Source organism: Aliarcobacter vitoriensis, from assembly GCF_048320235.1.
Classification (GTDB): domain Bacteria; phylum Campylobacterota; class Campylobacteria; order Campylobacterales; family Arcobacteraceae; genus Aliarcobacter; species Aliarcobacter vitoriensis.
Genome location: NZ_CP182882.1, coordinates 1,266,755 through 1,324,425 on the forward strand (window position 1 = coordinate 1,266,755; position 57,671 = coordinate 1,324,425).

A 57,671-nucleotide genomic window follows, 5' to 3' on the forward strand; every position below is an offset into this window, starting at 1 on the left:
CAATTAATGTATGGGATTATCAAACAATTAACCTTAATTGTAGATTAATTACAAAATATGTATAATTTTCTACAATTTAAGGAGATAAAATGTTTGAAGATTTATTTGACCCAAACTTAGTATCAAAACTACTAGTAACTATTGGTGATGTTGCTGAAGTTACTGGTATTCCACAAAGAAAACTTCGATATTGGGAAGAAAAAGGGATTATTCAGTCATCATGTCAAAAAGATGGAACTACTAGAAAATTTGACTATTTAAACATAAAAAAGATACTTTTGATAAAGGAGTTACTTGATGAGGGTTTTACTTTAGAAACTTCTGTTAAAAAAGTAGAAGAGAGAATCGAAAATCTACAAAATGCTTTTAGTAAATTACAAGAAAGGCAAGAAAACTAAGGCAAAATGCCTTAGTTTAAGATTTTGAAACTATTTTTTTTCAGCTTCAACATCTACTTTTATTTTTACTTCCTCACCAACTGCTACACCACCAAGTTCAACAGCTTTGTTCCATTTTAAATCGAAATCTGTTCTGTTGATTTTACCTTCAAGTGCAAAACCTACTTTTTTACCTAAAACTGAAATATCTTCAACTTCTAAAGTAACTGGCTTTGTAATACCTCTAATAGTTAGATTTCCTGTCATTTTTCCATCATCACCATCTGCTTTGTATGAAGTCATTTCAAAAGTCATTTTTGGGAATTTATCACTAGCAAAAAAGTCATCACTTCTTAAGTGGTCATCTCTTTTTTCAATCCCTGTATCAACAGATTTTGTTTCTACTGTTGCACTAAATTTTTTGAAAGTTTTTGTTGCTTCATCAAAATCAATATCTGCATCATAAGCTTTGAAACTACCATGAACATTTGTAATCATCATATGTTTTACAGTAAAACCAACATTTGAGTGAGCTTTATCAACTCCGTATGGAGCTGCACTTAGTAATCCAGCTGTTAATACCATCGCACTTGTAATTTTTGTCATTAAATTCATAATATCTCCTTTGTTAAATAGATTCATATATTTTATTTGGATAAAGTTAATACTTAATTAATCTTAATTATTTCAAATAAATCTATATCTCTAACTATGGTTAGAAATTTATCTCAAGCCTTACATATCACCATAGAAACTTTGATAAAACCTATATAAATTTTATACCATTAAGTATGAGTTTCAAAGTAAAAAGGAAAGTATATTTTTTGTATCGAAATTTTAATCTCAAAATTAAATAAATACTTTGAAACCCATGCTTAAAGATATTATGGAGCTGGGACTAAAGTCCCAGTTCCGAAAAATTAAAATCTCATATTCATAGAAAATAAAAATGTTCTTGGAGTTCCTACCACATTTCCACCAGTTGCCCAACCTAATGAGTGATAATATTCTTCATCAAATAAATTATAAACATTTAATAAAAAATCAAGATTCTTACTATATTGATATTTTGTATTCACTCCAACTGTATAATATCCACTTTGTTTTATCTTATCAAAACTATTTGATTTGATATCATTTTGAGCATAGATATTTGCTCCAATTATCCACTTATTGAAATCAGATGGTAATCTATATGTAGTTGATAGTTTAAATTGATGTTTTGGTAAATTAAAATCAAAATTTTTGCCTATATTACTTTTATTTACATCTTTTGTATATTCTGTTTTTACATAAGTATATCCCGCAACTAATTGCCAGTTATCAGTAATTGCTCCACTAATTTCTGTTTCAAAACCTTTACTTTCAACTTCTCCAGATGCTCTTTTACAAAATCCACCCGTAGTTCCAGGGCAAGGATTTGGTCCATCTAAATCATCTGTTGCTCTATTTTGTTGTTTGATTAAAAATGTTGATAAATTTGCATTTAATGCCCCATCAAAATATTCACCTTTTATACCAGCTTCATAGTTTGTTCCAGTAATTGGGTCTAATAAATTTCCACTTTTATCTATATTATTTTGTGGTTGAAATATTTCTGTCCAACTAGTATAAATAGAGTGATTATCATCTAAATCATAAACTATTCCAGCATAAGGAACAACTTCTGCTGTTGCTTTATATGATGATTTGTTTTTTTTATCTTCATTTTCATACCAACTTAGCCTTGTTCCCAAAATAAGATTTAAAGAATCTGCTAAATTCAATCTAGTTGCTAAATATGTACCTTTTTGAGTAACTTCTGAATGTAATAGCCATTTAGTCATATCAATATTTGGTTTTGATACAAGTGAAGAATTCCAATTATATGGATTTACTAAAGGTCCATTTGTTGTCCAAGCATAATCAGACCAACCTCCCCAATTTTTATTTTCAAATTTTTTATAGTCTGCACCAAGCATTAATTCATGATTTCTTCCAAATAAAGAGTATGGTCCATTTAATGATACATCATAAGAATCTTGTTTATTATCAAGTTTATATCTTTGAGTATTTTGATATAACTCTCCCGAAATTCTACTAAATCCTGAAAACATTATATCTTGCTCTGGTCTTTTCCAATTTCCTGCTAGTTTTACTTTCCAGTCATTATTAAAGTTATATTCTAATTCTGAAAAAACTGTTTTATCTGTTTGTTTCCAATAATCAAAGTCATTTGACAAATTTGTTTTTCTACTTACATCTAAGAAACTTCCATCTGCATTTGTTGGTAATCTGTTATCTCCTCCTGTATTATCAACTTTTCTATAATGAAACCCTAAAGTTGCTTGAAGATTATCAGTTATATCAGCTTCTACAACACTATAAAATTGATAGTTTTTATGTTCTGCTGTATCATAAAACATATCTGTATCTTGAGCCGTTATAACTGTCCTAGCTCTTATAGTTTTATCTTCATTTAATGCCCCACCAATATCAAAAGTTCCTCTAAAGTTATCATAACTACCATAACTTAGACTGGCATTTCCTTTAGTCTCTTTTGTTGGTTTTTTTCTTACTAGATTTACAGTAGCTGATGGTGTTCCTGTACCAGTTGTTAGCCCTGTTGCTCCACGAACTACTTCAACTCTATCATAAATATCTAAAGAGTCATTATCAGAATTTAATGTTCCATTTGCACCAGTACTTGTAGGTACTCCATCTAATAAAATATTTGATATTTCAAATCCTCTAGCACTAAAACTTCCAGAATCTCCAACTAAATAACCTTTATCCATAACAATACCAGTTATGTTTTGCATAGCATCATCAAGTGTTGTATATCCAAAATCTTCTATTTGCTGTCTAGTCATAACACTAACTGATTGTGGAGTATCTCTTTGTGATAGGTTTAGTTTTGTTGCTGTGTTCATTCTTTCTGTTGTATATGAACCAGTTCCTTCTGTTGTATTTAGTGAAACTTCATTTACAGAGATTTCATCTAAAACAGTAGTATTACCAAAGTTTTGATATTTTGGTTTTTCTATTATGTAAATTATGCTATCTTCTTCGATAGCTTTGAGATTATGTTCTTCTAGTACGCTATTTAGATTACTTAATACCGTACCCCCCCCCGAAACTCACTTTTTCTGAATCTACTATCTTATTTTTTAAATCTTTTGATTTTGAAATATATGTTACATTATATTTCTTTACTATATTCTCTACTGCTTCTTGCAAACTTATCTCTTTTGCATTTAACATTGTTCCACTTAACATCAATGATGTTACAACTGACATGAAAACTTTGTTTTTCATCCTAAATCCTTTGTATTAATTTTGAGAATTTGTTTCTCTATATAGTAAGACGATTTAAATGAAAAAAATGGACAATTTTTACAAAAGAATTTTCAAATTTGTTAGCTAGAGTTACTTTTTATAACAAACATAGTATTTTCTTGATTGTAAATTTGTAAATTGGGATAGGTTGTTTTATAACATTCCTATCCCTTTTTTATATATTTTTTCTATAAATAATATAAAATATTGTAGGTATAACAACAAGTGTTAAAATAGTTGAACTTATCATCCCACCTATCATAGGAGCTGCAATTTTTTGCATAACTTCACTTCCTATACTATTTATGTACATAATAGGTATTAATCCACCAAATATAGCAAAAAGTGTCATAAGTTTTGGTCGAAGTCTCAAAACAGCTCCGTGATAAATGGCATCTTTCAACTCTTTATCACTATATTTTTCAACTTTCTTTTTTAAATCTTTTATTGCCACATCAAGATATACAAGCATAACTATTGAAGTTTCAGCTGCAACTCCTAAAAGTGCTAGAAAACCTACAACAACAGCAATAGAAATATTATACCCTAAAAACTCAAGATAAAATATCCCACCACTTATTGCAAATGGAAGAGTAAAAAATATTATCAAAGTGTATGTCAAATTTTTCAAAGCTAGATATATCAAAACAAAGATAAACATCAAAACTATCGGTATAATCATCTGTAATTTTTGCATAGCAAGTTCTAAAAATTCACTCTGTCCTGACCACTCAAAATAGTATCCAGTTGGTAGATTTAATTCTGACAAAAGTTCATTTGCTTTATCTTTATACTCTTTGATAGAGTAGTCTGTTTTAGGACTTATATAAACATAAGCAACTTTTAGAGCTTTTTCAGACTGAATAATAGAAGCTGACTCTTCATAATTTAAAGTAGCAAATAGTTTTAAAGGTTTATATCCTAGTTTTGTTTTAATTTGAAGATTTTGTAAAGCTTCAATATTTTCTCTTTGTTGTGCTTCAAATCTTAAACTTATAGGATATCTTTCTAATTTATCTAAAAATAGTGATAATTGCTCTGCTCCTACTCCTAAAGATAGAGTTTGTAACACATCATCTTTTGTTATTTCATATCTTGATATTGCTTCTTCATCTAAAACTATATTTAGATAATATCCTTGATTTATCTTATCTGCACTTACACTCATAGTTCCTTCATGCTGTTTTAGAATAGTTTCTATTTTTGAGCTCTCTTCTTGTAAGACTTGTAAATCATTTCCATATAGTTTTATCCCTAAAGGTGTTCGAATACCTGTTAAAAGCATATCAATTCTACCTTTTATAGGATATGTCCAAGAGTTTATAAGACCTTTAATTTGAAGTTTTTTATCCATCTCATCTATTAACTTTTTGTATGTCATTCCTTCTCTCCACTCATTTTGTGGTTTAAAAGTTATGATTGTTTCAAGCATAGCAAGTGGTGCAGGGTCTGTTGCTGTTGCAGCTCGTCCAGCTTTTGCAAAAGAGTTTTCTACTTCTGGAAAAGATTTTATAACCATATTTGTTTTTTGTGCTAACTCTTTAGCTAAATCAACTCCTATTCCATAAGGAGTTACTGGCATATACATAAAAGTTGCTTCATTTAATGTAGGCATAAATTCCCATTTTTGTTTTGAGTAAGTATAAATTGATGTTACAAAAATAGCTAAAAAAAGTGCTAAAATAAAATATCTAAACTTTAAAGAAAATCTTAATATTGGCGAGTAAAGTCTTATAAAAAATCTATTTAATATATTTTTATCTTCACTTATGATTTTACCTTTTATAAAATATATCATCAAAATAGGAACAACTGTAATAGATAGTATTGCTCCACTAAACATAGCAAAAGTTTTTGTAAAAGCTAATGGAGAAAATAATTTACCTTCTTGACCACTTAAAGCAAAAATTGGTAAAAACGAAACTACAACCAAAAGTAGGGCAAAGAAAATAGGGCGACCAACTTGTTTTGCTGATTTTATAATTATCTCTATTCTTTCATTTTTAGAAATATTTTCTTTTTCTTGTAGATGTTTATGTGCATTTTCTACCATAACAATAGTTGCATCAACCATCGCTCCTATTGCTATTGCAATACCACCCAAACTCATAATATTTGAACCAATACCAAATAGTTTCATAAGTAAAAAACTCAAAATAACAGTCAATGGTAGAGTTATGATAATAATCAACGCACTTCTAAAATGGAATAAAAATAGAGCAACTATAAGCATAACTATCAAAGATTCTTCAATCAAAGTCCGTTTTAAAGTGTCAATGGCACTAGAGATTAAAGAAGTTCTATCATAAACTTCTACTATTTCTACATCATCAATTTTTAAAGTTTCAAGCTTTGCTTTAACTCTTTGTATCACATCGTAAACATCTGCACCATATCTTGTTACAACTATTCCTCCAACTGTTTCACCTTCACCATTTAATTCAGCAACTCCTCTTCTATCAAGAGAAGTAATATTAACTTGGGCAATATCTTTTACTTTTAGTGGAACATTATTTAAAGTTTTTATAGTGATATTTTCAATATCTTTTTTTGATTTTAAATATGCTCTAGCACTTATTATTCTCTCATAACCATTTTCTAGTAAAATTCTTGCTCCACTATCATTATTGTTTTTTTCAAGAGCTTCTTTTATTTCATTTATACTTAAATCATATTGCACAACTTTGTCTTGATTTAAAGTGATCTCATAATTTCTTACAAATCCACCAACTGAAGCAACTTCACTAACACCATCAACACCTAAAAGACCATATTTAAAAAAGTAATCTTGCAAAGTTCTAAGTTCATCTAAACTTCTATTATTTGATTTTAAAGCATATTCATAAGCCCAACCAACTCCAGAAGCATCTGGTCCTAGTTTCACTTTTGCTAATGATGGAAATGTTCCTTGTAAAGTTGAAAGTTGTTCTAAAATCCTACTTCTTGCATCATATAAATCATATCCATCTTTAAAAATCACATATATCATTGATGTTGAAAAAGAACTCATAGCTCTTATAGTTTCAATATTTGGTAAACTCATAAGATTTGAAATAAGCGGATATGAAATCTGTTCTTCTATGGTTTTAGCACTTTGATTTGCCCATTCGACTTCTATTATCACTTGATTTGCTGATAAATCTGGAATTGCATCTAAACTTGTATTTTTTATAGCCCAAATAGAAGTAAAAGCCAATAAGAAAGTGATAAATAAGACAATAAAACGATTTTTTACACTTAAATCTATAATTTTTTCAACCATTTTCTACCACTCATCGCTAGATTTTGTTTCATACAATCTATTTGTCATAGCATCTGCATCAAATAAGAATAGGGCATTGTTTATTACCTCATCATTTTCATTAAGACCTGAAACAATCTCATACTTATCGCTAGATACTCTTTTTGCTTCTATATTTTTTGGTTCAAACTCGCCTTTTTCTTTTGGAATAAAAACATAAAAACTATCTTCTTTTTTTATAACTGCTGTTGAAGGAAGTATTAAAACTTCTGTTTTATCTTTATAAACTTCAACTTTTCCAAACATAGATGGTAAAATATTCAACTCTTGGTTTGATAAAACAAATCTTACATCAACTGTTTTGTTGTCATTAAATACTGGATAAATAAATTCTATTTTTGATGATATAGAGTTTTGTACTCCATCAAATCTTATATTTGCATTCATTCCTGTTTTTAAAAATGCTAAATCTTCTTGATAAACAGAAGCTATAAACCAAAGCTCATCCAAAGAAGCTATTTTGAAAAGAACTTCACCTTTTTGTATGTAACTATTGTTGTTGATATTTTTCTCTATTATTACGCCATTTATTGGGGAACTTACAGATATTCCACTATTTGTTATTTTGTCATTTTTAATTTTGTCTTGTTCACTTTTTGAGATATCAAAATTATCTAGTTTTGAAATAGCACTTTTATAAATATTGTTATTCAACTCTTTTGCTATTTGTATCTCTTTTTGAATAGAGTTTATTTCAGATGAATAAATACTATATAAAGGTTCGCCTTTTTTTATACTAATATAATTCTTATTCGCATTTAAATATGTAATATATCCATCAAATCTACTTACAATATCAAATGTTTTGCTTTCATCTATTTTTGTAATTCCATAAAAAGATTTTGACTCTTTTACAAACTCTTTTTTAACTTTTGTTTTTTCTATATTAAATAACTGCTTTGCATCTATTGGATTTGCATTTAAACCAATAGCTATAAAAGAGATAAAAAATATCAGATTTTTCATATTGTGCCTTTGTTTGAATAGTATATAAGTTCGCTATAATTTTCAAAATATTTTGCTAACTCTTCATTTGCTTTTATTTCATAATCAATTAATTCATTTAGATTATTTATACTCTCTTCTAAATTAGCTTTTTCAAATATCGTACTATTTTCTAAAACCTTTTGAAGTTTGAGTTTTAAGGGGATTATTCGTTCTTGTATGATTTTATAATTTTGTTTGCTTTTTTCTAAATTATTTAAATATATCTTTGTTTGTAGTTTTAAATTATGTATTTGACTTTTTTGTCTATCATTTGTTTCATTTGCATTTAAATTTGCTTTTAATTTATTTATATTTTCTGTTTTATATATCGGTAATGGCATACCAATACTAACATTTGCATAATCTTGGTCTTTATTTTGCATATACTCTAAACTCAAAGTAATTGATGAGAATTTCTTTGATTCTTCAAGCTTTGCATAATCTTTATATCTTTGATTTGTAAGTTCCAAAATCTTTATTTGTGGATGAGTATAAAAACTCTCTTCTTCAATTGTTTTATCGATATCTTTTAACTCTAAATCACCATTTAAATTGTCAATTCTTACGTAAGTTATTATCTCTAAATTTAAGTATAAATTTTCTATTGTTGTTTTAAGTTCATTTATTTGTATATCTATATCATATTTAGATATTTGTGTATTTAAAACATCATTAAAATTTGCTTTTTCATACTTATATAGTTTTGAATATAGATTTTCTAATTTATCTTGATTCTTTTTGTACTCTTCTAAGAGTTTTAATCTATTCTCTAAAATCAAAATATTGTATGAATACGAATATATTTTTGACTCTAGTTCTAATCTTTTATCTTCTAAAAGTATCTCTTGTATATCTTTATCTTTTTTAGCAATACTCTCTTCAATATCAAGTCTATTTCCAATAGGAATAGCTTGACTTATCTCGACTCCATACTCTTTTTGGTCATTTAAATAGTTTTTGTTTAGCATTATCATATTTGTTTTAAACTCTAACATAGGATTTTCCCAATTCTTTGCTAGTTTTATTTGATAATTTGCAACTTCAATAGATTTTTCAAGCCCTTTTAAATCATAATTTTTTGAAAAACTACTATTTACTAGCTCTTCTATTGAAGTTGCACTCAAAGAACTTATGATGATGCTTAAAACAAAAACTACCCTTTTCATTAGAAACTTACACTACTTTTAATAGAGTGCACTTTGTCATCAGAAGTTTTAAATCTAAGATGATATTGCCAAGTTCCATCCATACAAAAATTGATTATGAATTTATATTGATTTGCTTCAAAAGCACCTTCTCCATCATGATCCATATATGGCATACCTGGCATTTCAGGCATAAAAAATTTCACTCTTAGTTCAGCACCTTCTACTATTTTCCCATCTTTTGTGATTTTAGTAAAAAATTCGTTACTTCCAACACTCAAATCTCTTTTACTAACTAACTCTACACTATAACCATCTACTTCAAACTTCTCATTTAAAGAATTTGCATTTAAAAAAGTAGCTGTTAAAAATAGTGCTATAAACACTTTAAATATATTTCTCATATTTATCCTTTATTTTTAATATATGAAAATCTATCTAAAGTTTTGTGTAGTTTGTGTGGAGAATTCTTTTATTTAATAAACTAACTATTATAATATAATAATAAATTTTGTTCCTAGAATTTTAATATAATGTCTTAATTAAAGGATATTCAATGAATACAGTTATCCAAATAAAAGAGTTCTCTTATCTAATCAGAGTAAATAAAAGTAAAATTGTTGATACTTGGCTAGAAAATCAATTGGTTAAGGATATATTTTTGGCACATCAATTGGTTTTAAATGAAGAACACAAAAAAGTTTTCTATGATATTTTTGAATCTATTATAGGTTCAATGAAATGGGAATTAAGTATTTCTGATTCTTCAATTAATGGTAGGTTTTTAAAAATTTTAAGTACCTCATCTTTCAGTACAAATGATTTTTTTACTCTTTTTATGTCTTTGAAGAACTCTCTTATATTATTCTTTAATTTGGAAGGGTTACTATCATTCAAGCTTTTAAAAGATATTGAAAATAACTTTTTGGAAATTACAAAAGAACTTTTTATAATATATGAACAAATGAATGATTTAGAATCTATTCCAAAAGATGATAATACAAATCTACTAAATGAATATAAAAAAGCTGTTGATTTAAGTACCATAGTATCTAAAACAAATCCAAAAGGGATTATAACTTATGTAAATGACAAATTTTGTGAAATTTCAGGTTATAGTAGAGAAGAATTGATTGGAAAACCTCACAATATCGTAAGACATCCATCTATGCCCAGTCATACTTTTCAAGACTTATGGACTACAATTAAAAGTAAAAAAACTTGGAATGGATTAATAACTAATTTAAGAAAAGATGGTAGAAGCTATACAGTAAATTCTACAATGGTTCCTATTTTAGATATAGATGGCGATATTGTAGAATTCATAGCTATAAGAAGTGATGTAACAGATTTTGAACAAGCAAAAGAACAATTAAGTAATTTGAATAAAGCTATGAAACATAAAGTAGATGAACTTTATTCTATGGCTCAAACTTTAGAGCAACAAGCATCTATTGATGTTTTAACAGGTGTATTTAATCGATCTAAATTTGAAGAGTTTTTTGAATTTGAGATGCAAAAATCAAGAATGCAAAGAACTAAATTAAGCATTATTTTATTAGATATTGATGATTTTAAAAATATTAATGATAATTTTGGACATGATATTGGTGATGAAATATTAAAATCTATTACAAAACTTATTTCTTTAAATATAAGAGCAACAGATACTCTTTCTCGATGGGGAGGAGAAGAGTTTGTTATTTTACTTCCAGGAACTCATCTTGAACAAGCAAAGATAGTTGCAAATAATATTAGAAAAAGAATAAATGAATATGAGTTTGGTTTAACGCCTAATAAAACTACTTGTAGTTTTGGAGTTGCAACATCTAATGATGCAGACACTAAAGAAAGCCTATTTAAAAGAGTAGATACTGTTTTATACAAGGCTAAAAATAGTGGTAAAAATATTGTTATTGGGGAAGATGAAATTTAAATAGATTTTTAAAATACAAAAATCTATTTTATTTTATAATAAATCATCACTCCAATTAAAATAGTTAATAACCCAAAAATAGAAATAATTGGTCGGCTAATAAATGAAAAAATTATAATTCCTATATTTGCTAGAATAAAAATAAGTGGCAAATATGGATACCACAAAGTTTTATATGGTCGTTGGAAATTTGGTTTTTGAACTCTTAATTTTATCAAACCTATGACTGTAAGCATAGAAGCTAAAGATAATGTAAAACCAATATATATTAATAAACTCTCAAATGTTGCTGTTAAAATCATAATTATTGCAATAATTGCTTGTAAAATTATAGCTTGAACTGGTGTGTTTCTTTTTTCGCAAACTCTTTTAAATCTTTGAAAAAATAGTCCATCTTCTGCCATTGCATAATAAACTCTTGGTCCAGCCATAATCATAGCACTTACAACAGATAAAAGCCCAAAAGAGATAGCTAAAGATATGATTGAACCAATTTTATTTCCAAAGAGTGCATTTGATGCTTGTGTTGCAACTTGCAAAACTCCAGTCATTTCATCTATACTTAAAGCATAAATATATACAAAATTTAAAAGCATATATAAAATTATTACAAAAATAGTTCCTATTAAAAGAGCTAAAGGAAGATTTTTTTGTGGATTTTTTATCTCTGCTCCTAAATATGAAGCTGCATTCCAACCACTATAAGCAAAAGAGATAAAAATAAGTGAAATAGCAAAATGTGTCCATGATATAGAAAAATCATCTCCAAGTAAAGTTGTAGTCACTCTTGAAAAATCACCATTTCCAAAAGTAAATCCACCAATTATAAGTATTAAAATAAATACAATTTTAAATATTGTTAAAAAATTTTGTACATTTGAACCAAGTTTTACACTATGATAATGAATATATGAAAAAAGTATTACACAGGCTATTGCTATAAAAGAGATTAAATTAAGAGTTAAAATTTCATATTCAAAAATAGTAAAACTAAACCAAGTCTTTTCCTGATTTCCTAATAAATATGTAGCAAAAGCAATAGAAGCTGCTGCAATTGGAGCAGAAAATCCTACTACTAAAGATATCCAACCAGAAACAAAAGCAGGAAGTTTTCCAAAACTCTCTTTTAAATAGGCATATTCTCCACCTGCTTTTGGAAACATTGCCCCAAGTTCTGCATAACTAAATGCTCCAATTAGAGCAAAAAGTCCACCTAAAAACCAACAAAGCATTAGTAAAGAGTAACTATTTAATTCTGTGATTATAAATCCTGAAGTTGTAAAAACTCCAGTTCCTACCATATTGGCAATAACCAATATAGTAGCTGACATTAATCCAATATCTCTTTTTAAATTTCCATTTTCAGAAGTTCTCATTTAAGAAAATCACCTACATAAACCAAATGATTAAAAGGTAGTTTTTCAGTAACTTTCTCTTTTATAGTACCAAGTGTTGCAATAATAACTTTTTCTTTATCCTTAGAACCAGCATTTATTACAATAGCAATCCCAGTATCTTTTGAATATAAAGTATTTAAGTGGTCAATAAATTTATCAAACTCTCTATCCATAAAAAAAACAAGTGTTGATTTTGAATCTGCTAATGTTGAAATTAATTTATTTTTATCACTTCCAATAGTTAAAGTAACACCACTTGCATCTTTTATTCCACCAATAATTGCTGTTTGAAGTGCTGCATTTGCAGCATTAAAGCTTGACATTCCTGGAATAATTTTTGGATTTAACTCTTTAAATTCTTTCAAAAAACTTATTTGTGGTCCATAAATAGTTGGGTCACCATTTTCTATTAAAACAATTTTTTTGTTCGCTTTATATCCATTTAAAACTATTTTTTTAGTTTCAATTTTTAGTTGTTCTAGCTCCTCTTTTTTCATTTTTGTATTATCCATATTTGCAAAAATACCATGTCCAGCTTTATAAACTGGCTTATTTCCAATTAAAGAACTATATTCACCAGCTTTTCCATCCATTGTAAAGAAAATATCTGCTTCTTTTATAGCGTTATATGCTTTTATCGTCATATTATCTAAATCACCAACTCCAGCACTTACTATTGATAATTGTCCATTTGCAAAAAGAGAACTTGAAGCTATTATACTTCCAACTATAATTTTTTTAATATTTTTTAACATTTTATTTATCCTCATTAAAATTTATATTTTAGAGATACTCGAACATCTCTTCCAGCTTCACCAACTGCTTCACCATTTGCAACCATAGATGTATGTGAAGCATAATCTTTATCAAATAAATTATTAACGGCTAAAGAAAAAGTTAAATTCTTAAACTCTTGAGGTGTAAATGAAGCATTTAAATTGTGAATTACATATCCTGCTTTATTATTTACATTATCATTTGAAGGATTATCATTTTTTAATTGTCCAAGAATTTGATAACCAAACCCTAAATTTTTACTAACATCGTAATCAAAATTTGCAATAATTCTATCTCCATAACTTCCAGCTGTTCTTCTTACTGCACCATCAATTTCCGTTCCATCTTGTTTTACTTTTGCATGAGCATAGCTTATAGAAGAATTAAAATTATTTATTTGATATCCAACTTTAGCTTCGATACCTTTTGATTCAATATCTGGAAAATTGTTTATAACAAGTGGTGACATTCCTCCACCAACTCTTGAAATAGGATTTTTAATATTTGTTTCAAAAAATGATAATTTAAAATGTAGATTATCTTCATTTGCAAGAATATCATTAAAATCAAGTTTTGTTCCTACTTCATATTTTTCAGATTCTTGAGCTTTTAAATCTCCATTTACTGAACCATTAAATGTTGGTACTTTATTATCAGTTAGCCAACCAATAGGAACTGTATTTGAAGAACTAACAGTTTCTCCCCAACCAGCAAAAACTGATATATTATCTGTTATAAAATATTCAGCATTAATATTTGGAGATACTTTATCTCCACTAAATTTTTTATTTGCAATAGTTTGTTCATAATCATCATATCTAGCACCAAAAGATAAATTAAAACTATTAAATATCATTCTATTTTGTACAAATAAACCTCTATTCTCATCTTTTACTTTTCTATTAAACCCTTGTGATTCACCCTTATTTTCTTCATAATCAACACCAACTGTTAATTCATTTTTTAAAGTATCGTTTCCAAAAGAAAAAGTATTCCTTAAGTCTGCACCTTTTGTTTCATTTGAATATTTTGTAGAAGTATCCAATCTTTGTAAATCTTGATCATTTTTATATAATTTCAATCCTAAATCTACTAAATCATTTGGATTAAATCCATAATTTAAAACTGATGTTTTTCTTTTTACCTTTTGTGGTACAGCTTCATTTTCATCTATTAAATATCCCATATCACTACCAGTTGAGCCAAACTTATAAAGTCCTTCTTGAGTATTTTGTTCATGGCTTACTCTTAAACTATGATTTGCTAAATCAATCATACTTAATTTTACTAGGTAATTTTTAACTTCTTCTGCTGAACCTAAAACCTCTTTGCCACTACCAGTTTTAAAATTTTCACTATCTGATTTATTCCCATAAATCAAAAGCCCAATATTATTATCCAATTTCCCATATAAAGCTAGAGAATTTTTGTAAGAGTCATCAATACTTCCTAAAGTAGTTTTTATAAATGCTCCATAATTTTTTCCATCTTCTAATAAATCTTGAGCATCAACTGTTTCAAATCTAATACTACCACCCAAGTTCCCAGAACCTTGATCTGCAAAAGAAACTCCAGCATTTACACTAACAGATTTTAAAATATCTGTGTCTATACTTGATAATCCACCTCTATGTTGATGTAAATCTTTACTCTGTTTTGCACCATCAATAGTAATGTTTGTTAATGCTTCACTTATACCTCTTATATACAATCTTTTTGCATTTGGACTTCCTCCTGCAATATCTATACTAGCATCTTGCTTTAACAATTCAGAAATATTTTTTGGTTGAGTTTTCATAGATTCTTTAAAATCAAAATTTGTTTCTGATTTCTCAACTATACTAACTGTATCTAGTTTTGTAGTTTCATTGGCACTTAATTGTATCCCGCTAGTAGTAAGAATTGTTACAACAGACATTGCTAATCTTATTTTCATACTTAATCCTTTAAATTAAAATTTCGAAATAGGTTTTTAGGAAACCTTATTTATCAAAGTTTAATAATTATTATTAAAACAATGATTATGGAATTCTATTAACTTAATATTAATACAATATTAACAATACTTATTTTTAATATATTATTTTTATTTATAATTAGTACAACCCATCATATTATCAGAGATTATATTGTCTTAGCTTTTTTTTTAATTTCCTTTATCTGCAATATTGTTCTATACAAAATATTTTCTAAATTATATAATCCACCTTTTAAATTAAAAAACAAAAGGTGATTTATGTCTAAATATATACCATTTATTTTATTCTGGACTCTTGGGATAATTTGGGGTGCAAATTTTATATATATGAAATGGTCAAGTGATTATTTAAGTGCAACTCAAATTGTTTTAATAAGGGTATTATTTGGTTTTATTCCAGTTTCTTTATATGCTTATTATTTAAAAGTTTTAAAAATAAAACACTTAAAATATAGTTTTCATTTTTTTATAATGTCACTACTAGGAACTTCAATATACTATTTTTTCTATGTAAAAGGTTCTGCATTACTTTTATCAGGTGTTGCAGGAGCAGTAAGTGGAACTATTCCTCTATTTACTTTTATTCTTGCTACTATTTTTATAAAAGAGCAAAAAGTAACTCTTTCTTTGATTTTAGGTATTTTAATAGGATTTTCTGGAGTTATTCTTATCTCAAAACCTTATAATAGTAACTTATTTGAAACAAATCTTGAAGGTATAATATATATTCTTTTAGGCTCATTTATTTTAGCTTGTTCTTTTGTTTATGCCAAAAAATTTGTATCACCCTTAAATATTCATTTTGCAGCACTTACAACATACCAATTAGGTTTTGCATTTATGCTCTTAGCTTTTATTACTGATTTTAGTGGAATTACAAATATTTTATCAGATAGTCATACATTTTATGGACTAATAATAGGGCTTGGGCTTTTAGGAACAGGAATAACAACTATTCTTTACTACTATTTAATTCAAATTATTGGTCCAGTAAGAGCATCTTCAGCAACATATATTCCACCTGCTGTTGCACTTTTTATTGCATACTTTTTAATAAATGAAAATATAACTTTTGTAGATTTAATAGGAACTATTTTAATATTTTCTGGAGTATTTTTGATAAATAAAAAAAGAGCTTAAACTCTTTTTTATCTATCAATTGAAGAGATATATTCAAAAGGTGTTATTCCATAAACTCTTTTAAAATGTCTATTAAAATGAGAAAGGTCTGAAAAACCAAACTCTACAATAGCCCCATATAAGTCCTTTTTAGAATCAAGATATTTTCTTGCATGATTTAATTTTGTATTTAAAAAATATTGATAAGGTGTAAAGCCTGTATTTGCCTTGAATTTTCTAATAAATTGAAACTTTGAAATATTAAATTCATTTGATATTTGCTCAATATTGAGTATATTTTCTATTTCATAGTAAATCATCTCTTTTGATTTTTCTATAAAATCTTTCTCTTTTTTGCTATTAAAAATAAAATCTTTTTTACTAAAATTATCTACCACATTTAAAAATAGTTCACTACAAAAAAGTTCATCTTTTTGCGTTAATATCGCATTTGAAAGATTTAGAATATCTTGTTTTAATTTATCATTATAAATTATTGGAGAATCAAACTTGATAATATTTTTTTGTTCTAAACCTTCTAAAACTAACTGTGGTTTTATAAGTAATAATACATAATCACAACTACCACTTTTGCTTTCATGTATTTGTTCTGGATTAAAAAGTGTGATTCCATTTTTGTAAGAAGTAAGAGAAAAACCTTCTAGTTGATAATTTTGCTCTCCTTTTAAAGTAACTGCTAAAGAGTATTCTTCATGAGAATGTTTTTTAAGAGTAAGCTTGTTTACACTTGCTTTTAATGCTGTAATTCCTAACTTGTTTTTATATACAAATCTATCTTCCAATATAAATCACTTTCATATTTTCTAAATTATACATTTTAAAAAACTTTTCGGATAGGATATTATTGCAATAATTAAAGATTTAATTTAAAAATTGTTCCTTGATTTTCATCAGATTCAACTTCTATTTTTATATTATAATTCTTACATATCATATTTACAATATTCAACCCTAAACCAAAGCCACCACTTTGGTTTGTAGCTCGATAATATCGTTTAAAAATATCTTTTATTTTTGTTTTATCTATTCCTATTCCACTATCTTTTACTATTAACATTCTATCTTTTAAAATAACTTCAATTTGCCCATCTATCTTATTGTATTTTATTGCATTTGAAAAAAGATTATTGAAAAGTCTTATAAAATCATCTTTATTTATTTCATAATAAAACTCATCTAAATTCAAATCTATAATTAACTTTTTTCTTATAATCATTGGTTCAAAATTTGCTATCTCTTCTTTTATAATTTGAGAGATTTCGAGCTTTTCTATACTCTTGTTTTGTATTTTTTCTAAAAATATATATGTTAAATCTTTGTATATCTCACTTATTCTTTTTGCACTAAATTTTATTCTTTCAAGCTGTTTTTGAGTCAAATTTTCACTGTTACTCGACATTATCAAAGCACTTATTGGAGTATTTAATTCATGTGTAGTATCTTTGATAAAATTATTCAATCTCTGTCTTTCATCTTTGATTGGTTTTAAAAATAATTTTGCCAAATACCATCCAACAAGAGCTATAATTGAGTAAAATATTAAAAAAATGCCTATAATATTTAGAGTTAATTTTGATATTTTTTCTTTTAAACTATTATCTTTTAGAACTATATACCAAATTCCTAAATGCCCAACAGCTGAACTATCGACAATAATTAACTTATCTTTATCTTGATAAAAATTTAAAGAAAAATCAAAACTATCCTTTAAACTTCCAAATAATAACTTTTGATTCATATCATAAAATGACATTTCATAGTCATTCAAATATCTACTTTTATCAAAATCTAAATTTGTCATATGTGAAATAATTATCTCATTTGAAGCTTTTGATACGACATTTTGCATATTGGATTTTGCTAAATCTATATATAATATTTTCTCATTTTGATAATAAAAAAATGTTGCAAGTAGCATCAATATAAAAGAAGAGCCTAAATAAAGTCCTAAAAAGCTAAAAAAACTTTTCTTTTCACTAGAAGTTAAGTCTATAACCAACTCCTCTTATATTCAAAATTTTATCTTCACCTAAAATTTTTCGTAAATTCTTTATATAAGTTCGTATTGTTGAACTATCAACATTATCTTCATAACTATATATATTTGTAATAAGCTCATCAATACTTACTATTTTTGATGAATTTGTAAATAAATATTGTAGAACTTCACACTCTTTTTTAGATAAATTGTATATTTTATCATTTTTTATAATCTGGTAATTTTGTAAATCCAAATATATATTTTCACTTATCTTTGTTTTTAAATCTATATTAAAAAGCCTTTTTATATTATTTATTCGCAAATTAAGTTCTTTTAATTCAAAAGGTTTTCTAATATAATCTTCACATCCACTTTCAAACCCTTTTTGCATATCTTCTACCATACTAAGTGATGTTATAAATATTGCTGGTGTTTTTATATTGTGATTTCTAAGTTCTTTTAATAATTCAAATCCATTTAAATCTGGCACATTCACATCAAGTATTAGTAAATCAAAATTTTGAGAATACAAATAATCTTGAGCTTCATTTGAACTAAAGGTTGTGACAACTGTGTGATTTTGTGTGATTAGATGTTCTTGTAAGATTTCATTTAAAATTAAATCATCTTCAAGGAGTAAAATTTTCATTTTAGAAAGTTTAGTGATGTAAAAACATCACTAAATCATTTTTAGAATCTTCTTCTTGGTTTTTCTTCTCTTGGTTGAGCTTCATTAACTCTTAAAGTTCTACCTTCAGTTTCTTTACCATTTAAAGCTTCGATTGCTTCTTGTCCAGCAGATTGCTCAGCCATTTCAACAAATGCAAAACCTTTTGATCTTCCTGTTTCTCTATCCATTATAACTTTTGCACTTTTAACTGCACCAAACTTAGCAAACATTGCTTCAACTTCATTATCATTCATTCTGTATGATAAATTACCTACGTAAATATTCATAATTCTTATCCTTTGAAAAAGTTAGATATTATGCCTTAATATTTTTCAATAATCAAGTGTTTTGAAAATTTTTTTCCAAAGCTTTTGAAATTCGTGAAAATACTTCATCAAATCCTAAGATAAAAATTATGTCATAAACTGATGGTGCTTGCGTTCCACCCGTGATTGCTATTCGTATTGGTTGAAAAAGTTGTGGAAATTTTAAACCTTGTTCTTCTATAAAAGGTTTTGTAAAATTTTCTATTTTTTCTACACTATTTAAAGAATTTTTATTCTCTTTTAGTAAATTTATATATTTTTCTAATATTTCTTTTGTATCTTCTTTAACAAATTTTTTAACTCCAGCTTCATCATAAGAGCTTGGAATATTTAAAATATCTTCAATTGATTTTTTTAATTCTACTAAAGTATTTGCTCTTTGTTTTGCTAAATTCAATAAATCATCTTTTTTCTCTACATTTGACAAATCTAAATCAAAAAACTTTAACTCTTTTTCCAATCTTTCATTTGAAGTTTTTTTAATATATTCACCATTTAACCATAAAAGCTTTTCTGCATTGTACGCTGATGCTGATTTATTGATATTTGAAGGATCAAATAGTTTTAACATCTCTTCCATTGAAAATATCTCTTGATCTCCATTTGACCAACCAAGTCTTACTAAAAAGTTTAATAATGCTTCTGGTAAATATCCCAATCTTTTATAATCCATAACATCCATAGCACCATCTCTTTTTGATAGTTTTTTACCTTCTGGATTATTGATCATAGGAACATGATAAAATTTTGGAATTTTAAAACCTAAAGCTTCATAAATTACTATTTGTTTTGGAGTATTTGATAAATGATCATCTCCTCTTATAACATCTGTCATCTCCATCAAAGCATCATCTATTGTTACAACAAAATTGTATGTTGGCATTCCATTGCTTCTTGCTATTACAAAATCATCAACAAACGAAGATTCAAATTTCATAGCACCTTTTACTCCATCAAGAAACTCAATAGTTCCATCTTTTGGAGCTTTTATTCTAATAACTGGTTCAACTCCAGCTGGAATTTCTGGCAAAGTTTTCCCATCTTCAGGTCGCCAAGTTCCATCATATCTTGGTGTTTGTTTTGCTGCTTCTTGTGCTGCTCGTAAAGTATCAAGTTCTTCTTTACTCATATAGCATTTATAAGCTTTTCCACTATCTAACAATTTATTTATATACTCTTTATATATCTCTGTTCTTTTTGATTGATATTCAACTTCTCCATCATAACTTAATCCAACCCAATCAAAAGCTTCAATTATAGCTTTTAATGCATCTTGACTGTTTCTTTCTAAATCTGTATCTTCAATTCTTAGTCTAAAAACTCCATCATTTTTTCTAGCCCATAGATAACTATATAATGAAGTTCTTAATCCTCCAATATGTAAATATCCCGTTGGACTTGGGGCAAATCTTGTAACTGTCATAATCTATTCCTCATCTTTTTTATTATACATATAAAATCCTACACCTGCAATAATCACAAAAACAAATAAAAATATTAGTAATCCTACCTCAATTAGTCCCATTTGCATCCTTTTCTTTTAATTGTCCACAAGCAGCACTAATATCCAAACCTTTTGATTCTCTAATTGTACAAATAACTCCTTTAGAGTTTAAAAAATCTTTGAATTTTAACATATCATTTTCTTGAGGTCTTTGATATGAAGTTCCTGGATATGGATTGAAATATATTAAGTTTACTTTCGCTTGTATTCCATTTAGTAAACTAACTAGTTTTTTTGCAGCATCGATACTATCATTTTTATCTTTTATAACCAAATATTCAAACATAACTTTTTTTCTAGTATCAACTGGAAATGCTTTAACAGCTTCTATAATTGAAGCAATATTATAAGCTTTGTTCATTGGGATTAATTCACTTCTTAGCTCATCATCAACTGCATGAAGAGAAATAGCTAGTTGTATTTGTAAATCTTTTTCACCCAATTTTTTTATTTTACTTGCAATTCCTGAAGTTGAAACAGTTTGCCTTCTTCTACTTATTGCCAAACCATCAAGTTCTGAAAAAATCTCAACAGCTTTTACAAAATTATCAAAATTATCAAGTGGTTCACCCATTCCCATATAAACGATGTTTAGAGCCTTATTTTCAGCTATATTATTATCTCTTTTTATATTTACAATTTGTGCTATATACTCTCCAACAGTTAGGTTTCTTACAAATCCACCTTTAGCTGTTAAACAGAAACTACAGCCAACTTTACAGCCAACTTGAGATGAGATACAAACTGTATATTTTTCACTTCTTACTATTTGTCCATCTTCATCAATTTTTTTATCTTTCATCAAAAGTAAAACAGCTTCAACTGTATGATTATCTCTTAATTTAAAAAGATACTTTATACTTCCATCACGACTTTGTTCTTTTTTAACAACTTGCATAATGTCTATTGGATAATTTGTTTTTAAATCTTCAATTAACTCTTTTGGTAAATTTTTCATCTCATCATAAGAACTTGCATATTTTTTATAAAGCCAATTATAAACTTGTTTTGCTCTAAATGATGGTTTTAATCTACTTTTTAATTCATCTAATGTGAAATCATAAATAGATACTAATTGCTCTTTTGCCATTATTTTTCCATTTTTATTTTAATTATATCTTTTTGTACTAGATAATTTGTTAGTTTGTCCATAGCAATTTTGTGATTTTCTAAAAAATCTTTATGTGCGTCTTTATTTGTGTAATTTGTTACAACAAATATTCCTGCAACTGGTATTTTAAACTCTTTTGCTACACTTAAAACAGAAAAAAATTCCATATTTTCAATACCAACTCCATAGTCCAAAAACTCTTTTGTAAGCTTATCATCTGTTGAAATATAATTTGAACTATTTACTATTGTGTCATTTTTTACAAAATTATTATCGCTTTCTATTACATTATCAAGTGGAGTATAAGCACTTTGTGTTAAAAATCCTAACTCAATATTTGAAGATTTTTTTGATTCAACTATATCAAAAACTTTAAAATCTCCATAACTTCCAGCACTTCCAATAAAAAGTAGATATTCTGGCTTATTAAATAAACACATTCGTGTAAGATTTATAGAAGTTTCTATTAATCCTACACCAATTGATGTAGAAAAAGGAAAAGTTTCATTTCTCCCTGCACTTATTATCACTTACAATCCAATACATAACTTGTTTCAAGAGAAATATTTTGTTCAGTATTTAAAGGTGAGATATCACTACTACTTTCATAATTCACACTATCTGAACTCATCATCATACTTTTTCGTGCATATACTCCACTTATTCCTCTTTGTTCAAAACTATTTACACTTTTAATTTCACATTTTTTTGAGATTTTAGATGATAATTCTTTTGAATATTCATCAATCCAAAGTAAAGATTCCAATCTTAATTCTTCAACATTTTTATCTAATAATATTTTGCTAACACTCCATGATAAATGTGAAATATTTAGTTTTAAATCATTTGATTTTATACTATCTTTTAACTGCATAAGTTCCGATAAAAAGGTATTTATCTCTTTTGCATCTTTAGATTCAATTGAGAAACTACTATTCCCTGAATAACCTTTAAAAACTGATTTATCTTTTTCATATTCATACTTTGGATACAAACTATAATTTGTATTTTTTATTGTAATATTCTTTGTATTCTTTATAAAATTGTTAAATTTCTCAATTTCATTATTCACAGATTTTTCATCTTTTTTATCAACACTTATCGAAATATTTGAAGTTAGTAAATCTCCATTAACTTTTTTTTCAAATACCTTAGTAAAACTCAACTCATAAGAAAACCCTAAAATTGGTAAAAATAGGGCTGTTGCTAATATTTTTTTATTCATTTTATATCCTTACATTTATTCCATTTTGTTGTAAATACTTTTTTAAATCCATAATATCTATCTCTTTGAAGTGGAAAATTGAAGCAGCTAATGCTGCACTTGCACCAACTTCATATGCATCTTTAAAATGTTGCATCGTTCCTGCTCCACCACTTGCAATTACAGGGATATCTACAATTTTTGAGATTTTTTCAGTAATCTCTAAATCAAATCCTTGTTTTACACCATCAGTATCCATAGAAGTTAAAAGAATCTCTCCTGCACCTCTATCATAAACTTCTTTTGCCCATGTAAGAGCATCAAGTCCTGTATCTTCTCGTCCACCTTTTACAAAAACATGATAAGAACCATCAGAAACTTTTTTAACATCAATAGCTACAACTATACATTGGCTACCAAATCTTTTTGCACCATCATTTATTAAATTTGGTGTTGAAACAGCACTAGAATTTATAGATATTTTGTCACAGCCAACATTTAAAAGAGTATAAATATCGTCTAATTTTCTTATTCCTCCACCAACAGTTAAAGGGATAAAAACCTCTTTTGCTACATTTTTTACAATATCAACAATAGTTCCTCTGTTCTCATAACTAGCTGTAATGTCTAAAAATGTTAGTTCATCTGCACCTTCATCATTGTATCTTTTTGCAACCTCAACTGGATCTCCAGCATCTTTTAATCCAACGAAATTAACACCTTTTACAACTCTACCATTATTCACATCTAAACAAGGAATAATCCTTTTTGCTAAACTATTCACTATTAAATTCCTTAAAAATAAGTAAAAAATATTATCTAATTGTAAGTTAAAAACAGATATACTCCTCGCTATTATGGAAAAAGTAAAAGCAAAAAAACAATACGGACAAAACTTTTTAAAAGATAGTTCAATTTTAAATAAAATCATCGAATCGATGCCCCATAACAATAATCATATTGTAGAAATTGGGCCTGGATTAGGTGATTTGACTAAAAATTTAGTCAAGTACAAAGATGTAACAGCTTATGAGGTTGATACCGATTTAATTGGTATTTTAAAGTCAAAGTTTGCAATTAACTTAGATAAGGGAAATCTAAAAATCATTCACGCTGATGTTTTAGATGCTTGGGATGAGCAAAAAACCTTATATAATGGTAATTATGATTTGATAGCAAATCTACCATACTATATTGCAACAAATATTATATTAAAAGCTTTTGAAGATAGCTTTTGTGAACATATTATTGTTATGGTTCAAAAAGAGGTTGCTTTAAAATTTACTGCAAATGTAAATGATAAAGAATACTCATCTTTAGGTATTATCACTGAGTTATTATCAAATGACTCAAAGATACTTTTTGATGTTCCACCTGAAGCTTTTGATCCAATTCCAAAAGTTGTATCTTCAATTCTTTATATAAAAAAGGATTTGTCAAAAAATATAGATAAAGATTTTAATAGATTTTTGAAGGCCTGTTTTATTCAGCCAAGAAAAAAACTATCAAAAAATTTATCTACTATATTAGATAAAAATCAAATTCTTGAACTATTTAAAGAGCTTGAAATTGACGAAAATTTACGACCTCATGAAGTTTGTTCATCTTTGTATAGCCAAATGTATACAAAGGTAAAAAATGGAAGAAACAAAAGAATTTAAAGAACAGACAACACAAACTAACGAGATACAAAACAGCACTCAAGCTGAACAATCAACAGAAGCTCCTCAAAAAAGGCTTCCTTATAACAAAAAAAGAAAACCAAAACCAAAATATGCTGTAAAAGATGCTCAAAATAGTAGTAGTGGAGAAGGTTGGACTAATGATTTAAAAAAAGCATATATTATTAATGAGAAAATTCATAAAGATAGATTGAATCCTCACTATAAATTAAATCTAAATACAAATGCCAAAATAAGAATAACTCCACTTGGTGGATTAAACGAAATTGGTGGAAATATGATGGTTGTTGAAACTGAAAATGAAGCAATCATAGTAGATGTTGGTATGAGTTTTCCTGATGGAGAAATGCATGGAGTTGATATTTTAATACCTGATTTCTCATACTTAAGAGATATAAAAGATAAAATTGTAGCTGTTATTATCACTCATGGTCATGAAGATCATATAGGAGCTATGCCTTATTTATTTAAAGAGATGCAATTTCCTATTTATGGAACATCTTTACCACTTGAAATGATTGGTTCAAAATTTGATGAACATAAAATGAGAGAACATAGAAATTTATTTAGAGCAATTTCTAAAAGAACTCCTATAAAAATTGGAAATGATTTTGAAATAGAGTGGATGCATATAACTCACTCTATCATAGATTCATCTGCAATTGCTATTAAAACTGCTGCTGGTACTATGATACATACAGGAGATTTTAAAATCGATCATACTCCAATAGATGGTTTTCCAACAGATATTCATAGACTTGCACATTATGGAGAAGAGGGTGTTTTAGTTTTAACTTCTGATTCAACAAACTCTCACTCTCCAGGTTTTACAAAAACTGAAAAAGCTGTTGCTCCTACATTTGAAAGAATATTCTCAACTTCTCAAGGAAGAGTTATAATGAGTACATTCTCATCAAATATTCATAGAGTTGCTCAAGCAATAGAAAAAGCTTTAAAATACGGTAGAAAAATATGTGTTATTGGTCGTTCAATGGAAAAAAACCTTGAAATCGCTATGAATCTAGGTTATATAAAATTCCCAAGAGATCAATTTATTGAAGCTCATGAAGTAGGGAAATATAACGATAAAGAAGTTTTAATAGTAACAACAGGAAGTCAAGGTGAATCAATGAGTGCTTTATATAGAATGGCAATTCATGAACATAGACATATTAAAATTAAACCTGAAGATCAAATAATTTTATCTTCAAAAGCAATTCCAGGAAATGAAGGAAGTGTTTCTGAAATTATAAATCACTTATTAAAAGCTGGAGCTAAAGTTGCTTATCAAGATTATGCAGATATTCACGTATCTGGACATGCGGCTCAAGAAGAGCAAAAACTTATGCTAAGACTTGTAAAACCTAAATTCTTCCTACCAGTACATGGAGAATATAATCATGCTTTAAAACATGGAGAAACTGGAGTTGATTGTGGAGTATTAGAGAGAAATGTTTATGTTATGGCTGATGGAGAACAAATTGAAGTTAATCCAAAATATCTTAAAAAAGTAAAATCAGTTAAAAGTGGAAAAGTTTATATTGACAATCAACTAAACAATAAAATTTCTGATGATGTAGTTATCGATAGACAAACTATGGCAAAAGAGGGTGTCGTTATGATAGTTGCTCAAATAAATGAGAGTGATAGAACACTTGCTGGAAAACCAAAAGTTGCTAGTTTTGGATTGATATCTGATAAACAAGATAAATTCTTTACAAAAGAGATAGAAGATATCTTAGGTGTATTCTTAGAAAATGCAAAACCAGGTATTTTCAAAAATAGTAGAATCTTAGAAGATGAGTTAAGAAAAGTTGTAAGAAAACACTGTATTAGAAAATATAAAAAATACCCTATGATTGTTCCTACAATATTTGTACAATAGGACAAAATATGAACTACAAAGAGATAGTAAAAGATGTTTTGCTAACTGAATCAAAAGAGTTAGAAAAGAGTGCAAACTCTGTCTCTTTTGATATTGAAAATATTATTGATTTAATTATACAATCGAAAGGAAAACTTATTGTTACAGGAGTTGGAAAATCTGGACTTGTAGGAGCAAAAATTGCTGCAACATTAGCAAGTACAGGAACAAGTTCCTTCTTTCTTCATCCAACAGAAGCAATGCACGGTGATTTAGGAATGATAGGTAAAGATGATATTGTTCTAGGGATATCTTATAGTGGGGAAAGTGAAGAGCTAATCCAAATTTTACCACACTTAAAAAGATTGAATATCCCTTTAATATCTATGGCTAAAAGTGAAAACTCAACTTTAGCAAAGTATTCAGACTATTTTATAAATATTGCTGTTGAAAAAGAAGCTTGTCCACTTGATACTGCTCCAACTTCTTCTACAACTTTAACTATGGCAATGGGTGATGCTCTTGCTGTTTGTTTGATGAAAAAAAGAGATTTCAGAAAAGAAGATTTTGCTTCTTTTCATCCTGGTGGAACTTTAGGTAAAAAACTATTTATAAAAATAGCTGATTTACTAAAAAAAGAAAACTTACCTATTGTTTCACGTGAAACAAAACTAAAAGATGCAATTATTGTAATGAGTGAAGGTAGAGTTGGTTCTGTTATTATTGTAGATGAAAATCAAAAGGTTATTGGAATATTAAGTGATGGTGATTTAAGAAGAGCATTGATGAAACCAAATTTTTCTATTGACTGTAACATTGAAGATATTGCAACTATGAATCCAAAAACTTTTGATGATGAGAATTTACTAGCTAGTGATGCACTTCAAATTATAGAAAATTATAAAATACAACTTTTAGTTGTTACAGACAAAAACAAAAAATTAGTCGGATTACTTCATATTCATGATTTAATTGAGGCAGGAATAAAATGAAAAAAGATACAAAAAAGAGCGATGAAATACCATATGAAGTAATGAGATTAAATAAATTTTTATCTCATAACAGTAACTATTCAAGAAGAGAAGCAGATAAATTGATTGCTGATGGACTTGTAAGAGTAAACAACAAACTTATCACAGATTTAGCTACAAAAGTTAAAACAACAGATAAAGTTGAAATAGGTAAAAAAATCATCAAAGAAGATAAGAATAGAATGTATACTGTAATAGTTTATAATAAGCCAAAAGGTGAAATTGTAACAAAGAGTGACCCACAAGGTAGAAAGACGATTTATGATGGTTTAGAAGCAAAATACAAGCATTTCTTGAGTGTAGGGCGACTTGACTATTCAAGTGAAGGATTATTGCTTTTAAGTGATAGTGTTGATATTGTAAATAAATTAATGCACTCTGATTTAGAAAGAGTTTATAAAATAAAAGTTAGTGGCTTTATCACTCCTAAAGTTGAAGAAGCTATGCAAAAAGGTATTACAATTGAAGATGCAACAAAAGGTGCATATAGTAAAACAAAAATAAAATCTATGCATTTTGCTCCATTTTTAGCTTATGATATTCAAGCAAATGGTGAGAAAATTTCTAAAATAAAAGTAGTAATAAATGAAGGGAAAAATAGAGAATTAAGAAGATTCTTTGCACACTTTAATCTTGATGTTATGGATTTAAAAAGATTAGAATATGGTGGAGTATCTTTAAACAATCTTCCAACAGGAAAATCAAGATTTTTAACAAAAGATGAATATAAAAATCTTAGAATTTTTATGAATGAAGATGATAGATCTATCTAATAAACTTCGTCCAACAAATTTAGAAAACTTTGTTGGACAATCTCACATAATAGGTAAAGATAAAGCTCTTTACAAACTTATAAAACAAAAAGATATTCCTCATCTATTTTTTCATGGAAAACCAGGAACTGGGAAAACAACATTAGCAAAAATAATTGCTCGTGAAATAAACACAGATTATTACTACTTCAATGCAACTTCTATTAAAATTGAAGACTTAAGAAAAGTTTTTGATAAATACAAAGGTGCATTGATAAAACCTCTTATTTTTATAGATGAAGTTCATAGACTTTCAAAAAATCAACAAGAAGTGCTACTTCCAATAATGGAAAATTATGATGCAATTATTATAGGTGCAAGTACAGAAAATCCTTTTTTTACTCTAACAAGTGCTATTCGCTCAAGATCTTTTCTTTATGAATTTAAAGCATTTGATTATGAAGATATGCTAAGAATATTTGATATTGCTTTAAAAGATATTGATATAAATATATCAAGTGAAGCTAAAGAGTATTTGATACAATCAAGCTCTGGTGATGCTCGTGCAATGCTAACATTGTTAAATTTTTCATATAAAGTATCTAAAGATATTGATATAGATTTGTTAAAACAATTAAGAGAAAGAGTAATAGGAGATGGAGTAAGTTCTAGTAATACTCACTATGATTTAGCAAGTGCTATGATAAAATCTTTAAGAGGTTCAAATATAGATGCAGCTTTATACTATATGGGAAGACTGATTGAAGGTGGAGAAAGTGTAGATTTTATCACAAGAAGATTGGTAATTTTTGCTAGTGAAGATATTGGAAATGCAAATCCAAATGCTTTAAATCTTGCAGTTAGCACAATGTTAGCCTGTAACAAAATAGGCTACCCAGAATCAAGAATAATACTATCTCAGTGTGCAGTTTATTTAGCTTCTTGCCCAAAATCAAACAGTGCATACAAAGGTATAAATAAAGCTTTAGAACAAATAAAAAATGGTAAGATACTTGATATTCCAAAACATTTAGATAGCCAACATATTGGATATCTTTATCCACACGATTTTGGTGGTTATGTTGAACAAGAGTATTTAAAAGAAGATTTAAAACTCTATGATTCATCAAATATTGCATTTGAGAAAACTCTAAATGAATGGATAAATAAAATAAAAAATAAGGATTAATTTATGGAATATTACACTTGGATTTTGAGTTTACATGTAATTGCTGTTTTATCTTGGATGGCAGTTTTGTTTTATCTTCCAAGGCTTTTCGTATATCACACAGAGCATATAGATAAAAAAGAGTTTGTAGAAGTTGTAAAGATACAAGAACTAAAAATAGATGCTTATATAGGTCATCCAGCGATGACAGTAACAATATTTAGTGGGATTGCTATGATTGTTTTAAACCCAGCACTTTTAAGCCAAGATTGGATGATAGCAAAGATTGTAGCCATAATATTACTTGTAGCTTATGCTATATCTTTAACAAAATTTAGAAAATCTTTATCAAATGATGCCTGTAAAAAGAATGGAAGATTTTTTAGAATGTACAATGAATTACCAACAGCTTTGGCTATTTTAATAGTTACTTATGTTATAACTAAAAATCTATCTTGGATATTTACAGCTATTGTAATTGTACTATTTGCATTTATCTGTTATAAAATATTAAATCACAAAAAGGCTAAATAATGAATTTTGAAAAGTTCTATCTACTTGATACAAATATATTGCTTGAAGATGCTACAAATATTGTAAAACTATCTGATGAAAACAAAAATCTTATTATATTGGCAGAAACAGTTTTAGATGAAATAGATAGTAAAAAAAGTGGTTTTGAAGAGATAAATTTTCAAGCTAGAGAGTTCGCAAGACTTTTAGAAAATTCACAGATAATAGACTCAAAAAAAGTAGATAATTACAAAATTATCAGATTAAAAATAGAAAATAAAAAAGATACTATTGTAGATATTATTTCAAAAGATGAGTATGATATCAATACAAAAAATGTTTCATCAAACATCATAAATGATAGAAAAATTTTAGAAATAGCAACTTTCTCAAATAGTTACTATGAAAAAGATATTGAATTTATTTCAATGGATATTATGGCAAGAACAAGAGCTATATCTCTTGATATAAAATCTTCATCACTTTTAGGTAAAGATAAAGATGACTTTTATTTTGAATTTATAAAAGATATAGAGATAGATTTTAATGATTTAGAGTATTTAGATAATCAAGATATAAAAAAGTTTGATAAAGAGTATAAAGTAGAAAACTTTTCATATTGTATGAAAGTAAAACACTCTGATCAAGTAGTTTTAGCAAATATTCAAAATGATAAAATACAACTTCTCAATGAAGAAGAAGTTAGAAATCAAGTCATAACTCCTTTAAATAAAGAACAACTATTTTTCTCAAATGCAATCATAAACCACTTTTACAATGTTTTAATAGTAGAAGCAAAAGCTGGTAGTGGTAAAACACTTTTAGCTTTGAGTGGAGCATTAAAACTTGTAAAACAAAAATATTTTCAAAAGATTATCTATATAAGAAACTCTATTGAGTCTTTAGATAAAGGTGAAGATGTTGGATATTTACCAGGACTTGAAGAAAAATTTAGAATATATAATCATCCACTTATGGATAGTTTAGAGTATATCATCAGAAGTGAACATAAAAAAAGAAGAAATAAAAGAGCAGAATTACCATATTCTCCACTTGAAGATAGTGAAGTTCAAGCTAGAGTTGAACAGATGATTTCAAACTATGCAATAGAAACTATGTGGGTAGGTGAAATGAGAGGAAGAACACTATCAAATTCATTTATAATCATAGATGAAGCACAAAATATGTCAAATAAAACTATGCAAATGGTTTTATCAAGAATTGATGATAGTTGTAAAGTGGTAATCCTTGGTTCAAATAAGCAAATAGATAATTTCTATGTAAATAAATATACAAATGCTCTAACAACTCTTTTAAAATCAACAAAAAATGAAAATAAACTTGTAAATATTTTTGCTATAAAACTAGAAAAAGTTTTAAGAGGACCAATTACTGAGTGGGCTGAGAATTTATTCTCTAAATAATTTTGTTTTGTGATATAATACATAATTAAATTTGTAAAGGATTACAATGTCACTACTTCAATATAGTTCAAAAGAGATGTTTTCAGCAACTGATTTGGTAAGAAAAAACAAACCTATATTTGACAAACTAAACAATAAAGAGATTGAAAAAGCAGTAATATTAAAAGATGGAAGACCTTCGATAGTTCTTCTTGATTTTAATGAATATGAAAAGTTAATTGAAGAGTATTTATCTTTTAAAGGAAAATCTACTTCTACAAATCATTCACAAACTTCTACAAAAATAGAAACAAATTTAAACTCAAAAGAAGAGAATAAGTTTGATAAAATCTCAGAAGATGAATATAAAACTGCTTTAAAAGAGATAGAAAATCTATCTACAAATATTAGCTCAAATTCTAGTACAGAAACAAATGAAAATAGTAAAGCATTGAAAGAGTTTTGGGAAAAATAGAAAATGTTTCACGGGAAACATTTTATAAAATAGATTTAAGTATGAGTTCCAAAGTACAAAAGTAAAGTATATTTTATCATCGAAATTTTAATCTCAAAATTAAATAAATACTTTGAAACCCATGCTTAAAAATATAAAGAGAGAAAAACTCTCTTTATAATATTTTAGAATTTATATTTTAGTGTTACAGTTGCACTTCTTGGATCACCAAAAATATATTGATTACTATATACCATATTTGAATAATACTCTTTATCAAATAAGTTATTGATATTTAATTGTGCTGATAAATTTTTATTAAACTCATATTTTGCCATAGCATCTACTACAAAAAAGTCATCTTGAGTAGCTCTAATTTTACCAGCTGGAGTTGTTAAATCTGTATAAAATTCACTTCTCCAATGAACATTTCCACCAAATGTTAAATCACCTATTTTATATGTTGAAGATAGCATAACTTGTGTTTGTGGAGTTAAAGTAGATCTTCTCTCTCCTTTTGCATTTTTCATCTCATAATAAGATATACCAAATCCTACATTCCAGTTATCAAGTATTTCTCCATTTAAGTCAAACTCTATACCTTCAGTTTTACTTCCTTTTTCTGCTGTATAGTATGAATCTCCTGTTATTGGATCTACTCCAGCTAAAGTAGGAACATTATCTTGTTGAACTCTAAATAAAGTTAATCCTGTATTTAATTTTTTATTAAAATACTCTCCTTTTATTCCAACTTCATAGTTATTACCCTCTCTTGGATCTAACTTTTTACCACTTTTATCTTTATTATCTTGTGGTTGAAAAATATCTGTATAACTTGTATAAACACTATGATTTTCATCTATATTGTAAACCAATCCTGCATAAGGAATAAAAACTTCTTTATTTTTATAAGAGTATTTATTGAATTTATCATCTGATTCATAATTAGTCAATCTACCACCTGTTATAAGTGTTAAATCATCTAATAAAGAAAATCTTCCAACAACATAAGCCGCTTTTTGTTCTGCTGAACTTTCTCCACTTCTTACTTTAGCTTGATAAATTGGTTCAGGAATATTTGCATTCCAAGAATAGATACTATTTCCTGATAAATTTACATTTGATGATTTTTGCCCAAAAGTATCTCTATTTTGCTTTTGATACATAGCTCCAGCTATAATTTCATGCTCTTTATTTCCAAGTTTAAAAGGAATAGAAGCATAAATATCAAAAGTATTATCTACTTGCTTATCATCTGCTTTCCAAGGAGAAGTAGCACTTGTTCCTAATCCTGTATTTTTATCAAGATTACTATAATTCATATAAAGCATATTTGTTTCATAAGAAGTTTTATAGTATAAATAATTTGCTTTTATTTTTATATCATTATCAAAATAGTGTTCAAAATTTAAAAATGCTGAATTAGTTTCTTTATTATAATAAGCCCAATCAGTAACAAAAGAGTCTTCAGGACTAAAATTTGTTAAAGTTCCATCACTAAAATAGATAGGAACTCCTCCCCAAGTTGTACCTTTTGGTTTACTTTCTAACCTACTTGCACCAACTGAAACTTGTGTATTATCACTTATATCTACATCTACAACTGCATATAAAGTATTGCTTTCTTTACTATAAAAATCTTTATATGAATCTTGGTCTGCATAACTTACTACAATTCTTCCTCTTATACTTCCATCACTATTTAAAGGAGTTTGCATATCAACTGTTCCTTTATAAGTATCCCAAGAACCACCCTGTAAAGTTATATCTCCTTTAAATTCTTTAGAGTTTGCATGTTTTCTTACTAGATTCATTGAAGCAGCAGGATTTCCTGCACCACTCATAAGACCATTTGCACCTTTTACTATTTCAACTCTATCATAAATTGATAAATCTTCTAAAGTGATATATCTACTTGTAGGAATTCCATCAATTTGATAATAATCTATTTCAAATCCTCTAGCAGTCATATATACTCTATCAGTATCAGTTTTTGAGGCTCTTAAACCTGCTGTATTATTTACAATATCTTCAAAAGAGTTATAGTTAAAATCTTCCATTTGTTGTTTTGTTATTACAACAACGGATTGTGGTGTTTCTTTGATTGATAAATCAAGTTTTGTAGCAGTATTCATACTTCCTGTTGTGTATGAATTTGAGTTTTCTGTTGTATTTCCTAAAGTATTGCTTTTTACTGAAATAGTGTCTAATACCGTAGTTTCATTAGCACTTAATAGGTTACCCCCCCCCGCAAGTCAATATCGCAGCAACAGACATAGCTATTCGTATGTTCATATTTTTCCTTTGTTTTGGTTTTTTCGATTAAAATTTAGATAAACTTTAGGATGATTTATCTTGATTTTATATCATTTTATTAATGTTGATATCAACTATTAATAAAAGATAAATAGAATATTAATAAAGTACAACTTAAATAAAGATAAAATTGATAATAGTTATATTATAAGAAAATTTATAAATAAGTTTTTTTATACCATAAAGAAAAGACAAAAAGAGAATATAGATGTTGTTTAAATTTGTTTGAACTAGCTAAAGTATAGATATGTTTTACATAATCATCATTAAACAAATTTGTAGATTTATTTACTTCTAAAATAGTATCCAATATACCATCTTTGAACTCTTTTTGAAGCCATTCATTGTATGGAGAGTTAAAACCTTTTTTTGTACGGTTTATAATCTCTTGAGGAAGATATTTTAAAGCTATCTTTTTAAGTAGATATTTATTTGTATCTCCAACTTTTATCTCTGAATTTATACTAAAAACATAATCTACCAAAGTTTTATCTAAAAAAGGTGTATTTATCTGTAAAGAGTTTGCACTTGACAAAGTGTGAACTTTTGTCAAAACAGCATTTGCAACCCAAATTTTTAAATCAAGATAACTCATATTATCAACTGGGTCTTGCTTTGGATTTTCTGTTTTAAATGTTGGAACTTTTTTAAATAATCTTCTTTTTTGTATATCTGTATAAATCTCTCCAAAAGAGTTATAAATATTTTGTTTTTTTACTACTCTTCTTAAATATTCACTCTCTTTTGTATTGTTTTGTAAAGCAGAGATTATCTCATCTAAAAACTCATTTTGCTCTTTAGACAAAGATTTTTCAAAATTATAATATTTTAAGAATTTTGCATAATTATCATAACCTAAAAATATCTCATCGCTTCCTTCCCCTGATAACAAGCACTTTATATTTGCTTTATTTACTTGATTTAAAAGTATATTTAAAGGCACACTTGCACTATCACTATGCGGTTCATCAAAGATATCAAGTGTTTTAAAAAAATTGTCTATATAATCTTTTTGGTTTATGATAACTTCATTGTGATTTGATTTTATATGATTTGCTGTAATTTTTGCAAAATCCAATTCGCAGTAGTTTTTGTATTCACTATAACCTATACTAAAAGTGTTTATTTTTTTACCACTTAGCTTTGTATATATCGCACTGATAAATGAACTATCTATTCCACCACTTAAAAGTGTGCTAGGAGATGATACAAGCCTTTTTTCTATTGAGTTAAATAAAATCTCTTCTAAATCATTTAAAGCTCTATTTTCATCATTTATGGCTTTATATGTCTTGATTTTATAATATCTTTTTTTTATTAGCTCTTTTTTCTCTTGAAAAATCAAATATGAGGCTTCTTCAAGCCTAAAAATATCTTGATAAAATGTATCTTCACCAAATGTCGCAAAATATTGTAGATACTTACTCAATGCAACTTTATTCATATTTGGAAGATAATTTAACTTATTTAATATATTTTTTATAGAAGTTGAAAATAGAAAAGTTCCATTTTTAATATAGTAAAAAAATGGAATATTACCAAATCTATCTCTTGAACAAAAATACAAACTTTTCTTTTTGTCATATATACAAAAAGCAAAAATACCATCAATTTTATCTAAAAAATCAAAACCAAATTTCGTATAAAAATCTTTTAATAAAAGTATCTCATCATCAAAAAAGAACTCTTTTTTATTATATATCTCACCTTCGAAATATACTTCTAAATCATCAAAATCTTGTTTTTTCATATTTTCACTTTATGTAGTATTCGATTATTTCAATATAAAAATACAAAAAACCAACAAAAAGTACAGAAGATACTAAAATAGTTGCTGCAACATCTGATGGTTTCATATTAAATATTACTGAAAAATTCACATTATTTACAGCCAATGGCACCATAAGTTCCATAATCAGTATAGAAGCTACAAAAGAGTTAAGATTTGTAAAATTTAAAATTACAATTAACCCAATAAGTGGTAATAAGATATGTTTTGCAAAACTTATTTGAAAAGATAGTTTCCAAGGCATTGAGCTCACTTTTACACTATAAAGATATGTTCCAAATATAAAAAGTTGTGTTGTCAAAGATGTATATGCACCCATTTCAAGTGCTAAATGGATATTATCACTTATAGGCACTTGATAATAATTTATAAATAAAGCAAAAACAGCAAACCAAATAACTGGTATTTTAAATATAGATTTTAACGAATCAAAAACTGAAAATTTATCTCTTGCAAAAAAGTATATAGAAACTGTGTACATAAAAAATATATTTGCAATATTTATAATGCTTGTATAGGGAACTGACTCTACACCAAACAAGGCAATTCCCAAAGGAATTCCTAAATTTCCTGTATTGCCTATCAATCCTGTTGCTAAAAAAATATTTTTATCTGTATTTTGGGTAAATACAAATTTAGAGTATAAAAGCATAATAAAAAGTGTAAAAAACATACAAACCAAAAAGAAAATAGGGGACATTACAAATTCATAATCAATAGGAGCTTTTGTTAATCCCCAAACAATCAAAATAGGTTGAAAAAAATAAAGTGAAAGTAAAACCAAAGTTTTTTCATCTATTTGAGTTTTAAACCTTTTCTTTGCGATAAAACCCAAAAAGATAAAAAAGTATATTGGAATAACAGAAAGTATAGCTTCTATTTAATATCCTTAAATCTATAAAACAGTATAAGTAAAAACTTATACTGCAACAATTCCTTTAATCATATAAAAAATTCCAGCTGCTAAAAGTGCTGAAGCAGGTACAGTTATAACCCATGCTGCAACTATCTTTTTAACTGCATCTCTTTTTACGTATTTAGCACCTTTTGCTTCTTTAAAATCTTTTTTCTCTTGTTTTACAATATCTTCGATTTCATCAATTTTCTTAAATGTATCAACAATTTTAATATAAGTTGCTTTTGATTTATCTTTTATAAGTTCAAGCTTTCCTAACTCTGATTTTAATTTATCTAACTCTTTTTTATGTTTTTTGAATTTTTCTCTAATATCTTGAAAATAATTTTTCTCTGTCATATCAAGAGCTTCTCTTAAAAATCCAACTCCAAATACTCCACCTATTGTAATATGTGTTGAAGATACAGGAAGTCCTAATTGACTAGCTAATATAACAGTAACAGCTGTCGCCATAGCTATTGAAAAACCTCGCATTTGATCAAGTTCAGTTATTTCATTTCCAACTGTTTTAATCAATCTTGGTCCATATAAAATAAGTCCAATTACAATACCAATAGCACCAACAAGCATAATCCAAAATGGAATAGATGCACTAGCACCTATCTCACCAGCATTCACAATAGCATCATTTATAGCTGCAAGTGGTCCAATAGCATTTGATACATCATTTGCACCATGGGCAAAAGATAATAGTGCAGCAGCAAAGATTAAAGCAGGTGTAAATAGCTTATTTACACTTGCTCTATCATTTAGTAAAGATGGTAAAGTTTTTTCAATATGTCTTTTAGATATATAATATGCAATAAATGCAAAACCTAAACTTATAATTGAAGCCCCTATAAAACTAACATGTACTAATTGTTTTAAACCTTTTAACATCAAGTAAGTAGAAAAAGCCCAAGTCATAATAGCTATTAGATATGGAACAAATTTTTTAGCTTGTCCTAGCATATCTTCTTTATAAACAATTTTTTTCTTTATGAAGTACAAAAATGAAGCTGCGATAATTCCACCTAAAAGTGGAGAAATAACCCAAGAACTAACAATAGTCCCAAGGCTTCCCCAATTTAATATAGAAATTCCAGCTGCTGCAATACCAGCACCCATTACTCCACCAACAATTGCGTGAGTTGTAGAAACAGGTGCTCCAATAGAAGTAGCAAAGTTTAACCATACAGCTCCTGCCAAAAGTCCAGCTGTCATAGCCCAAATAAAAGAATTAACATCTGTAATAGCAGCAGGGTCTATAATACCACTTTTAATTGTATTAACAACATCTCCACCAGCAATAATAGCTCCTGCACTTTCAAAAATAGCAGCAATAATAATAGCCCCAGTTAAAGTTAATGCTTTCGCACCAACAGCAGGACCAACATTATTTGAAACATCATTTGCACCTATATTTAAAGCCATATAAGCTCCAAATATTGCTCCAATAATTAAAAAAGAGTTATCAGGAATAGTTCCGTGTGAAGTGTATGTCCAAAGAAAGACTGCTAAGATAAATAGCAAAGAAAGACTAAATTTTGCAAAACTTGGAAGTGTTTGCTCGGTGGCTTTTTCAAGCGTACTTATTGTTTTAATATCCATATATTTTCCTTATGTAATCATAATGTAATTAAGATATTGTAGTTCAAATTTACTTATTTATTTATTATAGAATCGATATTATGTATTAGAATATATGGAATTTGTGGATATTTTATAAGCGAAAACTGTATTTAATATAATAAAAAAAGATAGAGATTAAAAGTGTTACTTTTATTCTCTATTCATAAATGTTATTAATCTTGTTTTCTACTTCTATTAGATCTAGGAGGTCTATCTGTATTACTTCTTGGTGGTCTTGAAGATGATGAATTTCTATTTCTACTTCTTCCTCCACCATTTCCATAATCTCTATCTCTTCCACCTCTGTTTCTATCTCTACCTCTTGATGATCTTCTTCTATCATCTCCTCTATCTCCACCTTTAGAAATCATTTCTACCAATTTTTGAAGATCAACTTCGCTTTTACCTATATTATTATTTCCTTTAACATAAGTTTTTGAGGCAATAATTGAAGCTAATTTAAAAGCAATTGTAGAGATATCAAACTCATCTTTTAAACTCTCAACAATATCAATAGCATAATCTTTCACTTCTTGATTTATGATATCTGATTTAAGTTCATCAATCTTTTTTTGTTTTACAGTTGAAATATTTGGAACAACTTTCGACTCAAGTTTTGTACCAATACTTTTTTCTATTCTTTGAAGAGTTTTAAACTCATGTGGAGTTACAATAGATACAGCAACACCATCTTTTCCAGCACGTCCAGTTCTTCCTATTCTATGTACATATGATTCACTATCAAATGGTAAATGGTAGTTAAATACGTGTGTTACATCGTTTACATCAAGCCCACGAGCTGCAACATCAGTAGCAATTAGAATTTCTAATTTTGAAGATTTAAATGCTCTAATAGCTTCTTCTCTTTGTTTTTGTTCCATATCACCATGAAGTGCTTTTGCCATAAAACCTTGAGATACTAAAAAAGTTGATAATCTATCAACATCTTTTTTTGTTCTACAAAAAATAATAGATTTTTTTGGATTTTTATAATCAAAAAGTCTAATAAGAGCATCATCTCTTTCTCTCTCATCAACAACATAAAAAGTTTGAGTGATGTTTGAATTTGTCATATCTGCTTTTGTGATAGTTATAAATTCTGGTTCATTTAAAATTGTTTTTGCTAAATTTTTTATAGCAACTGGCATAGTTGCTGAGAATAAAAGTGTTTGTCTCTCTTTTGGAAGATATGTAAATATTTCTTTAATATCATCTAAAAATCCCATATCAAGCATCTCATCTGCTTCATCTAAAATAACAAATTTTGGTTTTACTTTTATTTGTTCATTTCTTAATAAATCAAGAAATCTTCCAGGAGTTGCAACTATTACACTTGCATTTTCAATAAGTTTTAGTTGTCTTGTATATGATTGACCACCATAAACAGTTGCAGTATTTAGATTTAAAAACTTTCCAAATCTATAAAGTTCATCAGATACTTGCATTGCAAGTTCTCTAGTTGGAACAATGATTAATGCTTCTGCATTTTTACCAGACAATTTATTTAAAATTGGAAGTCCAAACGCTGCTGTTTTACCAGTTCCAGTATGTGCTTGTCCTACAAGATCTTTTCCATCTAGTATATGAGGAATTGCTTCTATTTGTATTGGACTAGGCTCTTTAAAACCAGCTTCTTCAATCGATTTCTGAAGTTGCTCTTTAAAATTAAAATCTTTAAAAGTCATATTTTACCTTGAATATTATTTTAAATATACACTATTATATAGCTCATAAATGTATAATTAAAAATCATGCAAGTAAGATAGTCTAAAATTTGATATACCAATCAAAGTAGATATATAAATGTGTATAAATCGGGGCGGATTGTATCTAAGTTTATATTAAGTTTTGCTTTAAGAAAAGGGTTTTTTAACCCAAATTCTTAAATACTGTCTAATCCTCGATAATTTTCAAGGTATTTTGTATCATAATTGTTTGAAATGAAGTCTTTATTTATCATCATTCTTTTATGGAATGGAATATTTGTTTTTATTCCTTCCACTTCAAATTCACTTAAAGCTCTTTTCATAATATTTATAGCTTTTTCTCTATCTCTTCCCCAAACAATTAGTTTTCCAATCATAGAATCATAATGTGATGGAACAACATAATTTGTATATATATGAGAATCTACTCTTACATTTCTTCCACCTGGAACCATCCATTGAGTTATTTTTCCAGGGCATGGAAAAAATGTATTTGGGTCTTCTGCTGTAATTCTACACTCTATAGCATGACCTCTAAACTTAATTGTATCTTGGGCTGGTAATTTTTCACCTTGTGCTACTTTTATCATCCATTCAACTATATCAAGTCCTGAAACCATTTCTGAAACTGGATGTTCAACTTGAAGTCTTGTATTCATCTCCATAAAGTAAATATTTTGCTTATCATCTGCTAAAAACTCAAAAGTTCCTGCACCTTCATATTTCAAATATTTTGTTGCTTTAACTGCAACTTCATGAAGTTTTGCTCTTGTTTCATCATTTAATAATATAGCTGGTGACTCTTCAATAACTTTTTGGTGTCTTCTTTGTAAAGAACAATCTCTTTCACCTATATGAATAGCATTACCATGAGAATCTCCAATAACTTGAACTTCTATATGTCTTGGATTGTTGATAAATCTTTCTAAGTACATTGTTCCATCACCAAAAGCAGCAAGTGCTTCACTTGAAGCTGCCATAAAGTTTTGATCAAATTCACCTTCTGTTTTTATCAATCTCATTCCTCTACCACCTCCACCAGAAGCAGCTTTGGCCATAATTGGGTAACCAATTTCAAGTGCTATTCTTCTTCCTTCTTCTAAAGTTTTAACAGCACCTTTACTTCCAGGAACAACAGGAACACCAGCTTTTATCATCTCTTCTTTTGCTTTAGATTTATCAGACATTTTTTCCATTACTTCAACAGAAGGTCCAATAAATTTAATATTATGAAGTTTACAAATCTCTACAAAATCTTGATTTTCAGATAAAAATCCATATCCAGGGAAAATAGCATCACAACCTGTCATTTCAGCAGCAGTAATAAGGGCAGGTATATTTAAGTAAGAATCACTTGATTTTGCTCCACCAATACAAATAGCTTCATCAGCATGTTTTAAATATGAAGCATTTTTATCTCCAGCACTATAAACAGCAACAGATTTTTTACCCATCTCTTTTATTGTTCTTATTGCTCTTTGAACTATTTCACCTCTATTGGCTATTAAAATCTTTTTTATTTCTGCCATAATGAACTCTTATATTTTTTCAACAACAAAAATTGGCATATCATATTCAACTGGAGAACCATTTTGAATTAAAATCTCAACAATTTTACAATCAAATTCTGCTTCAACTTCATTCATAATTTTCATAGCTTCTAAAATACAAAGTGTTTGTCCTTTTTTTACTATATCTCCAATTTTTACAAAATCTGGAGATTCAGGAGATGGTGCACCATAATATGTTCCAACCATTGGAGCGTTGATAGTTAATCCATCTTTAGTATTTGATTTATTATCTTCACTTGCCACTGCAACAGAATTTTGTTGAACAGAAGCTGAAACTTGAGCAGCTGTAGGAACAGATTGAACATAAGGAGTCGTAGATACAGTTGTAACACCACTTTCAAATCCTCTTTGCATAGAAATTTCAAAATCTGCTTCTTTAATTCTTAGCTTATTTAGTTCACTCTTATCAAAAACTCTAATTAGCTCTTTAATATCTTTAAAATCCATTTTTTCCCTTTATTCTTATAAAATTTCTCTCATAATATCAAAATTTTTCTAATATTTATATTTTTATTATTAAAAATAAGCTTGATTTAAGATTGTAATTAGAATTCTGTTATAATAAAAAAATTTTATTTTAGGATTACTTTTATGTTAAATGATAGAAGCTTCATAAATATAGCAAAAGAGATAGCACTTGCTTCAAAATGCGTATCAAAACAAGTAGGAGCTGTTATAGTAAAAGATGGTCGAATACTATCAACAGGATATAATGGAACTCCAACTGGATATATAAATTGTAGTGAACATTGGAAAGGCGAATATACAAAAGATCATCATGAATGGTCAAAAACTTATGAAATACATGCTGAAATGAATGCTATTATTTGGGCTGCAAGAAAGGGTATAGCTATAGAAGGTGGAACAATTTATGTAACACTTGAACCTTGTAGTGAATGCTCAAAAAATTTAATTGCAAGTGGAATAAAAAGAATTGTTTATGAAAAATCTTATGAACATACAAATTCTAAAATTATCTCAAAATTCTTAAAAGATAATGGAGTAGAGATAGAACAAATTACAAATATTTCTGAATAAAAATAAAATATCATAAATTTTTCATATTTTAACTATAAAATAAGTTGAATAATATTTTAAGGAGAAAATATGAAAATTGGTCTGTTTATACCCTGTTTTATGAATGAACTGTATCCTAATATTTGTAAAGCAACATACAAACTATTAAAAAATCAAGGTTTAGATATCGATTATCCAATGAACCAAACTTGCTGTGGTCAGCCTATGGCAAATTCTGGATGTTCAAAGGATATAAAAACTTTAGCAATAAATTTTGTTAACACATTTAAAGATTATGATTATATTGTAGCACCAAGTGGTTCATGTGTAACTATGGTAAAAGAACATTATGCAGAATTTTTTCATGATAACAAAGATTATAATAAGGTAAAAACATCAATTTATGAAATTTGTGAATTCTTACATGATATCATCAAAATTGAGAATTTAAAATTTGACCACTCTTTCCCTTATAAAATTGGAGTACACAACTCATGTCATGGGCATAGAGTTTTAAAACTTGCAACTGCTAGTGAATTAAACATTCCATATAACTCAAAATTAAAAAATCTTTTAAATAAAGTTAATGATATTGAATTAATAAATTTAAAAAGAGAAGATGAATGCTGTGGTTTTGGTGGAACATTTAGTGTTCAAGAAGAAGCAATTTCAGTTGCAATGGGAAAAGATAGAGTAAAAGACCATCTTGATTCAAATGCACAAATAATAACTGGTGCTGATATGTCCTGTTTAATGCACATGGATGGAATCATAAATAGAGATAATAACCCAATTAAAGTTATGCATATAACTGAAATTCTTATAGGAGTTAGACCATGAGTAGTCATAGTATAAATGCAGCAAAATTTGTTGCAAATGATGAAAGAATGCATTGGCATGATGGTGCATTATGGTTTGTAAGAGAAAAAAGAGATAGAGCTAGTAAATCTATACCTGAATGGGAAACTTTACGAGAATATGCAAATCAAATAAAAACTCATACTATGGCAAATTTGGATAAATATCTTTTAGAATTTGAAAAAAATGCAACAGCAAAAGGAATAACAGTTCACTTTGCTTCTGACGCAAAAGAACACAATGAAATTGTTTATAAAATTTTAAAAGAGAATAGTGTAAAAAAACTTGTTAAATCAAAATCTATGCTAACTGAAGAGTGCCACTTAAATCCATATTTAGAAAATCATGGAATTGAAGTAATTGATACAGATTTAGGAGAAAGAATAGTTCAACTAAGAAATGAACCACCTTCGCATATTGTTCTTCCAGCAATTCACTTAAAAAAATCTGATGTTTCTGATACTTTTCATGAAAAACTTGGAACCCAACAAGGAAACTATGATCCAACTTATCTAACACGAGCTGCAAGAGCTGCACTTAGAGAAGATTTTTTAACAGCAGATGCTGGATTAACTGGAGTTAATTTTGCTATTGCAAGTACTGGTGGAGTTGTTGTTTGTACAAATGAAGGAAATGCAGATATGGGAGCTAGTGTTCCAAAACTTCATATTGCTTCAATGGGAATTGAAAAAATCATTCCAAGGCTTGAAGATTTAAGTGTATTTACAAGATTATTAGCAAGAAGTGCAACTGGACAGCCTGTAACTTCATATACTTCACATTTTCATGCTCCTGTTGAAGATGGACAAATGCATATAGTTATCGTTGATAATCAAAGAAGTCAATTTTTAAGTTCATCAAAAAATAAAAAAGCATTAAATTGTATTAGATGTGGTGCTTGTATGAATACTTGTCCTGTTTATAGAAGAAGTGGTGGGCACTCTTATGAATATGTAATTCCTGGACCTATTGGTTCGATTTTAGGAAGTGTAAAAGAACCAGAAAATCATAATAGTTTACCATTTGCTTGTACATTATGTGCTTCATGTACAAATGTTTGCCCAGTAAAAATAGATTTAGATTCACAACTTTATAGTCTAAGACAAGATTTAGGGAAAATGAATTTAATAGATAGTAAAAAGCAAATGGCTATGAAAGTAACCGCGTGGTTTATGAGTAAACCAGTTTTATTTGATTTTATAGGTAAAATGGCAAGATTTATAGTTCCAAAACTTCCAAAATCTATAATTTATAATAAATTTAATGCTTGGGGAAAACAAAGAGATTTACCAAAATTCCCTAAAAAAAGCTTCAAAGAAATGTTTAAAGATGGAGATTTAGATGACTAGTAAAGAAAAAATTTTAAACTCTATAAAAGAGAACAATTTAGTGAAAGATGTGAAACTTCCATCTTATGAAAATTTTGGTATCAAATTTGAAAATAAATTTGAAACATTTTCTACAATGCTTGAAAGTGTTGGAGGTAAAGCTTTGCTAATTTCAAAAGAGGATTTAGACAAAACAATAAAAGAGATATATCCTGAAGAAAAAGTAATTGCTTCAAATGTAGATTTTTGTAGTTTAGGAAACTTTGATTCAAATTCACAAGAAGATACTCATAATCTAAAAGATATTGATTTAGCAATTGTAAAAGGAAATTTTGCAGTTGCAGAAAATGGTGCTATTTGGATGAAAAATGAATCAAATAGACATAGAGCTTTATATTTTATTGCACAAAATATTGTAATTGTAATAGATGAGAATGAAATAGTAAATAATATGCATGAAGCTTATGAAAAACTTAACTTTGAAAAAGCTGGATTTGGTGTCTTTATATCTGGGCCTTCAAAAACAGCTGACATTGAACAATCACTTGTTATTGGAGCACATGGTCCAAAATCTGGTTATGTAATTTTTATTAAATCTTGATATAATCGCTAAATAGGAGAGAATAATGAAATATTTTTTACTATTTAGCATACTTTTTTTAAGTTTTCTAAATGCAAATGAAAACAAAGAAGTATTATTAATCCACTCTTATCATAAAGGGTATGCTTGGACTGATGATATTTCAAAAGCCATTGAAAACAACTTTTCAAAACACGAAAATATCGAACTTACAACTGTTTATATGGATACAAAAAGAATAGATGATAAATCATATTTAGAAAATTTATCACAATTATATAAAGAACAATTTTACAATAGAAAATTTGACTTAATAATCATAAGCGATAATAATGCTTTTGATTTTATGAAAGATTATTACGAAGATTTGTTTAAGGGAATTCCTGTTTTATTTTGTGGCTTAAATGACTATACAAAAGAGCGTTTAAATTCTCTACCTTTTAAAGATGTTTCAGGGGTTGCTGAAGCTGTGGATATTGAAAATAATTTTGAACTAATTTCAAAACTACATCCAAATATACAAAATCTTTTAATTATAAATGATAAATCAATAACAGGTTTAGCTGTAAAAAAAGATTTAGTAAAAATCATGGAAAAATATAAAGAAAGGTTTAGTATAGAATATACAGATAATCTTGAAATAAATGATTTAAAGCAAAAAGTATCAAATCTTGAAAAAGGTAAAAGTGCAATTTTATTTGTTCTACTTTTCAAAGATACTACAGGAAAATATTTTACACATAAACAAAGTTTTGAACAAGTAAGAAAAGTGAGTGAAGTTCCTATTTATGGTCTTTGGGATTTTTACTTAAATAGTGGAATGGTTGGAGGATTATTAACATCAGCAGTTGCACAAGGACAAACTGTATCAAATATGGCAATAGAAGTTTTAAATGGTAAAGATATCAAAGATATTCCAGTACTTGAAAAATCACCAAATCTTTATATATTTAATTATGATGAATTAAAAAGATTTAATCTTAATATCTCAAAATATATCGAAAACCCTATAATTATAAATGAACCAAGTTCCATATATAAAGAACATAAAAACTTTTTTATTATTACAATTCTTACAATTTCACTATTAAGTATAATTGTTGTTATTTTAAAAGCAAATATTAAAAGAAGAGAAAGACTTGAACGAGAACTTTCAAATAGAATAGAGTTTGATAAAGTACTTCTTGATACTATTCCAAACGCCATTTACTACAAAAATATAAATGGCAATTTTTTGGGATGTAATAGTGCTTTTGCATCTTTAGTAAGTTCTACAAAAGAAGAGGTTATAGGTAAAACTGCTTTTGATTTTTTTCCCGAAAATATTGCAATTCAAAATATAAAAATTGATAAAGAAGTACTAAAAACTTTTACTACTATTAGTTCTGAGTTTACTTTTTATACTCCATCAAAAGATATGAAACATATAATTTTAAATAAAGCAGCTTACAAAAATATAGATGGAACTATTGGTGGAATTGTTTGTATAATGGATGATATGACTGAAAGAACTCAACAAAGACAATTCTTAATTCAACAAACAAAACTAGCTGAAATGGGTGATATGATATCAGCAATTGCACATCAATGGAATGAACCTTTGGTTGAATTATCAGCACTTGTTCAGGATATTCAGACTTCTTATTTGCTAAATGAATTGAAAAATAGTGATGTAGAAAACTTTGTAAATGACTCTATGATACAGATAAAATATATGTCAAGAACTTTGAATGATTTTAGAAATTTTTTAAAACCATCGACAAAAAAAGTCCTTTTTTCTATTTCTAAAGCATTTAATGAAATAAACGAAATCATAGGAAAACAAGTTTTTTACTCAAACATAAATATGAATTTTAACTATAAAAATACAAATGAAGAACTTTTAATTTATGGCTATGAAAATGAATTTAAGCAAGTTTTATTAAATATTATAAACAATGCAAAAAATAAAATTGTTGAAAAAAATATACCATTTAATAAAAAAGCTAAAATAGATATAAACATTCAAAGATGTGAAAACTGTAATATGATAGAAATAATAGATGATGCAGGTGCTATTGATGAAAAAATAATAAATTCAATTTTTGAACCATATTTTACAACAAAAGAGAATGGAATGGGTCTGGGGCTTTATATGGCAAAAATAATAATTGAAGATAAAATGAAAGGTACAATAAGTGTTAGAAATAATGAAAATTGTGCTATTTTCTCAATAAAACTTCCATTTAAAGAGTTATAAATGAAAATATTACTTTTAGAAGACAATAAAAAACTAAATGAGACTATCACTAAAAGATTGAAAATGAAAAATTATAATGTAATATCTTTTACTGATGGAGCTGTTGCCTATGAAAAAATTACAGATGGCTTTTCATGTTTTATATTGGATATTAATGTCCCAAATATTGATGGTATAAATATCCTAAAAAAAATTAGAGAATTTTATGAGATTGTTCCAGTTATTATAATAAGTGCGAGTGTTGAACTAGATATAATAAAACAATCTTACGATTTTGGCTGTAATGACTATTTAAAAAAACCTTTCTTTATAGATGAACTAGAAATAAAAATAGAAAAACTTTGTAAAATTAAAAATAATAAAATATGTTTTGATGAAAATTCATATTTTGATTTTATATCTTCTACAATAATTATAAATAATGAAGAAATTAGATTAACAAAAAAAGAGAAACTCCTTATAAATTTATTTCTTAGTAAACAAAATCAAGTTATTACTTATGCACAAATAGAGAACTATGTTTGGGAAGGAAATTTTGTAACTTTAGATTCAATAAGAAGCTTAATAAGAAGATTAAGAAAAATTTTAGATAAAGATTTTATTCAAACTGTTGTGGATACTGGTTATATTTTTAAGAATATTTAACCAATTGTTAATTAAAAATCATATAAATCTCATATCTTTCTATTAATATCATTTTTATGATTTTAATTAAGGAGGTTTGTATGCAAACTTGGCAACAAGTATACGCACCAATAGGTGACAGTTTAGTTCTATCAGCACTTGTAGCACTAATTCCTATTGTTTTTTTCTTTTTGGCACTTGCTGTATTTAGGATGAAAGGACACTATGCAGCAATCATTACATTAGCTTTATCGATGATTGTAGCAGTTTTTGCATTTGAAATGCCAGTTAATATGGTATTCTCATCAGCTAGTTATGGTTTCTTATTTGGTTTATGGCCAATTGCTTGGATTATCGTGGCATCAGTATTTTTATACAAGTTAACGGTAAAAAGTGGTCAGTTTGAAATAATTAGAAATTCTATTATCAAAATAACTGAAGACCAAAGAATTCAAGTTATTTTAATTGGTTTCTCATTTGGAGCATTTTTAGAAGGTGCTGCTGGATTTGGAGCACCTGTTGCTATCACAGCTGCAATTTTAGTAGGACTAGGATTTAAACCACTATATGCAGCAGGATTATGTCTTATTGCAAATACAGCACCTGTTGCCTTTGGAGCTTTAGGAGTTCCAATTATTGTTGCAGGACAAGTTACAGGAATTGATGCATTTACAATTGGAGCAATGGCAGGAAGACAACTACCTTTACTATCTTTAATTATTCCTTTATGGCTTGTTGCTATGATGGATGGTTGGAAAGGAATTAAAGAGGTATACCCAGCAGCATTAGTTGCAGGAGCTAGTTTTGCTATATCTCAATATGTTACTTCAAACTATATAGGTCCTGAATTACCAGATGTTACTTCAGCAATAGTTTCTATTGTTGCAACAACAATTTTCTTAAAATACTGGCAACCAAAAAATATTATGAAAACAGTAGAATTAGGTGATATTGTTCAATCTACATATTCAACTGGTCAAATAGTTAAAGCATGGTCACCATTCCTTATCCTTTCTGTAATTGTTACTATTTGGACAACTACTTGGTTTAAAGCTTTTTTTGCAAAAGGTCAAATTTTAGAAAGTACTATTTTTAAATTTGAGTTTTCAGCTATTCATAATATGATATTTAAAATGCCTCCTATTGTTAGTGAGCCTAAAGCATTTGATGTTATATATACATTTAATCCTATTTCAGCAACAGGTACTGCTATTTTCTTAACAGCAATTATTACTTTGTTTATATTTAGATTAAATATATTAACAGCTATAAAAACAATGTGGGAAACTCTTTTTGAACTTAAATGGGCAATTGTATCAATTGGTATGGTTTTAGGATTTGCATTTGTAATGAACTATTCAGGTATGTCTTCAACGATGGCACTTGTTTTAGCAAATACTGGTTTCTTATTTCCATTCTTCTCACCATTCTTAGGGTGGCTTGGAGTATTCCTAACAGGTTCAGATACTTCATCAAATGCACTTTTCTGCGGATTACAACAACAAACTGCTCAACAATTAGGATTAAATGAAACATTAATGGTTGCAGCAAATACAACTGGTGGGGTAACTGGAAAGATGATTTCACCACAATCAATTTCTATTGCTTGTGCATCTACAGGAATTGTAGGAAAAGAATCTGATCTATTTAGATTTACAGTTAAACATAGTTTAATCCTTGTTGTTATTATGGGGATTATTACAATGTCACAAGCATATATTTTTACTTGGATGATTCCATAAAATTATAAATTTTATTTAGGCTTTTTGCCTAAATAGAACTACTCACTTATAAATATCATATTATTATCATTTTGTAAAGTTAAAATTTATACTTTATGAATCTTAGGAGAACTAATATGTTAGAAAGTAATTACCAAAAATTTTTTGATGAAATATCAACAAAAATCTCAAAAGAAAAAATCTTTACAGATAAACTTCATACATTAGCTTATGGAACTGATGCTTCTTTTTATAGGCTAATTCCAAAAATTGTTATAAAAACAGACAATGCCCAAGAAGTTCAAAATATTATTGAATTAGCAAATAATATGAATTTAAGTATAACTTTTAGAGCAGGAGGTACTTCACTTTCTGGACAAGCTATTAGTGATTCTATCTTAGTTATAACTTCAAGAAATTTTTCAAATTTCAAAATTGCAAGTGATGCTAGTTTTATCTCTTTACAACCAGCACTAACTGGTGCTCAAGCAAATGGATTACTTGCACGTTATTCAAAAAAAATAGGTCCAGATCCAGCAAGTATAAATGCAGCTATGATTGGTGGAATTGCTGCAAATAATGCTTCAGGAATGTGCTGTGGAGTTTCACAAAATTCATATAAAACTTTAAAATCAATGAAACTAATTTTTGCAGACGGAACAAAACTTGATACAGGTGATGAAAATAGCAAAAATGAATTTAGAAAAACTCATAAAGATTTTTTAGAAGATTTAAAAAGTTTTTCTAATGAAACAAAATCAAATGAAGAGTTAAGAGAAAAAATTGAGAAAAAATTTAAAATAAAAAATACATGTGGTTACTCAATAAATGCTTTAATAGATTTTAATGATGAGTTTGAAATTTTACAACATCTTATCATTGGAAGCGAAGGAACTTTAGCATTTATTGAAGAAATTACTTATTACACAGTTGAAGATTTAAAAGATAAAGCAAGTGCACTAATCTATTTTAAAGATATGAATGAAGCCTGTCATGCTGTAACAAAACTAAAACTTGCACGAGATTCTAAAGAAATCATTGTTGATGCAGTTGAACTTATGGATAGAGCGGCTTTAAAAAGTATAGAAAATGACCCTGCAATGCCAATATTTATAAAAGATTTCGATGATGAGGTAACTGCACTTCTAATAGAAACACGAGCTTTAAATGATGAAAAACTAAATATTCAAATAAATGAAATTGAGCAGTTATTAAAAGAGTTTAGTGTAAAAAGAGATATCTATTTTACAAAAGATGAACAAGAATATAATCTTTATTGGAAAATCAGAAAAGGTCTTTTTCCAGCTGTTGGAGCTGTTAGAGTTACAGGAACAACTGTTATAATAGAAGATGTTGCATATCCTATTGAAGTGTTAGCAGAAGCTACTCTTGAACTTCAAGGATTATTTCAAAAATATGGCTATACAGAAGCAATTATTTTTGGTCATGCACTAGATGGAAACTTTCACTTTGTATTCACTCAAGATTTTTCAGATGAAAAAGAAGTAAAAAGATATGATGATTTGATGAATGAAGTAGTTAATTCAGTTGCGCTTAAATATCAAGGTAGTTTAAAAGCAGAACATGGAACTGGACGAAATATGGCTGCATTTATTGAAGTAGAGTGGGGTAAAACTGCTTATGATATGATGAAAAAAATCAAAAATTTATTTGATCCAAAAGGTTTATTAAATCCTGGAGTTATAATAAACGATGATAAAGAAGCCCACTTAAAAAACCTAAAAACATTGCCTGCTACAAATGAAATTGTAGATAAATGTATAGAGTGTGGATTTTGTGAACCAACATGTCCATCAAATGAAATAACATTAACTCCTAGACAAAGAATTGTAATCAATAGAGAAATTTCAAGACTTGAATCTATTGGCAATACAAAAGAAGCTAAAGAGTATAAAGAACTATATCAATATGATGGAATAGAAACATGTGCAACATGTAGTTTATGTTCAAGTGCCTGTCCAGTAAAAATTGATACAGGAAATTTGACAAAACATTTAAGAGCAGAACAATTGACTTCTAGTAGTAAAAATATTGCAAATTTTGTAGCAAATAATTTTAGTACAACTTTAAATGGAGTTAGATTTGGACTTCATAGTTCTAACTTTATGCATAAAGTTTTAGGAACTTCAAATATGCAAAAATTCACTAACAGTTTGAGAAGTTTTAGTAAAAATAAAACTCCAAAATGGTCGGCTTATATGCCAAAAGCTATAAACATAAATATAAATTTTGAGCAAAAAAATAGTGATAAAAAAGTTGTATATTTTCCTTCATGTATTAGTAGAACGATGGGCTTAAATAGTGCATCAAAAGAAGAAAAAGAACTTTTTGATATTACAGTTGAATTATTACAAAAAGCTGGTTACCAAATCATTTTCCCTCAAAATCTATCAAATCTTTGCTGTGGTATGCCATTTAGTTCAAAAGGATTCAATGATGCTTCACATACAAAGTCAAGTGAATTAGAAGAAGCACTTTTAAATGCAAGTGAATTTGGAGAATATCCAATTTTATGTGATACAAGTCCATGTACTAAAAAAATGATGGAAAGTTTTTCACATAAATTATCAATTTATGAACCAATAGATTTTGCTTTAACTTTTTTAAAAAATGATTTAGAATTTACACCAATAGATGAAGCTATTACTATTCATACAACATGTAGTTCAAGAAAAATGGGATTGGAAGATAAGTTTAAAAAACTTGCTTTGATGTGTTCAACAAATGTGATTATTCCTTCAGATGTTAAATGCTGTGGATTTGCAGGTGATAGAGGATTTAATTTCCCAGAGTTAAATGATTCAGCTTTAAGATATTTAAAAAAACAAACAGATGGTGCAAAAATGGCATTTTCAACAAGTAAAACTTGTGAGATAGGTTTAAGTGAACACTCTGGACTTGATTATAACTCTATTTTTTATTTAGTAAATCAAGTTACAAAAGCTAAAAGTTTATAGTTCTTTATTTATTCCAAACTTTATATTTACAATTTTTTTGGTAAAATATCCCTTTTACCAAAGAAAGGATTTCCAAAATGCACAAATTTTTACTATCTTTAGTTTTTAGCACAGGACTTATCTATGCTTCAACAATAAATGGTATAGCACTAACAGTAAATGAAGAACCAATAACTCTATACGATATAGAACGAACTATGGTTGTAAACAAAATCCCAAAAAATGAAGCTGTTGCTTACTTAATTGACAAAATATTATATGATCAATTAGTTAAAGAAAATGGTATCACAGCTGATATTTTTGAAGTTAATGATTACATTGAAAAACTTGCAAATTCAAATGGAATGGATGTATTTGCTTTTAAAGGGATTGTAAAACAAGAGTATCCAGATTATGAAGTTTTTGAAAATGAGTCAAAAAATGCAGTTATTAGACAAAAGTTAATATCTAAAATTGTACAAGGTCAATTAGCAATAGCAAATGATGAAGATATGAAACTATATTATGAAAAGAATATAAACAAATACCTTACAGCAAAATCTTTTGATGTTATTCAATATGCTTCAACAAATCGAACAGCTTTAGAAGAGACTATGAGATCTCCAATGAAAGTATCAAATGAGATAAGTAAAACACCTTTAAAACTTGAAAGTCAAAATCTTCAAGCACAACTTCAATATATTTTAAATGGTACAAAACCAAACTCTTTTACTCCAATATTCACTTTTAATAAACAATATGTAACTCTATTTTTAAAAAGCTCTGAAGGTAAAGTTGCTTTGCCATTTGAAAGTGTAAAACCTAGAGTGTTCAATGACCTTATGTCACAAAGAGAACAAGCATTTTTAAAAGAACATTTTGAAAAACAAAAATTAACAGCAGATATAAAAGTTTTAAGATAAGGATAAAGAGATATGTCAAGTATGTTTGAAGTAATTATAGGATTAGAAGTTCACGCACAATTAAACACAAAAAGTAAACTATTTTGTTCTTGTGCAACAAGTTTTGGAGAAGAACCAAATACAAATGTATGCCCAACTTGTTTAGGTCTTCCTGGAGCATTACCAGTTTTAAATAAAGAAGCAGTTCACAAAGCTATTATGCTAGGAACTGCTCTAAAATCACAAATAAATAAAAAATCAATTTTCAATAGAAAAAATTACTTCTATCCAGATTTACCAAGTGGTTACCAAATATCACAATTTGAAGTTCCAGTTGTAGGTCTTGGAGAGCTTACTATTGATTTTCCAGATGGTAGCCAAAAAACTATTGGGGTTACAAGAGCTCACTTAGAAAATGATGCAGGAAAAAATATTCATAGTGGAAATGTTTCACAAGTTGATTTAAATAGAGCGGGAACTCCTTTACTTGAAATAGTAAGTGAACCTGATATGAGAAGTGCAGAAGAAGCTATTTTATACCTTAAAAAACTTCATTCAATTGTTAGATATTTAGGTATTAGTGATGCAAATATGCAAGAGGGTAGTTTTAGATGTGACGTGAATGTATCTATTCGTCCAAAAGGTGATACAAACTTCTATACAAGATGTGAAATCAAAAATATGAACTCATTTAGATTTATTGAAAAAGCTATTCATTATGAAGTAAATAGACATATTGAAGCTTGGGAAGATGGTGTTCATTCAACTGAAATTGTGCAAGAAACGAGACTTTTTGATACAAATACTGGAGAAACAAGAAGTATGAGAGGAAAAGAAGATGCTGCTGATTATAGATATTTTCCAGATCCAGATTTGCTTCCATTAATCATTACAGATGAAATGATAGAAAAATATTCAAAAATTCCTGAACTTCCAGATGAGAAAAAAGAAAGATTTGTAAAAAATTATGAAATCAAAGAATATGATGCGTCTGTTATTACATCATCACTTGAAATGGCGAACTTCTTTGATGAGATGATGAAAGAAGGAATTACTGCAAAAAATGCTGTAACATGGCTTACTGTTGAACTTCAAGGAAGACTAAAAGAGGGGGTTACAATCGAGCAATCTCCAATTGAAGCAAAAACTTTAGCAACTTTAGTAAAAAGAATAGAAGATAATACAATTTCAGGAAAAGCAGCAAAAGAAGTTTTAGATTATTTGATGGAAAATCAATCAAATGTAGATGAAGCTATTGAAAAACTGGGACTAAAACAAGTAAGTGATGATGGAGCATTACTAGCTATTATTGATGAAATTTTAAATGCAAACCAAGATAAAGTAGCTGAGTATAAAGCTGGTAAAGAAAAAATGTTTGCATTCTTTGTTGGACAAACAATGAAAGCATCAAAAGGTACAGCAAATCCAAATAGAGTAAATGATTTACTAAAAGAGAGATTATCTTAAAATGCAAAAAGACTCTATTGCAGTTATTGGTGCAGGAAAATGGGGACAAGCTCTTCATTTTGCACTAAGTCAAAAACAAAAATGCTATATCACTTCACGAACAAAAAAAGATATAGAAAATTTTGTTAATTTAAAAACTGCAATAGATTGTGAATATTTAGTTATTGCTATTCCAGCTCAAGAAATAAGAACTTGGTTAAAAGAAAATTTTATTTTTAAAGGACAAAAAATCCTTGTAGCATCAAAAGGTATCGAAGCAACAACTGGTGAGTTTTTAAATGAAATTTATGCTAATTTTATTCCAAGTGAGAATGTTGGATTTATCTCTGGTCCTTCATTTGCAGCTGAAGTTATAAAAGGATTACCTTGTGCATTGGTAATCAACTCTACATCAAAAGAATTATATGAATCATTTCAGCCTTTTTTCCCTAATTTTATAAAAACTTATTATAGTGTTGATGTAATTGGTGCAGAAATTGCTGGGGCTTATAAAAATGTTTTAGCAATAGCAAGTGGAATTTGTGAAGGATTGCAACTTGGTAAAAATGCTCAAGCCTCTTTAATTGCAAGAGGATTAGTTGAAATGCAAAGATTTGGAAAATATTTTGGTGCAAAGAAATCATCTTTTTTAGGATTAAGTGGAGCAGGTGACCTATTTTTAACGGCAAATTCAACTATGAGTAGAAATTTTAGAGTAGGGCTTGGACTTTCACAAAGCAAAAAACTATGGGTTATCTTAGAAGAGTTAGGAGAAGTTGCAGAGGGCGTAAAAACAGCTGATGCAATTGATAAATTATCAAAAAAATACAAAATATATACTCCCATAGCAAATGAAGTAAAATTAATACTTGATGGTAAAAATCCTAAAGATAGCTTAAAAGATTTACTAAAAAACTAAACTATCTTTTTTTATGATTATCTCCCCACAAATAAAGCTGTTTAATAATAGGTTTTAAACTTTTTCCATATTCAGTCAATGAATATTCAACTTTGGGAGGAACAATAGGATAAACTTCTCTGTGAACTATCCCATCAACTTCTAACTCTCTTAATTTTTGAATCAACATCTTTTGAGTAGCTTTTGGTAATAATTTTTGTAACTCATTAAATCTTTTTTTTTCATCCTTTAAATACCAAATTATCAAAATCTTCCATTTCCCTGCTAATACATCAATAGCTGTTTCTACTGGACATTTAAACTCTTTATCTGTATTAATTTGATTCTTTTTTTTAGTCATATTTTACTCCTAGAGTATCTTTTTAGTAAGTACATTTCTAAAAAGATAGTTCTTGCTCTTTTAAAATATTTTAGCTAAAGTTTTAAATCAAAAAGCTAAAAGGAGAGATAATGAAAGCTTTTGTTGTAGAGAAAAATAAAAATGATGAAATAATATCTAGTGTAAAAGATGTACAAAAACCAATTTGTAATGAAAATGAGATAATAATCAAAGTTGAATATTCATCTTTAAACTATAAAGATGCTCTTAGCTCTATTGGTCATTCAGGAGTTACAAGAAATTTCCCACATATTACTGGTGTTGATGTTTCAGGAACCGTTTACGAAACAAAATCTCCTATTTTTAAGATAGGTCAAAATGTTGTAGTAACTGGTTATGATTTAGGTATGAATAGTGATGGTGGTCACTGTGAATTTGTAAAAGTTCCAGCTTCTTGGGCTATACCAACACCAGATTCCATATCAAATAAAGATATTATGATTTATGGTACAGCTGGACTTACATCAGCTTTGAGTATAAATGAACTGATAAACAATGGTTTACAAGAGCATTCATCAGTATTAGTTACAGGTTCAACTGGTGGAGTTGGTTCTATAACAGTTGCTATTTTAAGTAAGTTGGGATTTAAAGTAACTGCCTTAACAACAAAAAAAGATAAAGAGAACTTTTTAAAAAGTATTGGTGCAAATGAAGTTATTTTAATAGATGATTTTATGCAAAATAAACAAAAACCAATGCTAAAAGAAAATTTTGATGCAGTAATAGATAGTGTAGGTGGAGAAATACTAGCTCAAGCAATAAAACAAGTTAAA

At 27.7% G+C, this 57,671-nt stretch carries 50 protein-coding genes (1 of these 50 cut by a window edge); 23 read left to right on the top strand and 27 right to left on the bottom strand.

Annotated elements, in window-relative coordinates:
• Positions 1-89 precede the first annotated feature (89 nt).
• Positions 90-398 (top strand): MerR family transcriptional regulator, encoded by a 309-nt coding sequence (locus ACNSOS_RS06440; protein WP_418184631.1) that lies wholly within the window; start codon positions 90-92, stop codon positions 396-398.
• Between the two features lie 30 nt (positions 399-428).
• Here ACNSOS_RS06440 and ACNSOS_RS06445 read toward each other — a convergent pair whose 3' ends face one another.
• The 7 genes from ACNSOS_RS06445 to ACNSOS_RS06475 all read right to left on the bottom strand — a co-directional run bounded on the left by ACNSOS_RS06445 (position 429) and on the right by ACNSOS_RS06475 (position 9,532).
• Positions 429-992 carry a YceI family protein gene (locus ACNSOS_RS06445; RefSeq protein ID WP_418184632.1) on the bottom strand — a complete coding sequence of 188 codons (564 nt, stop codon included), beginning with the start codon at positions 990-992 and terminating at the stop codon, positions 429-431.
• A gap of 305 nt (positions 993-1,297) precedes the next feature.
• Positions 1,298-3,289 (bottom strand): TonB-dependent siderophore receptor, encoded by a 1,992-nt coding sequence (locus ACNSOS_RS06450; protein WP_418184633.1) that lies wholly within the window; start codon positions 3,287-3,289, stop codon positions 1,298-1,300.
• A 178-nt stretch (positions 3,290-3,467) separates the two neighbouring features.
• Positions 3,468-3,674 (bottom strand): hypothetical protein, encoded by a 207-nt coding sequence (locus ACNSOS_RS06455; RefSeq protein WP_418184634.1) that lies wholly within the window; start codon positions 3,672-3,674, stop codon positions 3,468-3,470.
• Between the two features lie 196 nt (positions 3,675-3,870).
• The gene (locus ACNSOS_RS06460; RefSeq protein ID WP_418184635.1) at positions 3,871-6,957 is read right to left on the bottom strand and encodes an efflux RND transporter permease subunit; all 3,087 of its coding nucleotides are present in this window, start codon (positions 6,955-6,957) and stop codon (positions 3,871-3,873) included.
• Positions 6,958-6,960: 3 nt separating this feature from the next.
• Positions 6,961-7,962, bottom strand: coding sequence for an HlyD family efflux transporter periplasmic adaptor subunit (locus ACNSOS_RS06465; protein ID WP_418184636.1), 1,002 nt, complete (start codon positions 7,960-7,962; stop codon positions 6,961-6,963).
• Entirely contained in the window at positions 7,959-9,149 is a 1,191-nt protein-coding gene (locus ACNSOS_RS06470) for a TolC family protein (RefSeq protein ID WP_418184637.1), read from the bottom strand. Before ACNSOS_RS06470 ends, ACNSOS_RS06465 begins: the two co-directional genes overlap by 4 nt.
• Positions 9,149-9,532: a FixH family protein gene (locus ACNSOS_RS06475; RefSeq protein WP_113909290.1), complete on the bottom strand. Its 384-nt coding sequence runs from the start codon at positions 9,530-9,532 to the stop codon at positions 9,149-9,151. Before ACNSOS_RS06475 ends, ACNSOS_RS06470 begins: the two co-directional genes overlap by 1 nt.
• Before the next feature lie 152 nt (positions 9,533-9,684).
• On the opposite strand from ACNSOS_RS06475, the gene ACNSOS_RS06480 reads away from it, so the two are divergent.
• Positions 9,685-11,064 (top strand): diguanylate cyclase, encoded by a 1,380-nt coding sequence (locus tag ACNSOS_RS06480; protein ID WP_418184638.1) that lies wholly within the window; start codon positions 9,685-9,687, stop codon positions 11,062-11,064.
• A 23-nt stretch (positions 11,065-11,087) separates the two neighbouring features.
• Here ACNSOS_RS06480 and ACNSOS_RS06485 read toward each other — a convergent pair whose 3' ends face one another.
• From ACNSOS_RS06485 to ACNSOS_RS06495, 3 genes are read right to left on the bottom strand one after another with little or no spacing between them, the layout of a single operon-like run.
• Positions 11,088-12,440 (bottom strand): APC family permease, encoded by a 1,353-nt coding sequence (locus ACNSOS_RS06485; RefSeq protein WP_418184639.1) that lies wholly within the window; start codon positions 12,438-12,440, stop codon positions 11,088-11,090.
• A complete protein-coding gene (locus ACNSOS_RS06490; protein ID WP_418184640.1) occupies positions 12,437-13,216 on the bottom strand; it encodes an SAM-dependent methyltransferase in 780 nt (259 codons plus the stop codon). Before ACNSOS_RS06490 ends, ACNSOS_RS06485 begins: the two co-directional genes overlap by 4 nt.
• A gap of 14 nt (positions 13,217-13,230) precedes the next feature.
• Positions 13,231-15,174, bottom strand: coding sequence for a TonB-dependent receptor domain-containing protein (locus ACNSOS_RS06495; protein WP_418184641.1), 1,944 nt, complete (start codon positions 15,172-15,174; stop codon positions 13,231-13,233).
• A gap of 300 nt (positions 15,175-15,474) precedes the next feature.
• Between ACNSOS_RS06495 and ACNSOS_RS06500 the strand changes: the two genes are divergently transcribed.
• Positions 15,475-16,356: a DMT family transporter gene (locus tag ACNSOS_RS06500; RefSeq protein WP_418184642.1), complete on the top strand. Its 882-nt coding sequence runs from the start codon at positions 15,475-15,477 to the stop codon at positions 16,354-16,356.
• Positions 16,357-16,364: 8 nt separating this feature from the next.
• Here the strand turns inward: ACNSOS_RS06500 and ACNSOS_RS06505 are convergent, their stop codons facing one another.
• From ACNSOS_RS06505 to hisF, 9 genes are all read right to left on the bottom strand, one after another.
• A complete protein-coding gene (locus ACNSOS_RS06505) occupies positions 16,365-17,138 on the bottom strand; it encodes an AraC family transcriptional regulator (protein ID WP_113894583.1) in 774 nt (257 codons plus the stop codon).
• Positions 17,139-17,209: 71 nt separating this feature from the next.
• Positions 17,210-18,355: a sensor histidine kinase gene (locus ACNSOS_RS06510; protein WP_418184643.1), complete on the bottom strand. Its 1,146-nt coding sequence runs from the start codon at positions 18,353-18,355 to the stop codon at positions 17,210-17,212.
• A complete protein-coding gene (locus ACNSOS_RS06515; RefSeq protein WP_418184644.1) occupies positions 18,333-18,986 on the bottom strand; it encodes a response regulator transcription factor in 654 nt (217 codons plus the stop codon). The genes ACNSOS_RS06510 and ACNSOS_RS06515 overlap by 23 nt, the downstream gene beginning before the upstream one ends.
• Positions 18,987-19,027: 41 nt before the next feature.
• Positions 19,028-19,294 (bottom strand): RNA recognition motif domain-containing protein, encoded by a 267-nt coding sequence (locus ACNSOS_RS06520; RefSeq protein ID WP_113894581.1) that lies wholly within the window; start codon positions 19,292-19,294, stop codon positions 19,028-19,030.
• A 52-nt stretch (positions 19,295-19,346) separates the two neighbouring features.
• Positions 19,347-20,756, bottom strand: coding sequence for a glutamate--tRNA ligase (gene gltX / locus ACNSOS_RS06525; protein WP_418184645.1), 1,410 nt, complete (start codon positions 20,754-20,756; stop codon positions 19,347-19,349).
• Between the two features lie 88 nt (positions 20,757-20,844).
• The gene (rlmN, locus tag ACNSOS_RS06530; protein WP_418184646.1) at positions 20,845-21,927 is read right to left on the bottom strand and encodes a 23S rRNA (adenine(2503)-C(2))-methyltransferase RlmN; all 1,083 of its coding nucleotides are present in this window, start codon (positions 21,925-21,927) and stop codon (positions 20,845-20,847) included.
• Positions 21,927-22,478: a purine-nucleoside phosphorylase gene (locus tag ACNSOS_RS06535; protein ID WP_113909280.1), complete on the bottom strand. Its 552-nt coding sequence runs from the start codon at positions 22,476-22,478 to the stop codon at positions 21,927-21,929. Before ACNSOS_RS06535 ends, rlmN begins: the two co-directional genes overlap by 1 nt.
• Positions 22,475-23,173, bottom strand: a complete 699-nt coding sequence (locus tag ACNSOS_RS06540; protein WP_113894577.1) for an SIMPL domain-containing protein — start codon at positions 23,171-23,173, stop codon at positions 22,475-22,477. The genes ACNSOS_RS06535 and ACNSOS_RS06540 overlap by 4 nt, the downstream gene beginning before the upstream one ends.
• Position 23,174: 1 nt before the next feature.
• Positions 23,175-23,936: an imidazole glycerol phosphate synthase subunit HisF gene (hisF, locus tag ACNSOS_RS06545; RefSeq protein ID WP_418184647.1), complete on the bottom strand. Its 762-nt coding sequence runs from the start codon at positions 23,934-23,936 to the stop codon at positions 23,175-23,177.
• A gap of 73 nt (positions 23,937-24,009) precedes the next feature.
• Here hisF and rsmA point away from each other — a divergent pair, with 73 nt between their 5' ends.
• Genes rsmA through ACNSOS_RS06585 form a run of 8 tightly spaced genes read left to right on the top strand, consistent with a single transcriptional unit; the run spans position 24,010 to position 32,040 of the window.
• Positions 24,010-24,813 (top strand): 16S rRNA (adenine(1518)-N(6)/adenine(1519)-N(6))-dimethyltransferase RsmA, encoded by an 804-nt coding sequence (gene rsmA / locus ACNSOS_RS06550; RefSeq protein ID WP_113894575.1) that lies wholly within the window; start codon positions 24,010-24,012, stop codon positions 24,811-24,813.
• On the top strand, positions 24,791-26,719 hold the full coding sequence (locus tag ACNSOS_RS06555; RefSeq protein ID WP_418184648.1) for a ribonuclease J: 1,929 nt from the start codon (positions 24,791-24,793) through the stop codon (positions 26,717-26,719). Before rsmA ends, ACNSOS_RS06555 begins: the two co-directional genes overlap by 23 nt.
• An 8-nt stretch (positions 26,720-26,727) precedes the next feature.
• Positions 26,728-27,690, top strand: a complete 963-nt coding sequence (locus ACNSOS_RS06560; protein WP_418184649.1) for a KpsF/GutQ family sugar-phosphate isomerase — start codon at positions 26,728-26,730, stop codon at positions 27,688-27,690.
• A gap of 41 nt (positions 27,691-27,731) precedes the next feature.
• Positions 27,732-28,502 (top strand): pseudouridine synthase, encoded by a 771-nt coding sequence (locus ACNSOS_RS06565; RefSeq protein ID WP_222718424.1) that lies wholly within the window; start codon positions 27,732-27,734, stop codon positions 28,500-28,502.
• Positions 28,486-29,670 (top strand): replication-associated recombination protein A, encoded by a 1,185-nt coding sequence (locus tag ACNSOS_RS06570; protein ID WP_418184650.1) that lies wholly within the window; start codon positions 28,486-28,488, stop codon positions 29,668-29,670. The genes ACNSOS_RS06565 and ACNSOS_RS06570 overlap by 17 nt, the downstream gene beginning before the upstream one ends.
• 3 nt (positions 29,671-29,673) lie before the next feature.
• Positions 29,674-30,183: a protoporphyrinogen oxidase HemJ gene (hemJ, locus tag ACNSOS_RS06575; RefSeq protein ID WP_418184651.1), complete on the top strand. Its 510-nt coding sequence runs from the start codon at positions 29,674-29,676 to the stop codon at positions 30,181-30,183.
• On the top strand, positions 30,183-31,586 hold the full coding sequence (locus ACNSOS_RS06580; protein ID WP_418184652.1) for a PhoH family protein: 1,404 nt from the start codon (positions 30,183-30,185) through the stop codon (positions 31,584-31,586). The genes hemJ and ACNSOS_RS06580 overlap by 1 nt, the downstream gene beginning before the upstream one ends.
• A 46-nt stretch (positions 31,587-31,632) precedes the next feature.
• Positions 31,633-32,040: a hypothetical protein gene (locus ACNSOS_RS06585; RefSeq protein ID WP_418184653.1), complete on the top strand. Its 408-nt coding sequence runs from the start codon at positions 31,633-31,635 to the stop codon at positions 32,038-32,040.
• Between the two features lie 164 nt (positions 32,041-32,204).
• Here the strand turns inward: ACNSOS_RS06585 and ACNSOS_RS06590 are convergent, their stop codons facing one another.
• The 7 genes from ACNSOS_RS06590 to accB all read right to left on the bottom strand — a co-directional run bounded on the left by ACNSOS_RS06590 (position 32,205) and on the right by accB (position 42,375).
• Positions 32,205-34,154 carry a TonB-dependent siderophore receptor gene (locus ACNSOS_RS06590; RefSeq protein WP_418184654.1) on the bottom strand — a complete coding sequence of 650 codons (1,950 nt, stop codon included), beginning with the start codon at positions 34,152-34,154 and terminating at the stop codon, positions 32,205-32,207.
• Between the two features lie 338 nt (positions 34,155-34,492).
• Positions 34,493-36,085: an asparagine synthase (glutamine-hydrolyzing) gene (gene asnB / locus ACNSOS_RS06595; protein ID WP_418184655.1), complete on the bottom strand. Its 1,593-nt coding sequence runs from the start codon at positions 36,083-36,085 to the stop codon at positions 34,493-34,495.
• A 4-nt stretch (positions 36,086-36,089) separates the two neighbouring features.
• Positions 36,090-37,004, bottom strand: coding sequence for an AEC family transporter (locus ACNSOS_RS06600; RefSeq protein ID WP_113894565.1), 915 nt, complete (start codon positions 37,002-37,004; stop codon positions 36,090-36,092).
• 39 nt (positions 37,005-37,043) lie between these two features.
• Positions 37,044-38,630: an inorganic phosphate transporter gene (locus tag ACNSOS_RS06605; RefSeq protein ID WP_418184656.1), complete on the bottom strand. Its 1,587-nt coding sequence runs from the start codon at positions 38,628-38,630 to the stop codon at positions 37,044-37,046.
• A gap of 194 nt (positions 38,631-38,824) precedes the next feature.
• A complete protein-coding gene (locus ACNSOS_RS06610) occupies positions 38,825-40,336 on the bottom strand; it encodes a DEAD/DEAH box helicase (protein ID WP_418184657.1) in 1,512 nt (503 codons plus the stop codon).
• A gap of 197 nt (positions 40,337-40,533) precedes the next feature.
• Positions 40,534-41,886, bottom strand: coding sequence for an acetyl-CoA carboxylase biotin carboxylase subunit (locus ACNSOS_RS06615; RefSeq protein WP_113909268.1), 1,353 nt, complete (start codon positions 41,884-41,886; stop codon positions 40,534-40,536).
• 9 nt (positions 41,887-41,895) lie between these two features.
• Positions 41,896-42,375: an acetyl-CoA carboxylase biotin carboxyl carrier protein gene (accB, locus tag ACNSOS_RS06620; RefSeq protein WP_418184658.1), complete on the bottom strand. Its 480-nt coding sequence runs from the start codon at positions 42,373-42,375 to the stop codon at positions 41,896-41,898.
• Between the two features lie 144 nt (positions 42,376-42,519).
• Between accB and ACNSOS_RS06625 the strand changes: the two genes are divergently transcribed.
• The 11 genes from ACNSOS_RS06625 to ACNSOS_RS06675 all read left to right on the top strand — a co-directional run bounded on the left by ACNSOS_RS06625 (position 42,520) and on the right by ACNSOS_RS06675 (position 56,519).
• Positions 42,520-42,966: a deoxycytidylate deaminase gene (locus ACNSOS_RS06625; RefSeq protein ID WP_418184659.1), complete on the top strand. Its 447-nt coding sequence runs from the start codon at positions 42,520-42,522 to the stop codon at positions 42,964-42,966.
• A gap of 69 nt (positions 42,967-43,035) precedes the next feature.
• Positions 43,036-43,785: a (Fe-S)-binding protein gene (locus ACNSOS_RS06630; protein WP_418184660.1), complete on the top strand. Its 750-nt coding sequence runs from the start codon at positions 43,036-43,038 to the stop codon at positions 43,783-43,785.
• Positions 43,782-45,152: a lactate utilization protein B gene (locus tag ACNSOS_RS06635; RefSeq protein ID WP_418184661.1), complete on the top strand. Its 1,371-nt coding sequence runs from the start codon at positions 43,782-43,784 to the stop codon at positions 45,150-45,152. Before ACNSOS_RS06630 ends, ACNSOS_RS06635 begins: the two co-directional genes overlap by 4 nt.
• Positions 45,145-45,732 (top strand): LutC/YkgG family protein, encoded by a 588-nt coding sequence (locus tag ACNSOS_RS06640; RefSeq protein WP_418184662.1) that lies wholly within the window; start codon positions 45,145-45,147, stop codon positions 45,730-45,732. The genes ACNSOS_RS06635 and ACNSOS_RS06640 overlap by 8 nt, the downstream gene beginning before the upstream one ends.
• Positions 45,733-45,757: 25 nt before the next feature.
• Complete coding sequence (locus ACNSOS_RS06645) at positions 45,758-47,950, top strand: ABC transporter substrate binding protein (RefSeq protein WP_418184663.1); 2,193 nt, start codon at positions 45,758-45,760, stop codon at positions 47,948-47,950.
• Complete coding sequence (locus ACNSOS_RS06650) at positions 47,951-48,595, top strand: response regulator transcription factor (protein ID WP_418184664.1); 645 nt, start codon at positions 47,951-47,953, stop codon at positions 48,593-48,595.
• A gap of 80 nt (positions 48,596-48,675) precedes the next feature.
• Complete coding sequence (locus ACNSOS_RS06655) at positions 48,676-50,316, top strand: lactate permease LctP family transporter (protein WP_418184665.1); 1,641 nt, start codon at positions 48,676-48,678, stop codon at positions 50,314-50,316.
• 116 nt (positions 50,317-50,432) lie between these two features.
• On the top strand, positions 50,433-53,273 hold the full coding sequence (locus ACNSOS_RS06660; RefSeq protein ID WP_418184666.1) for an FAD-binding and (Fe-S)-binding domain-containing protein: 2,841 nt from the start codon (positions 50,433-50,435) through the stop codon (positions 53,271-53,273).
• Positions 53,274-53,350: 77 nt separating this feature from the next.
• The gene (locus ACNSOS_RS06665) at positions 53,351-54,175 is read left to right on the top strand and encodes a peptidylprolyl isomerase (RefSeq protein ID WP_113909258.1); all 825 of its coding nucleotides are present in this window, start codon (positions 53,351-53,353) and stop codon (positions 54,173-54,175) included.
• A 21-nt stretch (positions 54,176-54,196) separates the two neighbouring features.
• A complete protein-coding gene (gatB, locus tag ACNSOS_RS06670) occupies positions 54,197-55,621 on the top strand; it encodes an Asp-tRNA(Asn)/Glu-tRNA(Gln) amidotransferase subunit GatB (RefSeq protein WP_418186310.1) in 1,425 nt (474 codons plus the stop codon).
• A 1-nt stretch (position 55,622) separates the two neighbouring features.
• A complete protein-coding gene (locus tag ACNSOS_RS06675; protein ID WP_418184667.1) occupies positions 55,623-56,519 on the top strand; it encodes an NAD(P)H-dependent glycerol-3-phosphate dehydrogenase in 897 nt (298 codons plus the stop codon).
• A 1-nt stretch (position 56,520) separates the two neighbouring features.
• Here ACNSOS_RS06675 and ACNSOS_RS06680 read toward each other — a convergent pair whose 3' ends face one another.
• Positions 56,521-56,859, bottom strand: a complete 339-nt coding sequence (locus ACNSOS_RS06680) for a winged helix-turn-helix transcriptional regulator (protein WP_418184668.1) — start codon at positions 56,857-56,859, stop codon at positions 56,521-56,523.
• Positions 56,860-56,969: 110 nt separating this feature from the next.
• On the opposite strand from ACNSOS_RS06680, the gene ACNSOS_RS06685 reads away from it, so the two are divergent.
• Positions 56,970-57,671, top strand: the 5' portion of a protein-coding gene (locus ACNSOS_RS06685) for a YhdH/YhfP family quinone oxidoreductase (protein WP_418184669.1). It continues 276 nt past the right edge of the window; the window shows 702 of its 978 coding nt (coding positions 1-702); it begins with the start codon at positions 56,970-56,972; the stop codon falls past the right edge of the window.

Coding starts and splice junctions, on each gene's coding strand:
- ACNSOS_RS06500 (WP_418184642.1), top strand. CDS start 15,475: ATGTCTAAATATATACCATTTATTTTATTCTGGACTCTTGGGATAATT.
- ACNSOS_RS06485 (WP_418184639.1), bottom strand. CDS start 12,440: ATGAGAACTTCTGAAAATGGAAATTTAAAAAGAGATATTGGATTAATG.
- ACNSOS_RS06615 (WP_113909268.1), bottom strand. CDS start 41,886: ATGGCAGAAATAAAAAAGATTTTAATAGCCAATAGAGGTGAAATAGTT.
- ACNSOS_RS06610 (WP_418184657.1), bottom strand. CDS start 40,336: ATGACTTTTAAAGATTTTAATTTTAAAGAGCAACTTCAGAAATCGATT.
- ACNSOS_RS06565 (WP_222718424.1), top strand. CDS start 27,732: ATGAGATTAAATAAATTTTTATCTCATAACAGTAACTATTCAAGAAGA.
- ACNSOS_RS06465 (WP_418184636.1), bottom strand. CDS start 7,962: ATGAAAAATCTGATATTTTTTATCTCTTTTATAGCTATTGGTTTAAAT.
- rlmN (WP_418184646.1), bottom strand. CDS start 21,927: ATGGCAAAAGAGCAATTAGTATCTATTTATGATTTCACATTAGATGAA.
- ACNSOS_RS06515 (WP_418184644.1), bottom strand. CDS start 18,986: ATGAAAATTTTACTCCTTGAAGATGATTTAATTTTAAATGAAATCTTA.
- ACNSOS_RS06635 (WP_418184661.1), top strand. CDS start 43,782: ATGAGTAGTCATAGTATAAATGCAGCAAAATTTGTTGCAAATGATGAA.
- ACNSOS_RS06470 (WP_418184637.1), bottom strand. CDS start 9,149: ATGAAAAGGGTAGTTTTTGTTTTAAGCATCATCATAAGTTCTTTGAGT.
- ACNSOS_RS06665 (WP_113909258.1), top strand. CDS start 53,351: ATGCACAAATTTTTACTATCTTTAGTTTTTAGCACAGGACTTATCTAT.
- ACNSOS_RS06560 (WP_418184649.1), top strand. CDS start 26,728: ATGAACTACAAAGAGATAGTAAAAGATGTTTTGCTAACTGAATCAAAA.
- ACNSOS_RS06655 (WP_418184665.1), top strand. CDS start 48,676: ATGCAAACTTGGCAACAAGTATACGCACCAATAGGTGACAGTTTAGTT.
- ACNSOS_RS06490 (WP_418184640.1), bottom strand. CDS start 13,216: ATGTTAAAAAATATTAAAAAAATTATAGTTGGAAGTATAATAGCTTCA.
- ACNSOS_RS06675 (WP_418184667.1), top strand. CDS start 55,623: ATGCAAAAAGACTCTATTGCAGTTATTGGTGCAGGAAAATGGGGACAA.
- hemJ (WP_418184651.1), top strand. CDS start 29,674: ATGGAATATTACACTTGGATTTTGAGTTTACATGTAATTGCTGTTTTA.
- ACNSOS_RS06570 (WP_418184650.1), top strand. CDS start 28,486: ATGATAGATCTATCTAATAAACTTCGTCCAACAAATTTAGAAAACTTT.
- ACNSOS_RS06630 (WP_418184660.1), top strand. CDS start 43,036: ATGAAAATTGGTCTGTTTATACCCTGTTTTATGAATGAACTGTATCCT.
- ACNSOS_RS06660 (WP_418184666.1), top strand. CDS start 50,433: ATGTTAGAAAGTAATTACCAAAAATTTTTTGATGAAATATCAACAAAA.
- asnB (WP_418184655.1), bottom strand. CDS start 36,085: ATGAAAAAACAAGATTTTGATGATTTAGAAGTATATTTCGAAGGTGAG.
- ACNSOS_RS06475 (WP_113909290.1), bottom strand. CDS start 9,532: ATGAGAAATATATTTAAAGTGTTTATAGCACTATTTTTAACAGCTACT.
- ACNSOS_RS06680 (WP_418184668.1), bottom strand. CDS start 56,859: ATGACTAAAAAAAAGAATCAAATTAATACAGATAAAGAGTTTAAATGT.
- ACNSOS_RS06640 (WP_418184662.1), top strand. CDS start 45,145: ATGACTAGTAAAGAAAAAATTTTAAACTCTATAAAAGAGAACAATTTA.
- accB (WP_418184658.1), bottom strand. CDS start 42,375: ATGGATTTTAAAGATATTAAAGAGCTAATTAGAGTTTTTGATAAGAGT.
- gatB (WP_418186310.1), top strand. CDS start 54,197: ATGTTTGAAGTAATTATAGGATTAGAAGTTCACGCACAATTAAACACA.
- ACNSOS_RS06645 (WP_418184663.1), top strand. CDS start 45,758: ATGAAATATTTTTTACTATTTAGCATACTTTTTTTAAGTTTTCTAAAT.
- gltX (WP_418184645.1), bottom strand. CDS start 20,756: ATGACAGTTACAAGATTTGCCCCAAGTCCAACGGGATATTTACATATT.
- ACNSOS_RS06590 (WP_418184654.1), bottom strand. CDS start 34,154: ATGAATACTGCTACAAAACTTGATTTATCAATCAAAGAAACACCACAA.
- ACNSOS_RS06480 (WP_418184638.1), top strand. CDS start 9,685: ATGAATACAGTTATCCAAATAAAAGAGTTCTCTTATCTAATCAGAGTA.
- ACNSOS_RS06455 (WP_418184634.1), bottom strand. CDS start 3,674: ATGAAAAACAAAGTTTTCATGTCAGTTGTAACATCATTGATGTTAAGT.
- ACNSOS_RS06625 (WP_418184659.1), top strand. CDS start 42,520: ATGTTAAATGATAGAAGCTTCATAAATATAGCAAAAGAGATAGCACTT.
- ACNSOS_RS06460 (WP_418184635.1), bottom strand. CDS start 6,957: ATGGTTGAAAAAATTATAGATTTAAGTGTAAAAAATCGTTTTATTGTC.
- ACNSOS_RS06440 (WP_418184631.1), top strand. CDS start 90: ATGTTTGAAGATTTATTTGACCCAAACTTAGTATCAAAACTACTAGTA.
- ACNSOS_RS06650 (WP_418184664.1), top strand. CDS start 47,951: ATGAAAATATTACTTTTAGAAGACAATAAAAAACTAAATGAGACTATC.
- ACNSOS_RS06495 (WP_418184641.1), bottom strand. CDS start 15,174: ATGAAAATAAGATTAGCAATGTCTGTTGTAACAATTCTTACTACTAGC.
- ACNSOS_RS06540 (WP_113894577.1), bottom strand. CDS start 23,173: ATGAATAAAAAAATATTAGCAACAGCCCTATTTTTACCAATTTTAGGG.
- ACNSOS_RS06605 (WP_418184656.1), bottom strand. CDS start 38,630: ATGGATATTAAAACAATAAGTACGCTTGAAAAAGCCACCGAGCAAACA.
- ACNSOS_RS06450 (WP_418184633.1), bottom strand. CDS start 3,289: ATGAACACAGCAACAAAACTAAACCTATCACAAAGAGATACTCCACAA.
- rsmA (WP_113894575.1), top strand. CDS start 24,010: ATGGAAAAAGTAAAAGCAAAAAAACAATACGGACAAAACTTTTTAAAA.
- ACNSOS_RS06520 (WP_113894581.1), bottom strand. CDS start 19,294: ATGAATATTTACGTAGGTAATTTATCATACAGAATGAATGATAATGAA.
- ACNSOS_RS06555 (WP_418184648.1), top strand. CDS start 24,791: ATGGAAGAAACAAAAGAATTTAAAGAACAGACAACACAAACTAACGAG.
- ACNSOS_RS06445 (WP_418184632.1), bottom strand. CDS start 992: ATGAATTTAATGACAAAAATTACAAGTGCGATGGTATTAACAGCTGGA.
- ACNSOS_RS06585 (WP_418184653.1), top strand. CDS start 31,633: ATGTCACTACTTCAATATAGTTCAAAAGAGATGTTTTCAGCAACTGAT.
- ACNSOS_RS06580 (WP_418184652.1), top strand. CDS start 30,183: ATGAATTTTGAAAAGTTCTATCTACTTGATACAAATATATTGCTTGAA.